We start from the raw sequence: 57,671 nt of genomic DNA, 5'->3' as shown, positions 1-57,671 counted from the left end.
TGCCACATCGACCAAACGATGAGCGTAGCCCCATTCGTTATCGTACCACGCATAGACCTTTAGCTGGGTGCCATTGATGACCATGGTTGATGGAGCGTCGATGATCGATGAACGTGCATCGTTGGTGTAGTCTGTCGAAACCAAAGGCCGCGTTTCGTAGCCTAGGATACCCTTTAGCGTGCCATTGGCGGCGGTTTCGAATGCGGCGTTTACCTCTTCGACTGTGACGGGGCGATCCAATTCGAAAACGCAGTCGGTTAGGGACGCGTTTAGCAGCGGCACGCGCACAGCGTGGCCATTCAGGCGGCCCTTTAGGTCTGGGTAAATCAATGTGATTGCTGTTGCCGATCCCGTCGTCGTCGGGATGAGCGAATTCAGCGCAGAGCGGGCGCGCCGCAAATCTTTGGCCGGGCGATCTACGATGGTTTGGGTGTTTGTCACGTCGTGGATCGTGGTGATCGACCCGTGTTTGATCCCAAAGGTTTCGTGAACAACCTTTACGACTGGAGCAATGCAATTGGTCGTACAGGATGCGGCGGTGACGATATGGTGCGTGGCCGGATCATAGATATCATGGTTGACGCCATACACGATGTTGGCTGCGTTCCCGTCTTTGACGGGGGCAGAAACAACGACCTTTTTCACACCTGCATCGAAATAAGGGGCAATCGCGGCTTCGGTTTTGAAAACGCCCGTGCAGTCGATCACAACATCGACACCATCCAGCGGCAGATCGGCGATTGTTTTCGTACCGACAAACGGCAGCCGTGTTCCATTGATCGTGACGCTGTCCGCATCATGCGTAAATTCAGCGTCCCAACGACCATGAACCGTATCGAATTCCAACAGATGGGCATGCATTTCGGGGTCGCCGACCGCGTCGTTGATCCACGCGATATTGGCACCGCTTTCGATCAGGGGTTTTAGGGCCAGTTTGCCGATGCGTCCCAGTCCGTTCAGAGCGTAGGTGGTCATGTCAGTGCCTCTTGGCTGATGCGGCCGATATCGTCGACGTGATTTTGGATCGCGACGCGGCCAAGGTTTTCAAGGTTAAGTGCTGTAAATTGGTCAATGCGATGGTGGATCGCATCATATGTTTTCTGAAACGCCAGCATGATGTCGGCATCGGTTCCAGTCGTGTTGACAGGGTCGGGTAGGCCCCAATGGCCAGTGATAGGCGGGCCGTTCCAATTGGGACATTCTTCGTTTGCTGCGTCATCGCAGACGGTAAAGACAAAATCGAATTGAGCCGCGTCAGCGGCGGAGTAGTCACGAATATTTTTGGATTTTAACCCACTGATATCGTGCCCTTTTGCGCGCAGGACTTGTAGCGCAAATCGGTTGATCTGTGATCGGGGTCGTGTTCCTGCCGAATAGACACGGAACCGATCCCCAGCAGAATGTCTCAGGATCGATTCAGCAAAAATCGACCGCGCGGAATTTCCAACGCAAACAAACAATACATTGAATTTCCGCTGATTAACTGTATCCGTTTCTGCGGCGAATGGCAGGCAGATATCTGGACGGCCGCGGCAACAATCGCTGAACAGAAAGCCAAATAGGTGTTGCACAGTCGTCATGTTTATCGCGTACAGCAGCGACGTACCCGCCCGCTGTTTGTCCACCAATTTTGCCTGCATCAGCGCGGATAGATACGTAGACGTTGTGCTGGGTTTAATTTCCAACGCTGTGGCAATTTCCCCCGCTGGAACATGGTCAGGATACCGCCGCATCAGCAATCGAAAGATCGCTAATCGTTGCGGATGACCTAAAATGGTCAGCTGGTTGGGGTACTCTTTTTCCATAATTCATGAAATAATGAAATATGGACTGAATGACAAATGAAGGTTTTATGACAGACCTGCACTATGGGCTGCAGGTCAGCAGGCAGATGGCGTGCTGTGTGACTGTATACGTTCGGGGCAATAGACGTGAAATCTGCGTTTTGATTCCGGTTGTGTCGCGTTGTTTTGAACGCGGCGGCACGTCTTTGACATTGTTTCCGCAACGTTAGTTGTCAGATAATATTCATATTTTATCCATCTGATAAATTTTTTCCGCGACATGTCTTGACCGAATGGTCACATTTTTTTCAGGGTGTTGCTATCGATGCGGGCGCTAGACCCGCCGACAACCGGGAGAAATTTATGAAAAAGACGATTTTGCTAACAGCCGCGCTGTTGGCGTCTACGGCGCTATCGGCATCTGCTGAAACGTTGCGTTGGGCGCGGGCAGGTGACAGTCTGACCTTGGACCCACATGCCCAAAACGAAGGTCCGACGCACACTTTGGCGCATCAGATTTACGAACCTTTGATTATTCGCGACATGACGGGCGCATTTCAGGCCGCTCTGGCGACCGATTGGGCCCCGAAAGAGGGCGACCCGAATGTGTGGGTTTTCAACCTGCGTCAGGGCGTGACCTACCATGACGGCGCGGATTTCACCGCCGAAGACGTGGTGTTTTCGATCAACCGCGCAAAGACCGAAGATTCCGACATGAAAGAGCTGCTGACATCGATCGTCGATGTTGTTGCGGTGGATGATCACACTGTCGAAATCGTCACGGATGGCCCGAACCCAATTCTGCCATCGAACCTGACCAATCTGTTCATGATGGACAAAACCTGGGCCGAGGCGAACAATACGGTCGAGGTGCAGGACGTCGAAGGCGGCGAAATGACCTTTGCCACCACCAACACAAACGGCACCGGCCCGTATAAATTGGTCAGCCGCGAACCCGATGTGCGCACGGTATTGGCCGCGAACGATGCCTATTGGGGCATTGGTGAATTCCCGCTAGAAGTGACCGAAATCGTCTATACCCCGATCCAGAACGCAGCGACCCGTGTTGCGGCGCTATTGTCGGGCGAGGTTGATTTCATTCAGGACGTTCCTGTTCAGGATCTGGGACGGGTTGCGGATACCGATGGACTGGTGGTCAAAACTGCGCCGCAAAACCGCGTGATTTTCTTTGGCCTGAACATGGGGTCGGCGGACATTGCGAACGATGATGTCGACGGCGCAAACCCATTGGCCGATGTGCGTGTACGTCAGGCGATGTCCATGGCGATTAACCGCGATGCAATCCAACAGGTTGTTATGCGCGGCCAGAGCCAGCCGGCGGGCATGATTGCGCCGCCCTTTGTGAACGGCTGGACCGCCGAAATGGACGAATCGACCCAAACCGATATCGAAGCGGCCAAAGCATTGATGGCGGATGCCGGATATGGCGATGGTTTTTCGATCCAACTGGATTGCCCGAACGATCGCTACATCAATGACGAAGCCATCTGTCAGGCGACCGTAGGTATGTTGGCGCAGATTGGCGTCACCGTAAATCTGGATGCAAAACCCAAAGCGCAGCATTTCCCGCTGATCACCAACGATCAGACCGATTTCTACATGCTGGGCTGGGGCGTTCCGACCTACGATTCCGAATACATCTTTAACTTCCTGGTTCACACCCGCGGCGAAGAGCGCGGTTCGTGGAACGGAACTGGGTATTCGAACGCCGATGTAGATGCGATGATCCAATCGCTGGCGTCGGAAACGGATCTGGACGTGCGCAATGCCACCATTCAATCCATCTGGGACGAAGTGCAGGCCGAAACCATGTACATTCCGATTCACCACCAGGTGCTGAACTGGGGTATGACAGATGCCGTTGGTATCGAAGTTAGCCCAGAGGACGATCCAAAGTTCAAATTCTTTAGCATGAACTGATCACGCGGGCAGAACTCTGCCCTAGCTAACACGCCGCGCGGGCCTGACTTGCGCGGCGTTCGCTACAAATAACGGGGCCAAAAATGCTGGCTTATATGATCCGACGGGTTTTTCAGTCGGTTATCGTTCTATTGGTTGTTGGGTTGGTTGCGTTTTCGATGTTCCGATTTGTTGGCGATCCGGTCGATAACATGTTGGGGCAGGAACGCACGCAGGCGGATATCGAACGACTGCGCGAACAACTGGGTTTGGACGAAAACTTTATCGTGCAGTACTGGCGGTTTCTGGAACAAGCCGTTCAGGGGAATTTCGGGCTCAGCTATCGCCAAGGCCGCCCTGTCGCGGATATTCTGGTGGAACGCCTGCCCGCAACGCTAGAGCTGGCGTTTGTGTCAGGTTTGATCGCGCTGGTTGGTGGTATCGCCTTGGGTATTTTCACGGCAATTCGAAAACGCGGGTTTGCGGCGAACCTGATCATGACGGGGTCGTTGATCGGTGTATCCTTGCCCACATTTTTGATCGGTATCGTGCTGATCTACGTCTTTTCCGTCGAACTGGGCTGGCTGCCGAGCTTTGGCCGTGGCGAAGTCACCGATCTGGGGTGGTGGTCGACGGGATTCCTAACCGTCAGCGGCCTAAAGGCGCTGATCCTGCCCGCGATCACGTTGGGTTTGTATCAAATGACGCTGATCATGCGCCTTGTCCGAACGGAAATGTTAGAAGTGCTGCGCATGGATTATATCCGATTTGCCCGCGCGCGCGGCATTCGTCAGCGGTCGATCCATTTTCGGCACGCGCTGAAAAATACGCTGGTGCCCGTGATCACGATCACTGGTTTGCAGCTGGGGTCGATCATCGCCTTTGCGATTATCACCGAAACGGTTTTCCAGTGGCCCGGCGTTGGGCTGTTGTTCATCAACGCCGTTCAGTTCGTCGATATTCCAGTGATGGCCGCATATCTGATGATGATTTCTGTGATGTTCGTCGGGATCAATCTGATCGTTGATATGCTGTATTTTGCTATCGATCCGCGCCTGCGCGTCGATCGAAAAGGAGGGCATTAACATGTCCGATATCTCAACAAAACCGCCATCGCGATTGCGGTCCATCTGGGACAGCGATCTGGCGTATTCGTTCCGTAGGTCGCCAGTTGCGATGCTGTCGGCGCTGGTTGTTTTGGTGCTGGTGCTATGCGCGGTTTTCGCGCCGTTCCTTGCGCCGCATGACCCATTCAATCCTGCGACCTTGAACCTAATGAACGGTTTCACACCGCCGAACACGAATAACGCGTTTACGGGCGATTACTTTGTCTTAGGGACGGATGATCAGGGCCGCGATGTTTTGTCCACGATCCTGTACGGCATGCGCATTTCGCTGTTCGTGGGGTTTGCTGCCGTCCTGCTGGCCATGATCTTGGGCGTGTTTCTGGGCCTACTGGCCGGATACGCGGGCGGCTGGACGGATACGGTGATCATGCGTGTTGCCGATGTTCAGCTGACATTTCCTGCGATCCTAGTTGCGATGCTGATTTTCGGGATCGCAAAGGGCGTCACTCCGCCTGAATACCGCGATCAGATGGCGATTTGGGTGCTGGTCCTTGCGATTGGCCTATCGGACTGGGTGCAATTTGCGCGCGTGGTGCGCGGGGCGACTCTGGTCGAAAAGAACAAAGAATACGTGCAAGCCGCCAAATTGATCGGGCGTTCGCCGCTGGCGATCATGATCAAACATATCCTGCCCAACGTGCTGAACCCCGTGCTGGTCATCGCGACGATATCGCTGGCGCTGGCCATCATCGCCGAAGCAACGCTGTCGTTCCTAGGCGTCGGCGCGCCCCCGACGAAACCATCGCTTGGGACGCTTATCCGCATCGGCCAAGAGTTTATGTTCTCGGGCGAATGGTGGATTTTGTTTTTTCCTGCTGCGACGCTTCTGGCGTTGGCTTTGTCGATCAACCTGCTGGGCGACTGGCTGCGTGATGCATTGAACCCGAGGCTGAGATGACACAAAAACCCGTTTTATCCGTTCGCGATCTGGTCGTTGAAATCCCGACGCGGCGTGGCATTTTGCGTCCTGTCGACCGCGTTAGCTATGACATCCATTCGGGCGAAATTTTGGGTGTTGTCGGTGAATCTGGCGCGGGTAAATCGATGACAGGCAACGCTGTCATTGGTTTGTTGGACAGGCCTGCGCGGATCACGTCGGGCGAAATTCTGTTGTCGGGCGAACCGATCCACCAGCTGTCGGGCGAACGGCTGCGTCGATTGCGCGGCAAACGTATGGGCATGATTTTTCAGGATCCATTGACGTCTTTGAACCCGTTGCTGACGGTCGGCGATCAGTTGACCGAAACGATCCAAGAGCATTTGGGCCTGTCCCACGCTGATGCGCGTAAACGCGCGATTTCCGCATTGGAAGAGGTCGGAATTCCCGCCGCCAGCCAACGAATTGATAGTTATCCGCATGAATTTTCTGGCGGTATGCGTCAGCGGGTTGTGATCGCGCTAGCGCTATGTGCAGAACCGGAATTGATCATCGCGGATGAACCAACAACCGCGCTGGACGTGTCTGTTCAGGCGCAAATCATTGCATTGTTGAAACGGCTGTGCCGCGAACGGGGCGTTGCGGTTATGTTGGTGACCCACGATATGGGCGTCATCGCCGAAGCTGCCGACCGCGTGGCCGTTATGTACGCGGGCCGTCTGGCAGAACTGGGGCCCGTGCGCGATGTGGTAACCTCGCCCAGCCATCCCTATACGGCAGGTCTGATGGCGTCGACGCCGCTGGCCAGTGTCGGCCAGAAACGGTTGCGTCAAATCCCGGGGTCAATGCCGCGATTAGGGTCTTTGCCTGCTGGTTGTGCATTTCATCCGCGCTGTGATCGGGCCACTGATCAATGCAAATCAGGTGATAGTCCCACGATTTCATCCAGCGGCGGACGCGCTGCCTGTATCCACCCTTTGCCAACCGCAAAGACCGAGGTCACCCAATGAACAAGATCATTGATGTTTCCAATCTGAACCGCATTTTTGACGTCTCTAAACCGTGGCTGAACCGCGTGATTGAACGCAAAGAAAAGGCCTATTTGGCGGCTGTCAGTGATGTCAGTTTCGGCATCGAAGAAAACAGTGTCTATGCATTGGTCGGCGAAAGCGGATCAGGCAAATCCACCATCGGGAAAATGATTGTCGGGCTGCTACCGCCCAGCAGCGGCAGCGTAGAAATAAACGGCGTCGATTTGATGCGGGAAACGGACAAGACCAAAATCGAAGGCGTCCGGTCTGACATCCAGATGATTTTTCAGGATCCTTACGCATCGCTGAACCCCCGTTGGAAGGTGCGAAATATTATCGCGGAACCTGTCGCTGCCCGTGGTGGGGAAACGCGGGGTTTGGCGGAAAAACTGTTAGAGCAGGTCGGGCTATCGGCAGCGGATGCGGATAGGTTCCCACATGAATTTTCAGGGGGCCAACGGCAGCGGATTTGTATCGCGCGGGCTTTGGCATCAGGGCCGAAAATTATCGTTTGCGACGAACCAACTTCGGCTTTGGATGTGTCTGTACAGGCTCAAGTTCTTAACTTGATGTCGGATTTGCGTGACGAACTGGGGCTGACCTATCTGTTCATCAGTCACGATCTAACCGTTGTCCAACATATGGCGGACAAAATCGGGGTTCTGTATCTAGGCCGATTGGTCGAAGAAGCACCGCGCGAAACCCTGTTCGCCAGCCCCAAACATCCATACACGCAAATGTTGTTCGATGCCGCACCGCGCATGGACGGATTTGGCCGCGAAATTCCGCCGCCTCAGGGTGAAATTCCCGATGCGATCAACCCGCCCTCGGGCTGTGCATTCCACCCGCGGTGCCCGATTGCATCCGATGTGTGTCGGCGCGAAATTCCCGCTTTGCGCAATGTCGCGGGTGCGCGTGTTGCCTGTCATTTAGCTGAATGACAGGCAGCATCAGGCTATTTAGGTTACGTCAGTTCTGACATGGAAACGGTGCGTTTTTCCGCGATCGACATCTGCGCTGCCATTCCCATCAGGACTGCCATTTTGCCGTCGTGAATAGATACATCGGGTGCGGATCGCTGTCCGCGTACCAATTCCAGAAACTTTTGATGCTGGTAAAAGGTTGAACCATTGTGATCGCCGGCCTCTAACAAGGTTGGGTCCACAGGGATTTCGCGTAGTTCGGGGCCCTTGGGATCGCGCGGGCTGACGATCAATTGGGGAACGGGTGGTTCGCCCAAATGTTCGGGCCAGAAACGACTAGGGCCGGGAACCAGTGCTTCGACTTTGCCTGATGGACCAACGGCAGCAATTTCTTCTTGATACCGTGAGCCTTCTGCGAACATGCATAGTTCCAGCATCGCGCGGGTGCCGTTGTCGAAATCTACGATGACATAGCCGTTGTCCAGAATATCGGGCGTTTCGCCGTCATAGGTTTCATCCAAATGGTTTGCGTCCTGTCCGCCAGATGCCATGACGCGCAGCGGTTCCGCCCCAATCGCTAGACGCATCAGATCAAAGAAATGGCAGCATTTTTCAACAAAGGTGCCGCCCGTGTAGCGGTTGAACCTGTTCCAATCGCCGACCTTTTCCAAAAACGGGAAACGGTGTTCGCGGATGGTCAGCATTTTGATCCCGCCGGTCGCGGTTTGTGCGCAGTCCAGCATCGCGGCGACAGGCGGCATATAGCGGTATTCCATCGCGACCCAGACAGGCGCGGGATAGGTTTCGATGAATGCATTCAGCGCCGCCAACTGCGCGGGATCGGTAAAAAGCGGTTTTTCAACCAAGATCGGCACAGGCAGTTTGGCTGCGATTTCTTGCAACTGTTCAAAGTGGCGAAAATTGGGGCTGGCGATCAGGATGCAGTCTAAATCCGCATGGCTCAGCAGCGCGTCGATGCTGTCTACGAAAACGGCTGATGGCGCGAATTTCGCGGCCTTTACCTGCATGTCTGCATCAGGTTCAAAAATGACTGACACATTCGTATCGGGCAACAAAGCGATGTTGCGCAGGTGTTCCTGACCCATCATGCCGCAGCCGATGATGCCGTAGTGAGTGATGTTTGACATGTTGCCTCCCTATTTTAGGCGCTGCACGTAGCGCGCCGTTGTGTGGTCAAACCAAGTGCGCGAAAATTCGACCGTTCCGATCTGTTCGGAATGGCTGAACCTTTCGATGAATCCTGTGGGGGTTTCGGCGGGCAGGGGGAAACCCTGCGGCGCCCAGTCGGGCACAGTGCCGACGCCTACATAATCTTCGGCGCGGGAAATCCAGAATCCCAGCTGCATTTTGTAATAGCGGTACAGCGAATCGGACAGCTTTGCTGGGTCGATCTTGCCTGCGGAACCGTCTAGCCAGATCTCCTCTAATGCGATGGGAACGCGATTGAGATACCTCAGCCGCCGTACCCGAGTGGCCCGGTCGGACGTGCCAAATTCAGGTAGATCAGGGTCTTTGATCATGTCGCCGACGCTGATGGTTTTGGCGGTCGGCAATCCGCCACCAGAACGCAGTTCTAGGCGAAACATTGAATAGATACTGTCGACGGCGGTGCCGGACCGTACATAGTTTCCCGACCCCTGAATGCGTTCAATCAGGCCTTTTTCTTCTAATATATCCAATGCTTTGCGCAATGTGCGGACCGTCGTGAAATGTTGTTTTGCCAGTTCCCGTTCAGGGGGCAGGCGCGTGCCGTCGATCAGCTGGCCAGACGCGATTTCGCGGATCAGGACTTCGCTGATTTGGACATAAATCGGGAGCGCCGTGGTCGCCGCGCTTTTTTCGTAGATGGGCTGTGTCATGCGGGTTAAGAAAAAATTGATACACCATTGATCCAGATCAAAGACACGGGTTACGCTGTGAAAAGTCAAGCGGTTTCTGAGGAGGCGCCGCGACGCCAAAACGCCAAAGCAGGAGGAGTTGGTCATGGGAGTAGTTCCCGTCACATCCCACGATCTGGATGCCGTCGAAGTATCGTGGTTCGCCGCGCTTTGTTCCGACGATTACCAATTCCTAGGCGTGCCCGATGGTTCGTTGCGTTCGTCTTGGGATCACTGTTCCCAGATCGTCAAAACCGCCGAGGCGCAGGGGTTTCGCAATATTTTATGCCCGTCGTCCTATCAGGTGGGGCAGGACACGCTGAGTTTTGTGGCGGGCTGTGCGCCGATCACTGAAACCATCAACATGCTGGCCGCTGTACGTTGCGGGGAAATGCAGCCCATCATGCTGGCCCGCACGATCGCGACGCTGGATCACATGCTGCAGGGGCGGTTGACGGTCAACATCATCTCGTCCGATTTTCCGGGCGAAGTCGCCGAAAGCAGCTATCGGTATCAACGGTCGCGCGAAGTCGTGGAAATCCTGAAACAAGCGTGGACCAAGGATGAAATTAACCATGCCGGGCAGGTCTATAATTTCAGCGACCTGACCACCGATCCCGTACGTCCGTATCAGACGGGCGGCCCGTTGCTGTATTTTGGCGGCTATTCGCCTGATGCGCTGGAACTATGCGGCCAGCATTGCGACGTCTATCTGATGTGGCCTGAGAAAATGGACGAACTTGCAGGCCGAATGAAGGCCGTCAACGCAGTTGCCGAACGCTATAATCGCACCCTAGATTATGGCCTGCGCGTGCATGTCATCGTGCGCGATACCGAAGCCGAGGCAAAAGAATACGCCGAATATATCGTGTCCAAACTGGATGACGGGCAGGGCGATGCGATCCGCAACCGCGCCCAAGACGCCAAATCACTGGGCGTCAGTCATCAGGCCAAAAACCGCGAAATCGCCGATGATCATGGGTATATCGAACCGAACCTATGGACAGGCGTTGGCCGCGCGCGGTCGGGTTGCGGCGCGGCAATTGTCGGATCGACGGATCAGGTGTTGTCAAAGCTGGAAGAATACAAAAAAATGGGGATACGGGCCTTTATCCTGTCAGGTTATCCCCATCTGGACGAGGCCGAACACTTTGGCAGCCGCGTATTGCCGCAAATAAAAACTTGTTCGTTGCCGCACGCCTATGGCCGTGTGCCAGCATCACTACCTAATACACCCCTAGGAATTGGAGAACGCCGCTAATGATGTCGCGCGTATCTATCGCCCCTGATTTGACCTTTAGCCGCTTGATTTACGGGATGTGGCGGTTGGCTGATGACGCCGATACCAGCCCCGCCCATGTCGAGGCAAAGATTAACGCCTGTTTGGATCAGGGCATCACAACATTCGACCAAGCCGACATTTATGGTGGTTACACCGCCGAGGACGTGCTGGGCGCAGCATTGTCTGCGAACCCGTCCCTTCGGGATAAGATCGAGATCGTGACCAAATGCGACATCGTCGCGCCCGTCGGGCGTTATGCCGATGCGCCCGTTAAATACTATGACACGTCACGCGACCACATCCTGAAATCTGTCGAACTGTCCCTACAGGCGATGAATATCGATCATATTGATCTGCTGCTGATTCACCGTCCAGATCCGTTGATGGATCACAATGAAACGGGCCGCGCGTTGGATGACATCGTCGCCAGCGGCAAGGTACGTGCCGTTGGTGTGTCCAATTTCCGCCCTTGGGATTGGAACCTGCTGCAATCGGCGATGAACACGCCGTTGGTCACTAATCAGATCGAAGTATCCTTGTCCGCGACTGCGCCGTTCACCAATGGTGACATCGCATTCCATCAACAGCACGGGCAGCCGATTATGGCGTGGTCGCCGCTGGGTGGTGGCGCGTTGATGACAGGGCAGGGGCAGTTGGCCGACCGCATGGATACGATCGCGGCGCAATTCGGCGTGGACCGCGCCGCCGTCGCGATTGCGTTTTTGCTGCGCCATCCGGCAAATATTTTGCCCGTGCTGGGTACAAATAACCTGTCGCGTATCGCATCGATATCGGACGCGCTAAAGGTGGAATTGGATCGCCCGACGTGGTTCGGCCTGTATGAATCCGCCTTGGGCCAAGAGGTCCCATAACATGTTGCAGTTAGCCGAACCCATGCACAGCTTTGTGCCCGATACGACCAACCACCGCAGTCTACGCGATGCGTTTGGGCAGTTCGCGACGGGTGTGACTATTGTGACGGCTGGATCTGCGGATGGACCCGTTGCGATCACGGCGAATAGTTTTAGTTCCGTGTCGTTAGATCCGCCGCTGGTTCTGTGGGCGCCGCAAAAATCGTCGCGCAGGTTCCCGTATTTCGTGGGCGCTGACCATTTTGCAATCCATATTCTGTCGGCCGATCAAAAGGATTTATGCTGGTCCGTTGCCAAAGACATGGATGCGCTGGACCACGTTGAATTCACCGAAAACGAACACGGTGTGCCGCTGTTGGACGGGTGCCTTGCGCGGTTTGAATGCGCACGCCACGCCGTTCATGACGGAGGCGACCACGACATCATCATAGGCCGCGTTTTGCGCGCATCCGTGCGCGACGATGGCGATCCTTTGGCTTTTTACCAAGGCAAAATGACACGGATCACGCAGTAAAGCCCAAAGGAGGGGGCGCGTATCCGTAGAAAAAACCGGCGCGGGCTGGAAATGGCCCGAACCATCATAAACGGGAGGAAACAATGAACAAATTTACGATGACGACCGCAATGGCGATCGCGTTGGTTGCTGGTGCGGCTTCAGCAGATGAAATCGATTTCCTGTGCTATCAGGATGCAACCGAATGTGACGTGATTGCGGAGATGCTACCGGCTTTTACCGCTGAAACGGGTCACACGGTTAATCTGGAAACCGTTGGCTATGACGTGATCCGCGATCAGCTGGAAAACCAGTTGCAAACGGATGCCGCCCCTGATGTGGCGCGCGTGACCAATTTGGGCGGCTTGAACCAGTACTATCTGGATCTTGCGCCTTATGTGGATGGCGCCACGTGGGAAACGGCCTATGGCGCGACGCTGCCATGGTTCCGCGCACCGGGTGGTGACGATCAGGGCATTTACGGCTGGATGACCCAGCTGACCGTGACTGGCCCGTTTGTGAACGTGTCGCTGTTTGACGACGCCGGCGTCGATATGCCAGGCGAAGGCGCGACCTGGGATGACTGGGCCGCCGCGCTGATGGAAGTTAAAGAAAACACAGGCATCACCGCAGGTCTGGCGATGGACCGCACCGCGCACCGCTGGGCAGGCCCTGCGTTCAGCTATGGCGCGAAATTCTTTGACGATGCTGGCAACCCTATCTTGGTCGATGACGGGTTCCGCAAATACGCCGAAGTCTTTGTTGGCTGGCACGAAAGCGGCCTAATGCCCGCCGAAGGTTGGCCAGCAGGCGAAGGCACCCAATACCGTAACGCGGCCCCATTGTTCCAGTCGGGCGATGTTGCAATGCACATGTCGGGATCGTGGATGATCAATAGCTACGCTGACAACATCACCGATTTCGATTGGAAAGCCGTTCCAGCCCCATGTGGCGACGGCGGATGTGGCGCAATGCCAGGCGGTGCGGCGGTGGTCGCGTTTGAATCGACCGACGCGCCAGAGGCGGCAGCGATGTTCATCGATTTCCTAGCTCGCGAGGAAAACGCTGCATCCTTTGCTGCGCAGACCAAAAACATCACTGCGCATCAGGGCCTACAAGAATCCGGTATTGATTACGCGGATGTGTCCCCTGCTGTTGCCGCAGCATTGTCGGTCTTTGCGGCGAATGCTGGCGTCGCAGCGAAAACCACGCCGCAGGCCTACACGTTCCAAGGCTACTCGAAAAACTTTGTGATATATGGTGTTGTGCCTGACTACATCACCAAAGCGATCACTGGTGAAATGTCGTTGGACGATGCTTTGGCTGCTATTGACGCGGATGTTGCCGCAAAAATCGCAGAATAAACGGCGGAGGCATTCGTATGACTGAGGCGCTCCACGCCGCATTTGCGGGTGCCCCTTGGCCGCTATATCTGTTGGTCTATTTGATAATCGGTTGGGCGCTAGTGCGCCCGACCGGCCCCGTGTGGGATCGGTTCGTCAGCGTTGTTGGCTGGCCGATTGAATTGACCCAACGGTTGGCGGGCGCAACAGGTCTGCCATATCTATTCCTGCTGCCCAACATGTTGATTTTCGGCGCTTTTACCTTTGCGCCGATGTTCATCAACCTTGGGTTTTCGGTGACCGAAGGCCAATCCATCCTGTTTTCTGATCGGGACTGGGCGGGGTTGGATAACCTACGCCGCCTTTTGGCGGAAACGCAGATCGATACAGGTGCGCCGAACCTAGAGGATGATAAATTCCTATCGGCTGTCTACAGCACGGCAACGTTCGTGGTGTTTCAGGTGCCGATCATGATTGTGATCGCGCTGGTGTCTGCGCTGGCGTTGAACCGCCAAATAGTCGCGCGCGGGTTCTGGCGGGCGGTGTTTTTCTATCCCGTTATGCTGTCGCCTGTTGTGGTCGGGTTCCTATGGTCGCTGATCCTGAAACGTCAGGGCGTATTGTCCCAAACGTTGACCGGCTGGGGCTGGATTGATGAACCCATTCAATGGCTGACTGACCCTAGCTGGACAATGTTCTGGTCCGTGTTCGTCTACACTTGGGCGCATCTGGGGTTTTATATGTTGATCCTGCTGGCGGGCCTACAGGCCATACCCCGTGACGTGTACGAGGCCGCCGAAATGGACGGAACACCTGCGTGGCGACAACTGACACGGATCACGATACCGCTGCTGGCGCCGACGTTGCTGGTGGTCACTGTCCTGTCCCTGATCAAAGCGTTCCAAGCATTCGAAGAGCTATACGCCATGTCGGTGCGCTGGACGTCCCTAGTTGCCTATATCTTTGAAACCTCGGGCCTGCGGGGGCAACCCACGGCGAACGGACTGGGCATCGCGGCGATGGCGTCGTTGCTGGTCGCGATCGTGTTGATCTTCCTGTCGCTGATGCAGGTTTACCTTTCTTCGAAATCGAGCAAAACATGAACGCAGTCACCACTTTTCTAACGCGCAAAGCGGGCGGTCAGCGGGCGAATTGGCTGGATTATCTGACCTATGCCTATCTGCTGTCGGGCGTTTTGCTGATCCTTTTGCCTGTCGCGTGGCTGGCGCTGAATTCGCTGAAATCGTCGTCGCAGTTGGAAAAACAGGATCTATCGCTGCTGCCGTCGTCATTTGAAAACGTGGCGCGGGCAACAGTCGCGTTTCCGGATGGAAACCAGATCTTCTTTATCCCTGATCTGCCGCAGTGGGTTTTGTATTGGAACGATCTAAGCGACGCCGAAAAGGCGCAGCAGGATGTCGCCGCGTTTTTGGATGGCTATTCGGGGCGTGATCTATACGCGCTGCGGTCCCATTTGAACCAAGTTCCGCAGATGGTGCGCGATATGATTGCGGCTGAAAATCTGCCTGAATGGCTGCTGCGCTATCCGTCCATGTCAACCAGCGCCAAATCAGAATTCGACCTGACGGCAATTCTGGTTGAATTAGACTCTGAGCAGGTCCGGTTGTTGTCGGAATACCTGAACCTTGACCCTTATGAACCTGCGCGCGTGTCGCTGCAAATTCTGGTGAAGGCCCCTGACCCTGAAACGGGCGAACAAACCGAATTCGGCATTTCGAATTTCAAAGCGACCCGCGATTTCACCCCCGCGCGTTACGTCGATAACCGGACCGACGAAGTCGTTCGATTGAACACCGCAGATGTGACCATGCGTCGGGTGTTCGACCCCAGCTGGGAAAACTTTACCGACCCGATCACGGGCCAAGCGTTCGGCGTGAACGTGAACTTTGCCACCTGTTTCACGAACTCTGTTTTGGTGACCGTGATCGCGACTGTGTTGACACTGCTTGTCAATTCGATGGCGGCCTTTGCGCTGGCTAAATACAAATTTCGCGGTCAAATCGCGTTCTTTGTCGTCATTTTGGCAACGCTGATGGTGCCGCCCACGATCACCTTGGTCGGCGTGTTCAAAGCGGTTTATGCAACGGGGCTATCGGGTTCGATTTGGGGCGTCATCATTCCAGGCGCTGCGACACCCACGGGCGTTTTCCTACTGCGCCAATACATGCTGTCGATCCCTGATGAATTGATCGAAGCCGCCCGCATGGACGCCGCCAGCGAATGGAAAGTGTACTGGCGGATTGTTCTACCGCTTGCCCTTCCTGCGATTGCGGCTTTGGCGATCCTGTCGGTGATCTGGCGTTGGAACGATTTGATCCTACCGCTGGTCGCCATCGCCACCACGAAAGAGGCGTACACCATCCAATTATGCCTGCTTGAATTCCGCGGCGAACACCTAAGCCAAGAACACTATCGCCTAGCCATGACCATGGTCAGCCTTGTGCCGTCGACTTTGGTTTTCGTGTTCCTGCAAAAATACATCACGACTGGCATCGCCAACACGGGGTTGAAATAATGACCAATCTTGTTCTTTCGAACGTTGTTAAAAACTATGGCTCGGTCGAGGTGATCCACGGCATCGACATGGAAATCGCCTCGGGTGAATTCTGTGTGTTTGTTGGGCCTTCGGGGTGCGGAAAATCGACCTTGCTGCGGATGATTTCGGGTCTGGAATCCATCACTGACGGCGAAGTCCGCATCGACGGCGACGTGGTAAATCATGTGCCTGCCGCGCAGCGCGGGCTGGCCATGGTGTTTCAATCCTACGCGCTATACCCGCATATGTCGGTGCGCAAAAATCTAAGCTTTGGGCTGGAAAATCTGAACACGCCAAAGGCCGAAATCGCCAGCCGTGTTTCTGATGCCGCGCGGATGCTGCAGATCGAAGACTATCTGGATCGTCGCCCTGGTCAATTGTCTGGCGGCCAACGTCAACGGGTCGCGATTGGCCGTGCGGTTGTGCGCGAACCAAAGGTGTTTTTGTTCGATGAACCGCTGTCCAATCTGGATGCGGAATTGCGCGTAAACATGCGCCGCGAAATCGCCAATCTGCACCGTCGTTTGGGCAATACGATGATCTACGTCACCCATGATCAGGTCGAAGCGATGACAATGGCCGATAAAATCGCGGTTCTACGCGCGGGGCGTGTGGAACAATTCGGCACGCCTTTGGATCTGTTCAATCGCCCTGTGAACAGGTTCGTCGCGGGGTTCATCGGATCGCCTGCGATGAATTTTGTTGATGCTCACATAACGGATGGTCGTGCGGTTTTGAATGACGGATCGGCGTTGAACATTGGGCCCGCACGGCAGGGCATTCAAAACGGCGATCAGGTTGAATTGGGCGTCCGCCCCCGTGATCTGGGGATTGATGAGGCGGGCCCCATGGCGGCCACAGTGACCGAGGTCGAACAGCTGGGATCAGAAAGCTACGTGTTTGGCGAACTGCAGAATGGCAGCGTCGTGACCGTCCACCAGTCGGGGCAGACAAGCGTGAAAATCGGTGAAACAATTCGTTTGTCGGCAGAGCCTATGTCTTTGTATCTATTCCGCAAAGACAACGGATTGGCATGCTACTAATCACCGAAAAATTGCGCGCAATCGGGCCGGGTTTGTTGATGGCAGGGCTGGTCGCGATGGCGGCGCAGTTCCTGTCCGATCACTACGGCGCGCCGGCGATGCTTATGGCGATTTTGCTGGGAATCCCGTTTCAGTTCCTATCGACCGAACCGCGAACATCGGCGGGGATACAATTCGCGTCCCGTATGGTTTTGCGAATTGGCGTTGCGCTGCTCGGCGTCCGCGTGAGCATTGATTTGTTCGCCAACATCGGACCGGCCTTTGTCGCCGTCATTGCGGTGTCCGTGGTCGCGACCATATTGGCGGGCATTCTATCATCTTCGATGTTCGGGCGTGATCGGGCCTTTGGGTTTTTGGCGGGCGGCGCTGTGGCGATATGTGGGGCGTCGGCCGCGCTGGCGATCGCCGCGTTCCTGCCCAAACACGACAAAAGCGAAACCGACCTGACCTTTGTTGTGGTGACGGTGACTGTGGCGTCAACGATAGCCATGATCCTGTATCCCATTTTGGCGACCGCAATGGGGATGGACGTTAATCAGGCGGGCATCTTTTTGGGCGGCACAATCCACGATGTGGCCCAAGTCGTTGGTGCAGGGTTTTCCATGTCTGATGCAACGGGCGATGTGGCGACCTTGGTCAAATTGTTTCGGGTCACAATGCTGGCGCCTGTCGTTTTCGTTGGGGCGTTGTTTTTTCGAAATGCAACGCAGCATGGCGCGCGTCCGCCGTTTGTCCCGGGTTTTGTAATCGTATTTTTCGCTTTGGTGTTGCTGAATTCATTTCACCTTATCCCATCGGTCGTCAGCGACGGTCTGGGCCAGATTTCTCGGGCCTGTTTGTTAACCGCGGTGGCGGCGGTGGGCATGAAAACGTCCATTCAGGAATTGCGACAGGTCGGGGGCACGTCGGTCGCGATGATCGGAGCCCTGACGGCATTTTTGGCGATGTTGGTTGTTGCGGGCATTTTCCTGTTTTCGGCGTAGCGGATTCTGGTCCGAACAATCTCCACATTCATCATACAACCTAGCTGGAATCGGGATTAATGTAGTAATAAATTCCGAATTAAATTCGCTCTTAACGAACCTTCGAACATGAATAATCATGATATTACAGGAGTATAGTGGGTAATTTGGCGTTCTTGTAATATCACTTGACGATTGGTGTGATAATTTGTCATACAACTTTCCATGGGCGTGACAACGCGCCAAGGGAGGAGACCATATGACACAGATTTTTAAACTTAGCGCGGTATCCGCAATTGCGATGGCATGCGCGACTGTTGCACAGGCTGATAGCTGGCGCGGTTGGGCGATTCACCCAGAGGATTACCCGAACACCGTGGCAATGCAGGCATTCGCCGACAAAGTTGCAGAAGTCACCGAAGGCCGCATCACCCCAACCGTTTATGCAAACGGCATCTTGGGTTCGCAGCCTGACGCGATCGAACAGGTGCGCGCGGGCGCTTTGGAATGGGCGAATTTCAACATGGGCCCAATGGGCGAAATCGTTCCGGCAACCAACGTTTTGTCGCTGCCGTTCATTTTCCGCGACATTGACCAGATGCACGCCGCAATGGACGGCGATGTGGGCCAGCAATTTTCGGATGCGTTAAGCGAAGCAGGCATTGTTGCCCTGTCGTGGTTCGATAGCGGTTCGCGCAGTTTCTACAACACGTCGCGCCCAATCGTGACGCCTGCCGACATGGACGGCCTGAAATTCCGCGTGATGAACAACGATCTGTACGTGCAGATGGTTGAACAGCTGGGCGGTAACGCGACCCCGATGGCCTATGGCGAGGTGTACCAATCGCTGCAAACCGGCGTGATTGATGGCGCTGAAAACAACTATCCTTCGTTCGAAAGCTCGGGCCATTACGAGGTTGCAGGGTATTATTCGAAATCGAACCACCTGATCATCCCAGAATGCCTGTGCGTCGCCGCGTCCGTGTGGGAAGGCGTCAGCGAAGAAGATAAAGCCGCCATTCAGGCCGCAGCGCAAGAAGCCGCAGAAATCCAACGCGACCTGTGGGCAGAACGCGAAGAGGCCAGCCGTACAAAGGTTGAAGAAGCAGGCGTTCAGATCAACGACGTCGCTGATCCTGCCGCGTTCCAATCTGCAATGCAGCCGATCTATGCGAATTTCATCGCGGCGCATCCTGAACTGGAACAGCTGATCAATGACATTCAGGCAACTGAATAATGTGATCTGGCGGGCCGTTCGATCGGCCCGCCATCCAAAAGGAGACGCACGTTGACCGCTGATACCGAAACAAAAGGGCCGATCTATCGCGCGCTAAACGCTATTGCCTACGGCAGTTTGGTCATCGCCGGCGTTCAGCTGGTGACGCTGATCGTGATCTTTGGCTGGCTGGTTTTTGGTCGATACGTTTTGAACGATACGCCGACTTGGGTCGAACAATTGGCGCTGTTGCTGGTCGTCTGGATCACCTTTTTGGGGGCGGGCGCAGGCGTTTGGTACAAAAGCCACCTGTCCATCGATTTTATCCGCGAAATGTTCCCTGATGTGCTGCGCATTCCAATGCGTTGGCTGGCGGTGATTGGCGTTCTGGTGTTTGGCGGATTCCTGGCGTGGCAGGGGTATACTTTGGCCCTGAAAACGTGGCCCCGTATTGTCCCGATGCTGGGCGTAAACGAAGGCTGGCGCGCGGTCCCCATGGCGATCTGCGGCGTGCAGACAGTAATTTTTTCCATCTACCATCTGGGCGAATTGGCCCGTGGCGAATTCAAACTGACAGGAGAAATCTAGATGGGCCTGTCCATTCTATTCGGTATCTTTTTTCTGGGCCTGCTGGTCGGCATGCCTGTGGCCTTTGCGCTGGGTTTGGCCGCCGTATGCGGGTTCATCTACGAAGGCCTGCCCCTGTTCATCGGGTTTCAGCGCGTTCTGTCGGGCGTGTCGGTGTTTTCGCTACTTGCGATCCCGTTCTTTATCTTTGCGGGCGAACTGATGATGCAAGGCGGCATCGCGAACCGTTTGGTACGTCTGGCTGCATCTGCGGTGGGATCGATCCGCGGCGGTTTGGGCGTGGTGAACGTGCTGTCGTCCATGCTGTTTGGCGGTATCTCAGGCTCTGCCGTGGCGGATACCTCTGCGCTGGGGTCGATCCTGATCCCAGTGATGAAAGACAAAGGGTATGATCCCGACTACGCCGTAAACGTCACCGTGACGTCCGCTGTTGCTGGCGTCGTGATCCCGCCCAGCCACAACATGATCCTGTTCGCGGTCGCGGCTGGCGGCATGTCTGTGTCGCAGCTGTTCATTGCAGGCATCGTGCCGGGGATGTTGATGTGTGTCTGTCTGGCTATCGTGGCCTATTGGGTTGCCGTGCGCCGTGGATATCCCGCCGAACAATTCCCAGGGTTCAAGGCGCTGTTGATCGCTACCGTCGCGGCTTTGCCTGGATTGATGACCGCTGTGATTATCGTTGGCGGAGTGCTTTCGGGCGTTATGACGGTCACTGAATCCGGTGCGTTTGGCGCGATCTGGGCGTTCCTTGTCACCCTGTTTGTCTATCGCGAACTGACGTGGCCTGCGTTCAAACGGGCGGTTCTGACTTCGGTTCGGACGACGGCGCTGGTTATGCTATTGGTCGCGACAGCGTCGGCGTTCAGTTATCTTTTGGCGCTGTACCGCGTGCCCGAATTGCTGGCTGATACAGTCACCAGCATCAGCGACAACCCGATCATCATCCTGCTGATGATCAACGTCATCTTGCTGATTTTGGGCATGATCATGGACATGGCCGCGCTGATCCTGATCTGTACCCCGATTTTCCTGCCGATCGTGATTGGCTTGGGCATGGACCCGATCCAGTTTGGCGTGATCCTGATGATGAACCTTGGTTTGGGTCTGTGCACCCCGCCCGTCGGAGCCTGCTTGTTCGTGGGCTGTGTTGTTGGCAAGGTTCGTATCGAACAGGCCGTCAAAACGATCTGGCCATTTTATATCGCAATTCTGGCAGCGTTGATGCTGGTGACCTATGTTCCCGCGTTTTCGATGTTCCTGCCTAGCCTGATGGAGTAACCGATGAAACGACTATTGATCACAGGTGCTGCGGGCAATGTGGGGAAAATGGCGCGCAAACGTCTGGCCCATTTGGCCGACACGATCCGCCTTAGCGATGTCGCGCCAATGGACCCAGCCGGTCCAAACGAAGAGGTCATTCAATGCGATTTGGCCGATTACGATGCTGTCGAAAAATTGGTGCAGGGTTGCGACGGTATTCTGCATCTGGGCGGCGTGTCAGTCGAACGGACCTATGACCTGATTGAATCTGGCAACCTGCGCGGCGTTCACAACCTGTACGAGGCCGCCCGCACCAACGGCATGCCCCGCATCGTTTTCGCCAGTTCAAACCACACGATTGGGTACTACCCCCAAGACCAACGTTTGACCGCCGACATGCCCACCCGCCCCGACGGCTGGTACGGTATATCAAAAGTATTCGGCGAAGCTGTCGCCCAAATGTACCACGCCAAATTCGGCCAAGAAACGGCTCTGGTGCGCATCGGATCCTGTTTCGAACGCCCTGTTGACCGCCGCATGATGGCGACTTGGTTCAGCTATGATGATTTCTGTTCGCTGATGGAACGCATCTTTGCTGTGCCGAAATTGGGCTGCCCTGTGATTTGGGGCGCGTCGGCCAATGCCTGCGGTTGGTGGGATAATTCCCACGTCAATTGGCTGGGTTGGTCGCCCAAAGACGACAGCGAAATCTACCGCGAAGAGGTCGAAAAACTGCCGCCCCGTCCGGCCGATGCGCCTGACGTTTTGTGGCAGGGCGGCATGTTCACTGCCGATCCTATTATCAAGGACTGATAGGTCCACACAATTTGAACCCACAAAACGGGGCCTTCGGCACCGAACCAAGGCGTCTTGCCTGAAAGGACATATGATGACCTTCACACCACATGGAAAACACCTGATTGCTGGGGAATGGGTATCGTCGGACGCGGTGTTTGCGTCTGAACCTGCGCATGGCCCTGCCCATGATTTTAGCGTTGGCACCGTTGATCTTGTCAATCGCGCCTGCGCCGCTGCCGAGGACGCGTTTTGGTCCTTTGGCTATTCGACCCGCGCTGAACGCGCCGCGTTTTTGAACGCGATTGCGGACGAAATCGATGCGCGCGGCGATGCGATCACGCAGATCGGCAGTCAGGAAACTGGCCTGCCAGAGGCGCGCCTGATCGGCGAACGCGGCCGCACCACGGGTCAGCTGCGCCTGTTCGCGTCACACATCGCGGCAGGCGATTATCTGGACCGCCGCTATGACGCGGCATTGCCTGATCGCGCGCCCCTGCCGCGCCATGATTTGCGGATGATGCAACGCCCGATTGGCCCTGTGGCTGTTTTTGGCGCGTCGAATTTCCCTTTGGCGTTTTCGACGGCGGGCGGAGACACGGCGGCGGCGCTGGCGGCGGGTTGTCCTGTCGTTGTCAAAGGCCACAGCGCCCATCCCGGCACCAGCGAAATCGTGGCCGAGGCGATCCACGCGGCAGTCAAGAAATGCGGTTTGCACACGGGCGTCTTTAGCCTGATCCAAGGCGGCAAACGTGACGTCGGCACGGCGTTGGTCCAGCATCCGTTGATCAAGGCCGTCGGCTTTACCGGATCGCTGGCGGGTGGCCGCGCGCTGTTTGATCTATGTGCGCAGCGCCCTGAACCGATCCCGTTCTTTGGCGAATTGGGCAGCGTGAACCCGATGTTCATCCTGCCAAACGCAGGATCCAATCGCGGCGCGGATATCGCCGCAGGCTGGGCCGCATCGTTGACGATGGGCGCGGGGCAATTCTGTACGAACCCAGGTATCGCCGTGGTTTTGGCAGATCAGGCCGATGATTTTGCCGCCGCGGCAGCGCAGGCGCTGGAACCAATCGGTGCGCAAACCATGCTGACCGATGGCATCGCCGCCGCCTATCGCGATGGCCGCGACCGCGTGGCCGCAGGGGCGGGTGTGCGCGATGTGCTGACGACGACCTGCGATCTGCGCAATGCGACCCCGTATTTGTTCCGCGTGTCGGGCGCCGACTGGATCGAAAACCACGTTCTAGCCGAAGAAGTCTTTGGCCCTCTGGGTTTGATTGTGACCGTGGATAGCGTCGATGAAATGGACGCCATCGCCCGCAGTCTGGTGGGTCAGCTAACCTGCACGATCCACATGGACGACGCCGACGCAACTGATGCCCGTCGCCTGCTGCCTGTTCTGGAACGCAAGGCCGGCCGCGTGCTGGCTAACGGTTTCCCCACTGGCGTCGAGGTGTCCGACACGATGGTCCACGGCGGCCCATACCCCGCATCCACCAACTTTGGCGCAACTTCGGTCGGAACCCTGTCCATCCGCCGGTTCCTGCGCCCCGTTTGTTATCAAAACATTCCAGCAGACGTCCTGCCGGATGATCTGGTCTGATTACTAGGAGTACCCACGATGATGACCCCATTAGAGATGAAAACCGCGCTGGGTTCCGGCCTGTTGTCTTTCCCCGTCACCCATTTCGATGCGGACGGGAAATTTCAGTCTGGCAGCTATCAAAAACACATCGAATGGCTGGCGGGCTATGACGCGCCGGTGTTATTCGCGGCAGGCGGAACGGGGGAATTTTTCTCTCTGACGCCATCGGAAATTCCGACGATTGTGCAATCGGCCAAAGAATCCGCAGGCAAAACCGCAATCGTTTCGGGCTGTGGTTACGGCACTGATATGGCCGTGGAAATTGCGCAATCGGTTCAAAAGGTCGGCGCGGACGGCATTCTGTTGTTGCCCCATTACCTGATCGATGCCCCCCAAGAGGGCCTGTACAACCACGTCAAAACCGTTTGCCAATCGGTCGATTTCGGTGTGATGGTTTATAACCGTGACAACGCTGTTTTGCAGGCCGACACGCTGGCGCGTCTGTGTGACGAATGCCCGAATTTGGTCGGTTTTAAAGACGGCACAGGCGACATCGGTCTTGTGCGCCAGATCACCGCGAAAATGGGCGACCGTTTGACCTATCTGGGCGGCATGCCAACCGCCGAACTATTCGCCGAGGCGTATTTGGGTGCTGGCTTCACCACCTATTCGTCGGCGGTTTTCAACTTTGTCCCTGCGCTGGCGAACAAATTCTATAACGCGCTACGGGCAGGGGATCGCACCACTTGCGAAGACATCCTGAAAGGTTTCTTTTATCCGTTCATGGATCTACGGTCCCGCCGCAAAGGGTACGCCGTGTCCGCGATCAAAGCGGGCGTTCGTTTGGCCGGATTTGATGCGGGCGCCGTGCGCGCGCCTCTGGACGATTTGACCAAAGAAGAAGAGGCTATCTTGCAACAAATCATCGACGCAAACCCCGCCTGAGGCCGCCAATGAAAATCACCGAGGTAAAAACCCACCTTTTAGAGCACAGGCTAAAAGTCCCGTTTGAAAGCGCGTCGATGCGGTTCGACCGCCGCCAGCATGTCCTGGTCGAGGTGATCTGCGACGACGGAACGATCGGATGGGGCGAATGCCTTGGGCCTGCGCGGGCGAATGCCTCGGTGGTGGCGACATATCGGAATTGGTTGATCGGGCAAAACCCGCTAGAGACCGAAAAGATATGGGCGACCTGCTATAACGCGCTGCGCGATCAGGGGCAGCGCGGGCTGACGGTCACTGCGCTGTCGGGCATTGATATCGCGCTGTGGGATATCAAAGGAAAAACATTGGGGCAGTCCGTTGCGACCCTGCTGGGCGGACGTTTCCGCGAAACGGTGCGTGCCTATGCGACGGGCAGTTTCAAACGTGACGGCGTTGACCGCGTGGCCGATAATGCCGCCGAAATGGAGGGCCACAAGGCCGCAGGTTTCCACGCCGCCAAGATCAAGATCGGTTTCGACGTGGACGAAGATTTGCGCGTCATCCGCGCGGTTCGTGACGTGATGGGCGATGACATGCGCCTGATGATCGATGCGAACCACGGTTACGATGTGGTCGATGCCGTGCGTTTGGGGAACAAAGCCGCCGATTACGATATCGATTGGTTCGAAGAACCGGTCGTCCCCGAACAACTGTCGGCCTATTCTGACGTTCGTGCGCGCCAACCGATCCCTGTTGCGGGCGGAGAAACGTGGCATACACGCTGGGGCTTTGCCGAGCCATTGGCGCGGCGCGTGATCGACATTGCGCAACCTGATATCTGCGGTGTCGGCGGTTTCACCGAAGGCAAAAGGGTGGCCGATCTGGCGTCGGTCCATGGGGTGCGCGTTGTGCCGCATGTGTGGGGTACGGGCGTGCAAATCGCGGCAGCGTTGCAGTTTATGTCGGCGATGGTGCCTTCGCCCGTACGGCCCAATCCGGTCGATCCGATTATGGAATTTGACCGCACGCATAACCCGTTCCGTCAGGCCGTTTTGACCACGCCGATTGAACACGAAAACGGTGTGGTGGCTGTGCCAACAGGCGCGGGGCTGGGGATTGAAATTAACCGCGACGCATTGCGCGAATTCGCGATGGGGGACGACTGATGATCGACAGAAAACTATCGGGCGCTGCGCCGCGCATCGTTTTGCCAGCGGGCGCGATTGATACCCAAACCCATGTTTATGTCGATGGGTTTCCAGCGGTTGATGGTGGTCCTGGATTGCCGGCTGCGCCTTTGCCAACGGCAGACATGTATCGTCAGGTGATGGATTGGTTGGGCATTGACCGCGTCGTCGTCACCCAAGGCAACGCACATCAGGCGGATAATGCCTGTCTACTGGCGGCTTTGGCCGAACTGGGCGATATCGCGCGGGGCGTGGCCGTCATCCGCGGCGATGAATCGGACGCTGAACTGAAGCGTTTAACCGACGGCGGAATTGTCGGCGCGCGGATCATGGATTTACCGGGTGGTGCGGTCGGGCTGCAATCCTTGGCCAACGTTGATGACCGCGCGAATGCGGCAGGTTGGGCCATGGCTGTGCAATTTGACGGCACTCATTTGCCAGATTTAGAGCCGCAGCTCATGGGCATCAAATCCCGTTGGGTTCTGGATCACCATGCTAAAATTTTCGGCGGCGCAACACAGCAACATATCGATGTAATCAAACGGCTGATCGACACAGGAAATGTGTGGTTTAAATTCGCGGGCTGTTATGAAAGCTCGACCTTGGGCGGGCCCGATTTTGCGGACGTTGCAGATGTAGCGCGGCAGATTGTACGCCATGCGCCTGAACGTGTTCTATGGGGCACCAACTGGCCACATAATTTGGCGAAAACGACATCCGATTACCCAGATGATGGTGCGTTGCTGGACACTGTTTTGGGCTGGGTTCCTGTGGATGCTTTGGAACGGGTATTGGTGACTAATCCCCAAGATTTCTTTGGCTTTGATCGGTGGGCGTGATGCGGATCGTTTCCATCGGCGAATGTATGGTGGAATTGTCAGGCGCTGGTGATGAACTGTGGCGGTCGGGTTATGCGGGCGACACGTTCAATACGGCGTGGTATGCGCGGGCTCTTTTGCCGGAATGTGATGTGGATTACGTCACCTGTGTTGGTCAGGATCCTGTTTCGGACCGCATGATCGATTTTATGCAAAATGCAGGCATCGGAACCAAATATATCAGGCGCCATCCTGTGCGCGGTGTTGGGTTGTACATGATCGACCTGAACGATGGCGAGCGCAGTTTCACCTATTGGCGCGACGATTCCGCGGCCCGCACATTGGCGGATGACCCCAGTGATATCAGATTGGCCGTTCAAGATGCAGACTATGTGTATCTGTCAGGGATAACCTTGGGTATTTTGTCGCCAAAGGGCCGCGATAATTTATGGGACGCGCTACAGGGCACCATCGTTGTGTTCGATCCGAACCTGCGGCCAAAGCTGTGGCCTGATATCCCAACAATGCGACAAGCCGTGACCGATGCCGCGCAGCGAGCTTCGGTTATTTTGCCAAGTTTTGAAGACGAAGCCGAATTTTTCGGCGATCAAACCCCAATGGACACTGCCAAACGCTATGCCGATCTAGGCGCCCAAGAGATTGTGATAAAGAATGGCGGGGCAATGATGGTCACCTACCATAACGGATCTTACGACCAAATTGATCTGGGCAAACCCACAAAGCCCGTAGACACAACCGGCGCTGGGGATAGTTTTAACGGGGCCTACATGGCGGCGCGTCTGACGGGGCAAATGCCGGTACCTGCCGCCCGCGCCGCACATCAAACGGCAGTTCGTGTGATCGGCCATCGCGGTGCGCTGCTACCAATGAGGGAATTAAAATGAAACGGATTTTGGCCTTTGGTGATAGTTTAACTTGGGGCCATAATCCCGTTGATGGATCGCGTCATGACGCGCGTTGCCTGTGGCCGAATGTTCTGTCTAGTCGGTTGCAGGTCGAAGTCGTATCCGAAGGGTTGGGTGGTAGAACGACCATCTATGATGACGAAACAGGGCCCTGTGATCGGAATGGATCGCGGGTTTTGCCGGTTTTACTGCAATCTCACAGCCCGTTGGATATTGTCATCATTATGCTGGGCACGAACGATCTAAAGCCGACAATCTGTGGCACTGCGGAAGGAGCTGCAGCGGGTATGCGCAAACTGGTCGATATTGTCCGCAGTCATGATTACCGAGAGATCGGGGCGATCCCAGACATTATCGTCGTCGCGCCCCCGCCATGCGTTATCGGACCTGATGGTATTACAGGCGGCGGGCGCTCTATTTCCGAAACTCGGCGGTTGTCCGATCTGTATCATAGACTGGCCGACGATTTGGGGACGCAATTTTTTGATGCGGGCCAAGTCGCAACGGCCAGTCCGATTGATGGTGTTCATTTGGACGCTGATAACACCGCTGAAATTGGGGTTGCTTTGGCTGATTTCATTTCGGCTTCGCACAATGCATAGGCTAAAGGCCCGACGCCTTTGATGTCATCGGGCTTAATCGCCTCTGACAGGTAATAGGCGGGTGTCCCGTCGCGATAATCACCATCAAAACCGCCCAAACCAGCAACGCAGCAGACGTCATCGAACTGTTTTCGTCCGTCGATAACACACAGTTTGTTCGTACAAAGCGCATCAAATGCGCGTTTGCCTGCATCCGCTGTTTGGGTCAGCCCCAGTCGCGCTGATTTCATTAGGGCGTATGCGAACATCGCAGAAGCAGAAGATTCTTCGTAATTGCCGGGGAGGTCTGGCATCGCCATGACTTGTTGCCATAGCCCACTGTCACGCTGTTGTGCGGTGATGGTATTCATCAAACGCGTGGCTTCGCGTTTTGGACTGCGGGGGTCATCCCCCAATAGATCCACCAAATCCACCAGCGCCATGGCGAGCCAACCAACGGCCCGCGCCCAAACGGCCGGTGATTGCCCGTTTTCAGGATTTGACCACGTTTGATTATGGCTGTGGTCATACCCGTGTACGTACAGACCTTCTGGAGTTTGGGTAAGCGCCAAGGCGCAACGCAACTGGTCGATCGCGTCGTCTATCAATGCATTGTCACCGATCATTAGGCCAAATTCGACCTGAAAAGGCAGCGCCATAAACAGTCCATCCAACCAAACTTGGTGTGGATATCGTTGTTTGTGCCAGTAATTGCCCGTGGTTAGCCTTGGATGGGACTGCAATTGCGTCATCAACTGTTGGGCCGCAGACATATAGCGCGCGGTGTCAACGTGTTTGGCCAGATAAAACAGGCACCTGCCGGACAGAATGTTATCGATATTATATTCATCGACGTCATAGCCCAGAATAGCACCTTCGGCCGATATTTGTGCGTCTGTTAGGCGTATGAGGTGCGATAGCCAACGATCGTCGCCTGTTGTGTGATGCAGTCGCGCCAAGGCAAGGTACAAAAGCCCGTCTTCATAGCACCAGCGGCCCCCTTTGTATGGCGCATAATCTGCGGCATACGCTTCAAAGTAGTCATAAAGGGTCATTTCGTTGTCCTTTCGGGGTGGATCGTCATGCCGCCTTGTTCGATCTGGATATCTGGTGCGGCGTCTACCCGCGCGAATTCTGATGCAACGCCGGCGTGGACCATGGGGCGAATGTTGTCTGCCATGACCGCTGGCGCCGCCTTTGCGTCATTTGCGTAAGACAGAACAGAAACGCGGCGCAAAATGATTGGGCCAATCGGGGCTTCGGGTAGGCCGATGAACGCGCCCAAAGCGTGGGACAGATCACAGATTGTGACGTCTTCGATCCTGATTTCACCGATTTGAGGGGTGGTTTCATCTACGTTTGCAGGGCTGCGCGATTGGACCCACGTATCGTGGCCGTCCATGTCGCAATGGTAAAATGCGTTCGCACTGAACGCCGTATCGACCCCGCGCATATCAACATTTGCAAAGGTAATTCGATCTATCCGCCCGCCACGGCCCCTGCGTGTTTTGACCCGTAAACCACGATCGGTTCCGATCATGTCGCAATGAGATATATTTACGTCTGTGATGTCGCCACTCATTTCAGAGCCCAATACGACGCCGCCATGACCGCGCTCCATTAGGCAGTGGCGGATGGAAACCCGTCTGGTAGCGGACAGATGATCGGATTCCCCTGATGGGCCGCGTTTGCCTGCTTTTATCGCGATGCAGTCATCGCCCACGGAAAAACGAACGCCAACAATGTTTATGTCCTGACACATTTCGGGATTGCAGCCGTCGGTGTTGGGGCTGTCATGTGGGGCGCGAATGTGTAGATCGCAAACTGTTAAATTGTGGCAGCCCTGCGGATGGATCGTCCAGCTGGGGGCATTGGATATCGAAAAACCGAATAGCTGGGTGTTCGTGCAATTGATTAAATGCAATCCACGTGGACGGCGGGCGTTTTCGCGTTTTTCCTTTGGCCAATTCCACCAGTCACCTCTGTCGCCGCCGCCGTCGATTGTTCCCAGCCCTGTGATGGTTAGATTTTTAGCGCCAACCGCATATAGCGGCGCAGCAAAGCAATTTTCGGGTAGACCTTCCCAACTGCCCAACATTTTTCCGTTATGGCTGTGGGCTGGCAGGATGGGCCAGTCGCTACGGTCGGCTGGGGCAATCACATCGCCGCGTAGCAAAACGGTTAGATCAGAGCGTAAAGCAACAGGTCCACAAACCCATCGCCCTTCTGGTATCAAAACAGTTCCACCTGGCGGCGTTGCGGCAATCGCACGGGTAAAAGCGCGGGCGTTCGCCGCAGCGCGGTCTGCAATGTCGTGTCCGCCCGCGCATGCACCGTGGTCGTCTATGCGAACCAGTCCAGAACATGCGGGCGTTCTGAATTTCAATTCGTGATCGCCAACGATCAGGTGGTACTCTGTGTCGGGTTCCAAACCGTCCACTGTCGTCACAACGGTCTGTGTTTGACCGCGCAAATCATTTAGCTGCCAATCCATAGCCGATGGCAGGTGGTATTTGGCACCGTCAACGGGCAGGCAAAATGATATCGTCCGCGCGGAATGCGCAGTGAGGTAAAGCAGGGTCATTTAAAACCTATGAAAGAATGACCTGCGACCAATTTTGCCGCAGGCCTTTTGGATTTAGCTGTCGAAACCGTTTAGAACGCCATTCGTGCTCTCAATGATGATCTCTGCCGCGTCTTCAGCAGAGATCAGGCCATAGGCATATTCTTCTAGCGTATCGATGAATGTGCCGCGGACCTCTGGGTGTTCGTTGAAAGGGGAAATCGTAGGTCCGGTCGCAGACATGACGATCGCGTTCGCGGCAACCACATTCGGATCAATCGCGCCGCTGTCGGTCAAACGCGCAACCGCAACCGCAGATGCCGGCAGGCCGCGCGTATCGCCCAATGCGTCAATGCCTTCCGCTTCGGTCAATAGACAGTTCAGGATTTCTGCCGCAGCTTGTGGGTGTTCAGAATTGGCCGAAATGGCAAAGAACATTGACGGTTTTGCATAGATGCCATCGACAACCGCATCATCGAAACGGATCGGATTGACCGCCTGCAATACCTGACCTTCGTTCAGGGGACCTGCGTATTTGTTATAGGTGGAATCCCATTCGTAGGACCCTGCGATCATACCTTGGGCCCATTCGGGTTTTTCGAAAAGGTTCACGTTGCCTGCGGCTGCGTCCTCTTGCATGGAACGGATCGCTTTGATTTCGACCAGATGTCCGTAGAATTCGATGCCTGCGGCCAATTCGTCGACGGTCCAGGCAACGCGGTTGGTTTCTGGATCGACCAGATCTTTGCCGGTTTTCTGAACGACCGACAGGGTCACCAATAGCTGAGCCGTTTCTTTGACCGCATTGAACAGCGTGTAGTCATCGCCATTAACGCTGCGCAGGGTTTCGGCTGCGGCATAGAATTCGTCCCACGTTGTTGGAACGTCGATGCCTGCCTCGGCCAATGTTGTCATGTTAAAGAAAAACACGCGGCCCGAGGTCGATAGGGGCAGGCCGTTCAGTTGCCCGTTCACGGTCACGGCGGCCAGCTGTTCTGGGGTCCATTGCGACAGGTCAATGGTATCCGACACGGTGTTCAGGTCAAGAAAACCGTCGCCGTTGCGGGAAAATAGCGGAAGCCAAGGCCAGTTGACCTGAACCAGATCGGCTTCGGTGCCGCCGGCCATTTGGGTGGTCAGTTTTTCCAGATAGCCGTCAAAGCCTGTGAATTCAGGCGAAATGGTGTGGCCGTGTTTTTCGCCGCAGATTTCCAATGCGGCTTGGGTTGCGGTATGACGGCTGTCGCCGCCCCACCATGACATGCGTAGGTCTTCGGCCATTGCGCCTGACGCGCATAGGGCCAATGCGGCTGTGGTCATTAGGGTCTTCATCTCGGAACTCCTCCTCTATTTTCCGAAAAATCAGGGCTGATCGGGCAGGGACACGTTTGCGCCGCTGTCTTGATCAAAAATATGAATGCGGGTTGGGTCAGGCAGAACGCGGATCGTATCGGCGTTTGCATCCATCGCGTCATATTCGGCGGTGGTGACGACGCAGACGATTTCGGTCCCGTCCAGATCGGCATACAGGTAGACCTCGTGGCCCATAAATTCGACGTTCTTTAGCCGCGCAAACAGGCCCGTTTGCGACAGTTTCAGGTGCTGAGGGCGGATGCCTAGAACGGCGTTTTCCGGTTTAACTGACAGGCGCGCCAATACGTGATCGGGCAGGCTGATCGATTGGGTCGACGTGTGGAAAGACGTGCCATCAATGCGGCCGTTCACCAGATTCATTTCCGGCATGCCGATAAACCCAGCGACGAACAAATTCGCAGGCGCATCGTATAATTCTTTGGGCGTTGCGACCTGCATGATGTTGCCCGACTGCATGACGCAAATACGGTCGCCCATGGTCATGGCTTCGGTCTGGTCGTGGGTGACGTAGACGACGGTCGATGATTTACCCTCGGCCTTTAGCCTGCGGTGCAGGTCGGTGATCCGCACCCGCATAGAGGCCCGCAGTTTCGCGTCCAAATTCGACAAAGGTTCGTCGAACAGGAACACCTCTGGCTTTTTGATCAGGGCGCGACCCAACGCGACTCGCTGCGCCTGACCGCCCGATAGCTGTTTGGGTAGACGATCCAACAAGGGTTCGATTTCAAGAATGCGTGCGACTTCCTCGACCGCTTTTTCGCGTTCGGATTTGGGAACGCCAGCCAGGCGCAGGCCGAACGACAGGTTCGAACGAACCTTCATGTGCGGGTACAGGGCGTAGTTCTGGAACACCATCGCGATGTGGCGTTTGCCTGGTTGCAGGTCGTTGACGATGCGGTCACCGATGCGAACTTCGCCGCCTGTGATGTCCTCTAGCCCTGCGATCATGCGCAGCGTGGTGGATTTCGCGCAGCCCGACGGGCCGACAAAGACCATGAATTCGCCCTCTTGGATATCGAGGTTAATTCCGTGAACGGCGCGGAACCCGTTGCCGTAGGTTTTTTCAAGGTTGTGCAGTTGTAGACGTGCCATTTTATCCTTTGATCCCCCCGGCGGAGATCCCTTCGATGAAGTATTTCTGAGCGGCAAAGAAAACGGCCAGCGCAGGTGTGATGGTCAGGACCGACATCGCTAGAATGCGGTTCCATGCGAATGCTTCGGTCGTGTCGATGGACAGTTTCAGGGCAAGGCTGACGGGATATTTATCAACCGAACTGATGTAGATCAGCGGCCCAAGGAAATCGTTCATCGTCCACATGAATTGGAACAGAGCGACCGAAATCAGGGCAGGGGCCAACATCGGGACCACGATGAATAACAAGGTTTGCCAGCTGTTTGCGCCGTCAACGCGGGCGGCTTCTTCCATGTCGCCGGGAATGGCGCGCAGGAATTGAACCAGCATAAAGACAAAGAACGCGTCCCCTGCCAGCGCCGATGGCACCCAAAGCGGTAGAAAACTGTCCAGCCATCCCAGATCACGGAACAGGATGTATTGGGGGATGCGCGTCACCACGTTCGGCAGCAACAAGATCGCGATGACCGACCCGAACAGGATCTTTTTGAACGGAAAATCAAAGCGTGCAAAGCCGTAGGCAACAAACGTGCAGCTGATGACGGTTCCAATCACCTTTGGCAGGATGATTTTGAAACTGTTCAGAAAAAACGTGCCAAACGTATACGGCGTCGATGTTTTCCAGCCTTCGATATAGCCATCCAGCGTCGGATTTTGCGGCATGAACCCTGGGTTGGCAAAGATTTCATTGTTGGTTTTGAACGATGCCCCGACCAGCCAGATTAGCGGGTACAGCATCACCAAACCCACGGCAAGCAGCACAACATAGCGGAAAAAGGCGCTGATGCGGGCATTGCGGATGCGTTTGCGGGCCTGAAGGCGGGCGGTGTCGATTGTTGTGTCAGTCATTTTGTTAGCTCCGCTTGTCGCCAGCGTAGAACACCCATTTTTTCGACGACCAGAATGCGATCAGGGTCAGCGCCATGATGATCACGAACAGCACCCAAGCGATGGCCGATGCGTAACCCATGTCGAACCGTTTGAAGGCTTCGTCGTAGATATAAAGGGGCAGCAGATAGGTGGATTTCAGCGGTCCGCCCTGCGTGATGATGTAGGGGCCGTTGAATTCCTGAAATGCCTGAACCATCTGCATGATAAGGTTAAAGAAAATCACAGGCGTCAGCAGCGGGATGGTGATAAACACAAAGCTGGTGAATTTCGTTGCGCCGTCGATGGATGCGGCTTCGTACAGGGATTTGTCGATGGACTGCAGCGCGGCCAGAAAAATCACCATCGCCGACCCGAATTGCCAGCAACGTAGCAAAGTGATCGTGAACAGCGCGTTGGTCGGGTCGCCGAACCAGTTGACGGGTTCAAACCCCAGCCCAACCAGCCCCATATTCACCAGACCGTTGGTCGCAAAGATATAGCGCCACAGGACCGCGATCGCGATAGAACCGCCCAGAATAGACGGCACATAAAACGCCGTTCTAAAGAAATTGATGCCCCGCAGACGATAGTTCAGGATGTATGCGATGAACAACGCAAAGGCCAATTTCAGCGGCACGGTCGTGAACACATAGATCAACGTGACGGTCAGCGAACGGCGGAACGTGCGGTCATTGGTGAATAGGTCGATGTAGTTTTCCAAACCCGTCCACGTTGGCGCGGACATCAGGTTATAATCGGTAAAGCTAAGGTACAGCGACGCCAGAAACGGCACCAAGGTGAACACCAGCAACCCGATGATATAGGGTGCCAGATACCCGAGCCCTAAAAAACGGCGGCTGGTCATCTGCGACCATCCATGCCGTAGGCTAAGATTATATCCATGTCTTTCCTCCTCTTACTCTGCCTAAGGTGTAAATAACGCCTACACCCTATCCCCATGGCAGTCGGTCAAAGCACGCTGACGTTGCGATTCCCGATGTTGTATGACAACTTATCCAAAATGATGTGTTGAATTGGATACACAAAGGGGGCGAAAAAGATGGATGAAATCGAAGGTGGTGTTCTGGACCGTGTTCCGGTCGGTGCGATGGCCCTGACGTTGACCCGATCGACCATCCGTATGGATCACGAACCCACGTGGCGCGTCGATAAATCTAACCCTGTTTACGATCTGATTGTGTGTCTGTCGGGGCAGGGGGAATACCTGCTGGACGGCGAACGGCTGTCGTTGAAACCTGGTCAGGCGATGCTGGTCCCGCCGCACACGCGGTTTGTTGGCTGGATGGACGATTGCGAACGGTACATCGGCCTTGCACAACATTTCGACCTAACCGTTTTTGGCGAACATAACCTGTTAGAGCTGATGGAGCTGCGCCCGATCGCGGAAATTTCGCCTTGGCCCGTTTACGAACCGTTGGTCCATCATTTTCGGCAAGCTGCGCCTGCGGGGTCAGTGACTTTGCCGCAGCATCATCAGTTTTTGGTTTTGCTAAATGCGTGGATCAATGACGCGTTCATTCGGTGGAAACCGGACGCTGCGCAGCGCATTGGGGGCACTGCGGCCATCGATCTGGCGGTGATGCAGGCAGCATCCGACATCGCGGCCCATCCGCTGGGCGAACAAGTTGTGGAACAAACACTGGATCGCGCGCCCTATAATCGTGATTATTTCCAGCGCGAATTTCAAAAACGCACGGGTCGAACCCCGCGAAAGTATCAAGAATTCTGTAGGATGGAACGCGCGATGCATTTTCTGGAAAGCGGCCATTCCGTTGGCGAAACGGCGGCGCGGGTCGGGTACAGCGACCCCTATTATTTTTCGCGGATGTTCAAAAAAACCATGGGCCTTAGCCCGCGTGCGCATATCGAAAAAATTAGGCTCAGCCGTTCGGGCCAATTGTTCCAATATGATGAGGGCGAGCAGGCAGAGCGGCTCGCCCAATCGAGTTAGCGCGCCAGCCACCCGCCATCGACGTTCAGCACAGCGCCATGAATGTAGTTCGCGGCCTGTGACGACAAGAAAACAGCTGTTTCGCCAATGTCTGACGGCTGCCCCCAGCGCCCCGCTGGGATACGGTCCAATATGGCAGAGTTGCGATCAGGATCGTTTCGCAATGCCTCGGTATTGTTTGTTTCAATATACCCTGGCGCGATGGCGTTCACGTTGATCCCCTTGGCTGCCCATTCATTGGCCAGCAGTTTGGTCAGGCCCGCAACGCCATGTTTCGACGCGGTATAGGATGGCACGCGAATGCCGCCCTGAAACGACAAAAGCGAAGCAATATTGACGATTTTGCCCGTTGCGCCCCGTTCAATCGCCGCGCGGCCAAAGGCCTGACAGGTGAAAAACAGCGCCTTTAGGTTCACGTCCATCACATCGTCCCAATCGGATTCAGTGAAATCTACGGCGTCGTTGCGGCGAATGATGCCCGCGTTGTTCACTAGGATGTCGATGGGCCGTTCAAACACGTCGCGGGCGGCCATCGGATCGGCAAAATCCAGAACCATCTCTTCGTCCGCGCCCATGGCCGCAACCGTTTCGGCGCAACTGCGGCGCCCTGCTGCGATCACATTTGCGCCCGCATTGGCCAAAGATACCGCAATCGCCTGACCAATACCTGTATTCGCACCTGTCACCAGCGCGGTTTTTCCAGTCAAAGAAAACGGGGTCATTTCAGATCCTTTGGCTGGATGAAATCCATGTCGGTGTAATCAACGTTGTCGCCGGCCATAGCCCAAATGAACGTATAGGCCCCGATGCCTGCGCCCGAATGGATGGACCACGACGGCGAAATAGCGCCCTGTTCGTTGCCGATAAACAGGTGGCGGGTTTCCTGTGGGTCGCCCATCAGGTGCAAAACGCGGCTTTCGGCGTCCATGCCGAAATACAAATACGCCTCCATCCGGCGGTCGTGGATATGGGCGGGCATGGTGTTCCAAACGGACCCATCCAATAGCGACGTGTACCCTAGGATCAATTGGCAGCTATCCATGACCAACGGGTGAATAAATTGGCGGATAACGCGTTTGTTCGACGTTTCAGCCGCACCCATTTCGACCTCTTTGCATTCGGCAAGTTTCACCAAACGGTTCGGGCATTTGCGGTGGGCAGGCGCAGATGTGATGTAATAGCGGCCCGCGCCCGAAAATGTGACAGCGCCGGTTCCCATGCCCAGATACAGCACTTCGCCATGGGCAATTTCATAGGTCTGGCCATCCGCGGAAATGGTGCCTGTTTCGCCAATATTGACGATGCCCATTTCACGGCGTTCCAGAAATGTCGCCGTTTTGGTTTCTGCAACCACGTCTAGGGTTAGATCGCCACCTGCTGGCACTGCACCGCCCATGACAAAGCGATCATAATGGGTGTAAATCAGGCGTATTTCACTTGGGTGAAACATATCTTGGGCCAGAAAATGTTGGCGTAATTCGGCTGTGTCCATACCTTTTGCATGATCGGGGTGAATGGCGTGGCGCGTTTCGACGTTTAACATGTGTCCTCCTTCGAACGTGGTTCGAAAATGTGCAAAAATTTCACTTGCAGACAGGCATGTTCAGCGTCACCAGACCACGCATGTCGGATGACTCGAATTAGTTGTATGATAAGTTTAGAAATGTCAACAAGGCCGTTCGGCCCTGTTCTATCGGCGTAGAAGGTTGCGATACCGTTCTTGGCTGCCTTTCAGATGCATGCGCATCGCGTCCCGTGCTGCCAAATCATCGCGCTGTAAAATCGCGTTTACGATCTGATCATGTTCGCTGTTGATCCGATCAATGTATGTCTGTGGAACGGGCTCAGGTGCAGGTTCATCCAATGCACGTCGCGGAATGGAATTAGGTCCAAGCATCTGTAAAAATTCAACAAAACGCGGGTTATTTGTTGCCTCGGCGATGGCCAGATGCAGCGCAAAATCAGCCTCGCCCGACGGTTTGCGATCGGTGTTGGCATCCGTCACAGCGCGCAAGCAATGGATGATTTTTTCTTCTTGCGATGGGCTACAGCGTTGCGCGGCCAAACCAGACGCTTCTACTTCTACAGCGGTGCGCAGTTCCAACAGTTCGATCACCGATGACAATCGATGCAAGTTAATATTTTTGAATGGCGCGGGGATCGTTGGCTGCCGTTCGATCACATATACGCCTGATCCCTGACGGGGTTCGACCAAACCGTCGGCCCGCAAGGCTGCGATTGCTTCGCGCACGACAGTTCGGCTGACAGAATGATCGCGGGTCAACTGTGCTTCGCTGGGAAGGCGATCGCCAATTTGGAATTGGCCTGCCTGTATCATTTGGCGCAACGTATCACTAAGCGTGGCAACCAACGTTTTTCTGGCGGTCGTGCTAATTGGACTGATCCTTTGTCTTTTGGGCGATATTTACCCATCAGACAAGTCGCGTCAATCGGTCGGAGTGATTGCGCAAAGGTCAGAAAATCACCCGCAATGGTCCATCTATACGCCGTTTCGGGAAAATTGCGGCGAACGATTTTGGGCGCCAAAACCTTGGTCGCGATCAGGCGACCAAGGTAAACGGATAGGGTCGCGCAATTTGATTACCAGCTATTGTAGCCCAGATATTTGCCAGACATTTCAATCTTTACGCGGTCGCCTTTGGGGTTTTCCACGCGTTCGATCGACATGTCGAAATCAATGGCAGACATAATGCCGTCGCCGAATTTTTCGTGGATAAGAGCTTTGATCGTTGGGCCGTAAACGCCAACGATTTCGTACAGGCGATAGATGCAAGGATCGGTCGGAACGGTCTGTTCCCAGATTTTGGTCGGGCTTTCGACCATAACATCAATCGCTTCGGTTGGCAGGTCCAATAGGGCGACCAGCGCCTTGGCTTTTTCTTCGGTAAAGGCGTTCATGCCCATGCAGGCCGAATGGGTCCAAACCGGAGACATCCCGATCTGTTCGGCGATACCTTCCCACGTCAGGCCTGCCTTTTTCTTGGCCTGAATAATTAGGGCTGTGATGTCTTCTTTGGTGAGGGTGTCGATCAAAGTCAGGTCTTTCATGATAATCCTCTGGGGTTGATTAGCCGACAATCTGGACGGCAAGGAAAAGGCAAATGACGGCTAGAATGGCCGATACGGATTGCCAGAAACGGACGGGATTTCGTTGGGCCAGTGGCACGTGCTGCGTCGCTGCCCATGTGCTACCGGGTCGCGAAAGATCAGCAACAAATTCGGACAGCGCATCATAACGGCACAGCGGATCGGGGTGGGTGGCGCGGCGTAACGCCTGATCCATCCACGCGGGGACGGGGCTGTCATCGTCGCGGGCGGGTTGGTAATTTAACCGCATCTGATCGCGGCGGTTCGTAATCCGCGCCACATTCGCACCATAGGGCAAACGACCAGTCAGCATTTCATAGGCCATCGCCCCAACCGCGTATTGGTCTGATCGCCAACTGATTGGATCGCCGGAAAAATATTCGGGTGCGGTATATTGATATGTTCCAGGCAGTTGCCCCAGCATTCCTGGGGCGGCCTCTTCGACGCCAGCGACGGCAGTGGAACCCAGATCAATGATCTTCACCGTACCATTCGGATCGATCATAATGTTTTCGGGGCGCAGGTCCTGATGCACCATTTCGCGGCGGTGAAATGCCCGTACGCCAGCCGAAATTTGACCGATGATATCGCGCACCTGATTTAGGTTTGGCGAAGGGTTATCCGTCATCCATTGGCGAAGGGTGATGCCTTCGATAAATTCGGTGACGACGTATAGCGCGGTGCGTTGGTCGGGCGTTTCGCCCGCACGTAGAACATGCGATGAATTCAGACGACGCGCGATCCATTCCTCTAGCAAAAACCGGCGAATATAGTCGGCATCTTGCGCCGTATCAGATGCCGGAATTTTCAGCGCAACGCGACGACCATTTGGGGTAGTGGCCAAATAGACATGGCTGCGCGCGGTTGCGTGGATCTGCCGTTCGATGCGGAAACCGTCGATGACGTCGCCCGATTTTTGCAAAGGCGGGATCGGTAACCGCGCCCCTTCGATTTCAAAATCGGCATCCGTATCGGGTAATTTGTCGACCCGTAAAATTTGAACCGTCAGGTTATCGCGACTGCCGCTGTCTCGGGCGGTTTCGGCCAAATAGCGCGCGGCGTCATCCAGCGTCGGTTGTTTTAGCGCCTGTTGGACAGTCGTGGCGCTGATGAATTCGTGTACGCCGTCGGTTGTTAGAACAAAGACATCGTTGGCTGCGATGGCGACGCGGCGATAGTCGATGTCTACCGTGCTGTCCATGCCCATGCCCCGCGCCAGATAGCTTTCTTCGGGGGATAGGATGATGCGGTGATCTTCGGTCAGGGGTTCTAGGCTGGCGCCCGACAGACGGCTGACGCGGCTGTCACCAACATGGAAAATATGTGCGTTTCGGCCTTTTACGATCAAGGCAGATAAGGTGCAGACATGGCCTGCGTTTACGTCTTCGACGGAATTATTCTGCCCATGAAGCCACGCATTGGTGGCGGATATCACGCGGGTCGCGGCGGTTTTGACCGTCCATGCGTCAGACGTTGCGTAATAGTCAGTTAATAGCGATTTGACGGCTGTTTCGGATGCAAGGCGGCTGACTTTGGATGATGATATGCCGTCTGCCACAGCCAGTGTGATGCCCTTTAGGAACTGATGCGATCCTGTTGGGATCAGCGCGCCATGAAAATCCTGATTTTCGGATTTCGCGCCCGCATCAGAATACTGACCGATCGTGACCGATATGTCCGCAGCTGCGTTTGTATCCTTTGGCATCACTGTCTCCGGCAAAATACTGGCCCCGATAGCGCGGGGCCAGTGATATGCAGTTTATTCAGCAGGAACCGACATGTCGTCGTTGCGGGCTGCGTTGCGCTTTGGCGATTCACGGAAATGGGTCGCGTAGATCATGCCGCCAACAAAGGTCAGACCGCCGACAAGGTTACCCAGAACAACGGGGATTTCGTTGTACAGCAGGTAGTCACCCCAAGTGAACTCACCGCCCAGCATGATGCCCGATGGGAACAGGTACATGTTCACGATCGAGTGTTCAAAGCCCAGGTAGAAGAAAATCAGGATCGGCATCCACATCGCCATGATTTTGCCCGAGGTCGAAGTCGAAACCATTGCCGCAACAACGCCGGTGGACACCATCCAGTTACACAGAACAGCGCGCACAAACACCGTCAGCAACCCAGCGCCGCCAGCTGCTGCATAGCCCAAGGTGCGGGCTTCGCCGATGGTGCCAATTCTTTGTCCAACGGCGTTTGGTTCCGAGCTGAAACCGGTGGTGAACACGATGGCCATTAGAACCGCGGTGGTCATCGCGCCAGCAAAGTTGCCGCAGAATACAAGGCCCCAGTTACGGAATACGCCTTTCCACGTACAGCCGGGACGTTTCGCAATCACCGCCAAAGGCGCCAATGTGAACACGCCGGTCAACAGGTCAAAACCCAGCAGATACAGCGTACAGAAACCAACAGGGAATAGCAGCGACGCAACCAAGAAATTGCCGGTATTCACCGCGATGGTGACCGCAAACGCAGCCGCAAGCGCCAGAATTGCCCCCGCCATGTAGGAACGGATCAGGGTGTCTTTGGTCGACATAAAGATTTTGGATTCACCTGCATCGACCATTTTGGCCGCAAATTCCTTTGGAGCGACATATGACATGTCAATATTCCTTTCGATAAATGGGTTGCCCGATATCGGGCGCTGGAGGATGAATTCGGTAATGCGTCGCCAAATGTTTGGCGGGTTTGGAAAAGTTGAATTGGATCTGCCGCGATCGACAAATGTCGTGACATTAGGTTAGGCGAGACGCGATATCGTAACGGCCGAAGCGGGCCGCGCAGGATATCCATACGAACGGAATTGATTGGGATTAGTCTGACCGTGCCTAATGTCGCTTTCTTGGACAAAAAGGATCAGTGTCTTTGATCGTATTTCGCCGCGCCGTTGCGGCATGATCGAGGCTCTGTCGCCTCGGCCCCTAATCGGTAGCGCGACTGAAATAATCCGAGCAAAGGTATTTTTAAGATTCTGGTATATTTGCGTTTACCAAACGTAAACTGCCTAAAGTCTGGGCAAAATGATTGGCAGATATGGCGTCTTGCGCGATAGCTGTGCAATCTCGGATAGTGCATGGGCCGACGTATTCGCGCTGAATTTCAGCGGTGCACAGTGGAATTAGTACCGAAAATGGGAGTGTCTACCCTGATGTCCGCCGAAAATGACAGCTATGCATACCTCACGATCGTTTCATCCCAACCGCTATCTTTCATAGAAAGTCATTTGGGGTTTTCCGGTGATGGGAAATGTTGGTCCATTGGCGACAATCGCCCGTCGGGCAAAGGTGTTTATGATTTTTCTAGGTTTAGCCTGCTGAGCGGGGTTGATCGCGGGGGGCCAATCGAAGAACGCCTTCAATCGCTTTGGCGCCGAATGTCGCAATACCGCGCCCAAATCATCAGCCTGCCACGGGAAATGACCCGCACCGTCCCCTGTGTCGCGTCGTTTGCGTCGCATCGCGACGTGGTTCAGTTATCTGCGGGCCACTTTTCAACGGCAGCCTATTTCGGCGCGCAATTGGACTGTGATTTCTATTTCGATGACACCTTTGGCGATGAAACCAAAGGTGTTCCCTATTGGGAATGGTAGCCGCGGGCCTTAACGTCCGCTTTCTTTGACCGCTTGGGTTTGGAACCTGACACTGGGAAAAACGTCTGAGCCTAGAAAGAAAAACAAGCCTCTACACCGTCGTCATGTGCTTGTCTTGGCGATGTCAGGGTGAAATCTGCGTTGCTACGTTCGGTGATGATGCGGACGATCGACAGGCCCAAACCGCTGCCGTTACCCGCGCCATCGCCGCGCATAAAGCGGCCTTGGAGACGGGCGAGGGTCTGCGCGTTTAGGCGCGGGCCGTCATTGGCGACACGCAACACCCGATCTGGGCTTAGATCGACGGATATGGGCGTTTCTGGGGCCCCATGGGTTAGGGCATTTTCGACAAGATTGCGCAGCACAATTCCCATCGCATCGGGATCCAGATCGCTGGTGACTGGTGTTTCGGGCAGCAACAGGTCGAAGCGGTCCGCTCCGTGTGTTCGGATGAAATCCTCTAGCACGATCTGGACCACGGGGCGCACATCCAATGGTTCGCCGGTGCGCAGGCGCGCCCCTTCGGCACGGGCCATTTGCATCAATTTTTCGCCATAGCGGCCCAACCGTTTCAGCGATGACTCGATTTCGCGGGCGCGGGCAATCGCATCGGGATCGTCGGTTTCGGACATCAGGCGTTGGGCTTGGGCAATGGCACCGGCAAGTGGGGTGCGCATTTCATGGGCGGCGTTAGAGGCAAAGCTGCGCTCGGCTTCGAATCCAGCTTCGATGCGCGCCAGCAGGCGATTGGCGCTTTCGGTGACGGGAACCAGCTCGGACGGGAGCGTTTCGGGCTGGATCGGTGTCAAATTCGTCGGCCCGCGCGTAGACATTTCTGCCTCTAACGTTCCCAGTGGTCGCAGCTCGCGGCGCACCAAAAGAGCGATCCCAAGGAGGGTGAGAGGGATGATGATGACCAGCGGCCAGGTCAGGGCCAGCAGGGTTGCAGCTGCGATTTCTTCGCGGGCTTCGACTGGGCGGGCGATGGCGATCTGCACATCGCCGCGACGCGCGGTGTCTACATAGAAACGCCATTCGCCAATCGTGTGAAATCCGTCTTCGGTGGGAAATGTAAGATCACTGGCATTGCGCGACGTCAGGATCGTGCCGCGGGTTTGAGAGATGATTATAAATTCGATGTCGTCATCATCCAATCGGCGCAGTGCCTTGTATTCATGCGACGGTCTGGAGTCGAAATCGTCGTCATCGTCATAGCGTTCATGCAATACAATAGGCAGGATACGGTCGGCGGTGACGCGCAATTCGCGGTCAAAGGCCTTGTTCACTTCGTCAAACAAAAGGTGCGAAGTCGTCAGCGCAGCAATGATCCAAAAAACGGTGACAAGCGCACCGACGAACAGGCCGATACGCGCACGAAGCGAGGCTGGACGGGAAATACGGATCATGGTTCGCCCAATCGGTAGCCAAGGCCGCGCGCGGTTTCGATCACCGACCGGCCAAGTTTCTTGCGCAGGTGGCTGACGTGCACTTCGATTGTGTTAGAGCCGATGCTGTCATCGAAACTGTATAGCGCTTCTTCTAGGTCGGGTTTGCCGACGATCTGGTTCGGGCGGGCTAAAAGCGTTTCGAATACAGCCCATTCGCGGGCTGTGAGCGCAACGGGGCTGCCCTCTTTGGTGACTTGTTTGGCGGCCAGATCAATGCACAGGTCGCCGTGTTCTATCAACGGGTTGGGATTGCCCGTGTAGCGGCGCAGAACAGATCCAATTCTGGCCGAAAGTTCGGCCAGATCAAAGGGTTTAACCAGATAGTCATCGGCGCCCGCCGTCAGTCCCGCGATACGGTCCGAAACCTGATCAAGCGCGGTCAGGATGATAACGGGGGTGACATCGCCCTTGGCCCGCCGCTCTTTCAAAAAGGGAACGCCGCGCCCGTCGGGCAGCATCAGATCAAGCAACATAAGGTCAAAAGGGGAAGCGGTCAGCGCGGCCTCGGCGTCGTCCAGTCGCATGACATGATCGACCACATGGCCATCCGCGCGGACCTGATCAGCAACGGCGGCGCCCAAGGTGGTGTCATCTTCGACGAGTAGAATGCGCATGATCAAATCCCTGAATGTCGTGTCGGATTACAATGTGCTTCGGACCTGAAGGCAAGCTTAAGACAGGCGGCGCGTTCCTTAAGGTACGCTTCAGGTGGGTGCGCGACAACAGGGCATCATTCTTGGGGGGGGTGCCCCGAATCTAGGAGTTAGCACGATGAAAACCCTGATCAGTGCCTTGGCTGCGACCACAGCGATAACCACGCCTTTGGCCGCGAACGCGACAGAGATCACTCTTGATACGGATATGGCGAATTACGGGGGCGAAAAAGCCTATCTTGCCTATTACATCACAGATACAGACGGCAATTACGTGCGTCACCTGTGGCTGGCCGCGGGCAAAGCGCGTTGGTGGGATTCACTGCGCGACTGGTTTCTAGCCACGAACGGGGACGCCAGCGAAATTGCGGGCCTGTCTGGGGCGTCTGTCGGCTCTGGCCGATCGCTGTCGGTCACGGTGGATGTAGAGGACGCGTTGATCAACGCAGGCTACCAAATTCGCGTGGACAGTTCTGTCGAACACATGGCGAATATGCCTGCCGAAGTGATCGTCCCCCTAACCGACGAAGCCGCTGGAGAGCCGGTTTCTGGCAAAGGTTTCATCGCCTCGTTTACCTTTGATATGTAGGAGGTCGCGTTGTTTCGTTTCCTACACCGCTGGGCGGGTCTAACGACCGCTGTTTTGTTGATCACCATTTCCCTGACGGGGGTGGTTTTGTCCGTGTTTCCGATGCTTTCGGCGGACCGCACGGCGGATCGGCTGAATGCGGGCGCGTTGGTTCAGGCGGTGCAGGAAAATGTGGACGGGGCGCAAGCCATTTCTATCGACGATAACGGTGTAGTAAGCGTCACCGCGTTCGATGCCGAAGGGTTTCAACGGCTTGAAATCGATGCCGCGACGGGGGCCGTGATCGGCCCTTTGAATACGGGGCAGGTGGAACTGTGGTTCGAAAACCTGCACCGCAATCTTTTCCTGTCCGATGCGGGCGCGTTGGCGGTTTTGATCGCCTCCGGCGCTATGGTCGTGCTGGGTCTGTCTGGCTATGCGATGGCTGCGCGCCGTTTGGGCGGGTGGCGTAAACTGTTCATCCGTGATCGTGGCGACGGGGCAGGGGGATTGCACCTGAAAGTCGCCCGTGTGGCAGGCGTCGGGATTATCCTGTCGGCGGCAACGGGCACATGGATGGGGCTGGCCACATTGGGCGTGGTGCCCGATCCGAACCCACTGGCGCCGATGCCGAACGCGGTCAGCGAAGCCGCTGCCTTGCCCGCCTCTGATCTGACCGCTTTGACGGCTATTTCGGGGGATGATCTACGCGGCGTGATCCTGCCGCGCGATGGTATGGCGGGCGCGGTGTTCGAGGTCGAAACCCGCGATGGTGCCGGTACGGTCGATCCAGCAACAGGCGATATGCTTACGTGGGAAGATCGCTCTGCGTGGTCTTGGGCGATGTCGCTGGTCCACCTGCTGCATACGGGCCAAGGCGCGTCGCTGCTTGGGCTGGTTTTGGGGCTGATGTCCTTGACTGTGCCGCTGCTATCTGTGACGGGCGTGATGGTCTGGCTTGGGGGGCGCAGCCGTGCGCCGCGCGCGCCTACAGTCCAGCCCGAAATGGCGGATGTTGTTCTGCTGGTCGGATCCGAAGGCGGGACCACGTGGCGCTTTGCCAATGCCTTTGCCAAATCCCTGACCAATGCAGGGCAGAGCGTGCATCTGGACGACATGAACCATTTTGCGCCTGCCCGCTACACATCGGCCAAATCTATCGTGGTTTTTGCCGCCACTTATGGCGACGGTGATGCCCCGCAAAGCGCGCGTGAATTCATTGCAGAACTTGACAAAATGGACGATGTCCCGCGCATGGGGCTGACCATTCTGGGGTTTGGTGACAGCACCTATCCTGCGTTTTGCGGCTATGCCGATGCAGTGGCGCGCGCGGCGCGCGCCAAGGGGTGGACGCTGGCGATGGACCCGCAGACGGTGGATCGCCAGTCGTCAAACGATTTCACCAACTTTGGCTTTGCCTATGGCGCGGCACATGGGCTGGACTTGGGCGATATCGCTGCTGATTTAGAACTCCGCCCGACCCAATCTCTGCGGCTGGTGGCGAAAACCATGCATGGCGAAACTGCCCAAGCGCCTATGGCTGTGCTGCGGTTTGCGTTGCCCAAACGATCAGTGATGGATCGGTTTCTTGGGCGTGGATTTGCCGGCTTTGAAGCGGGCGATCTACTAAACATAATCCCCCAGGGCGACGAAAGCCCGCGGGCCTATTCATTGGCCTCTGGATCCCGTGACGGTTTTGCCGAAATCTGTGTGCGCAAGGTTCCTGGCGGTCTGGCCTCTACCCAACTGTGCGCGATGAAACTGGGCGAAGAGATTGCCGCCTATGTGACGCCCAATGCCCATTTCCACCTGCCCAAAGGCCGCGCGCCGATCCTGCTGATCGGGGCCGGGGCTGGCATCGGGGCGCTGGCAGGGATGGTGCGCGCCAACACTAATCACCGCGAGGCGCATTTGTTTTTCGGCATGCGCACCCGCGCGGGCGGTCTACCGTTCGAAGCCGATCTGGAACAGTGGGAGGCCGATGGTCGGCTCACGGAAATGACCGTTGCTTTGTCGCGTTCAGCGCAGCCGCGCTACGTCCAAACTGCATTGCGTGACGACGCTGCCTGCGTGCGCGACCTGATTTCACGTGGGGCCCATGTGAAGATCTGCGGCGGCCGCGATATGGGTGCGGGGGTGCGTGATGCAATCGATGAAATCATCGCGCCGCTTGGCCTATCGGTCCGCGCACTCGAGTCGGAGGGCCGCTATGCAACCGATGTTTTCTAACGGACTATGCCGTTTAGACCTGAACGGGCCGACGATGGGCACCCGTTGGCATGTACAGTTCTGGACGGCCAAAGGGTTTGACCCAGCGCCCCTACAGGCGGCGCTACAAAAAGCGGTTAACCGCGTCGATGCGCAAATGTCGCTTTGGTCGCCGCATAGTGATCTGTGTGCGCTGAACAGCGCGGCGGTGGGTACGTGGATAGACATGCCCACCGAAATTTGCCGCGTCCTGACCCGCGCGCTGGAGGTTGAAACGGCGTCCGGCGGGGCCTTTGACATTGCGGTCGGGCAGGCGGTTGCAGCGTGGGGATTTGGCCCCAAGGCGGCGGATCCGGTCAAAGTCTCGGCGCTACTTCAGACCCGAAACCGCCCCAAAGCGCGTCATGCGCTAGAAATCGATGGCACAAAGGTGCGGCGCGTGGCCGATGTGCAATTTGACCTGAATGGGATCGCCAAAGGTTTTGGCGTCGACCGTCTGATCGAAGTTGCGACAGATCATGGGATCACGGCCCTGACCGCTGGGATTGATGGCGATCTGCGCTGTGTTGGCACGCGGCCTGATGGATCGCTATGGCCGATTGCGATCGAGAAACCCGATTACCACACTCGCGCGGTGCATTCGATGATGGAACTGTCAGGCACCGCGATTGCGACCTCGGGGGACTACCGCCATTGGGTCGACGTGGGCACGGCCCGTTACAGCCATACGATGAACCCCGATCTGAACGCGCCGCTGATGCATTCCCCCGCATCGGTGACTGTACTGGCGCCCGACTGCATGACGGCGGACGCATGGGCCACGGCGTTGATGGTGCTGGACCGCACGGTCGGGCCAGCGCTGGCGCGCGCCAATGGAATTCAGGCGATGTATCTGGACCGAGAAGCGCGCACATCCACACAAACGGAGACTGTATGAAACCTATTTTTCTGGCTGCTGGTGCCGCGCTTTTTGCGTCCGTCGCCGCGGCTCATCCGCATTCTTATGTCGAACAACAAGCGGCCTTGGTTCTGGATCATAGCGAACTGCGCACTGTGGTGACCATCGTTCCGTCCAACGTCGAAGGGGCCGAGATTTTCGACTTTATAGACACCGACGGAAACGGGGTGCTTAGCCACGTAGAGGCAGAGGCATTCGCCCATGCGGTTCTGGCACAGACCGTGTTGGTCGTCGATGGACACCAGAAGGATTGGACCCTGTCGCAGGTCAATCGCCCAAGCCGCGACGAAGTGGCCGCAGGCCATAGCGCGATCCGTATCGAAGCCCGCACAGAGGCCCCGCTATCGCAAAGCAGCACTGTCGTTTTCGAGATGGGCTACGAACAGATCGCCCACGACTGGCAGATCCAACCCTATCTGACACAGGCGCTGTCTGACGATGGTTTGGGCGCTGCGATCACGCGGTCAGGGCTGGGGGTCGATCTGCGCCTGACAGGGCCCGAGTAACAACAAAATTCACAGACGAAGAAACGAAGGAAGACTGAAATGAAAAAACGACTTTTTGCAGGGGGCATCGGTGCCGCGGCATTGGTTGGGTTGGGCTTTACCCTGATGAGCGAGCAAAGTAATGCGCAGACGCGTTCCAACCCGCCTGCGTCGATTGACCTAAAGACAACGTTCGACGTGCCTGCGCCCGATGCGCAAGCCGAGGCGATTGTGGCGTCGGCTGACGCTTTCCTTGCGTCGCTGAACGAGGCTGAGACAGCGAAAGTGCTGTTCGATCTGTCCGATGATGCGCAGCGCGCCAACTGGTCCAACTTCCCCGAAGGCGTGGTTGACCGTCAGGGTCTGCGCCGCGATGAAATGAGCGCAGAGCAATGGGCGCTGCTGGAACAGCTTTTGGGCACGGTAATGAGCGACAAGGGCCTGCGGAATGTGCACCTGCAATTGGCCGCCGAAGATACGCTGGACGGATGGCGGTTTTCTTCGGATTACTACTATGTGTCGTTCCTTGGCATGCCATCGGTCGATGCGCCGTGGATGCTGCAATTCGGTGGGCATCACCTTGCCATCAATGTCACCTTCTTTGGCCCTGACCTGACGTTTTCGCCGATGTTGACCGGGGGCGAGCCGTTGAACATCACCTTTGAAGGCGAAGAGGTCTTTATCGCTGGCGATGAAGCGCAGGCGGCACGGGGTTTCCTTGATCTGTTGGACGAAGATCAGCGCGCGGTTGCTGTCCGTTCTAACTCGCGCGCGTCTTTGCTGCTGGGGCCAGGGGAGTTTGGGACCGTGGTTGCTGCCGAAGGTATCAAAGGCAGTGAATTGAACATGGCGCAGCGGGCCGCGCTGCTGGACGTTATCGCGATCCGCATGGGTTTCATGAATGCAGATGATTTCGCTGCAAAAATGGCCGTGGTCGAGGCAGGTCTGGACGAGACATATTTCGGCTGGTGGGGGCCACAGGACGGGGTCGGAACTGCCTACTATCGCATCACGGGACCTGATTTGGTGATGGAATATTCGCCCGAGCGCGGCGATGCGGGCGGCTATGGCGATCACGCGCACAACATGTATCGCGATCCGCAGAACGACTACGGCTCGGTTTGGCTATCGGCCGAATAATCGGGACCTAAACCGCCCCCGCATGTTGCACCTGCGGGGGCGGTTTAGGTCAGGCGACGACCTCTATTCGCGCGATGGCATCGCCGAAGGCCTGCATCTGGTCTTCGGCCCAGAAACGGATGCCCTGCTTTTGGACCATGGCGCGGTTGGCTTTCATGCGTCCTTTGCGTTCTTGCTGGGGCATGTCGAGAGCGAACTGAATTGCGCTGTCCATGGATTTGTGTGAAAAAGGGTTCGCCGGCACGGCGGCAGCCAATTCCACGGCGGCGCCTGCGAATTCAGAAAGAACCAGCACACCGTCACAATCTGTACGGGCAGCAACGTATTCCTTGCACACTAGGTTCATCCCATCCGCCAGCGGAGTGATCCACGCCACATCCGCCGCGCGGTAATAGGCCACAAGGTCATTGAACGGAACGGGGCGGGAAATCAGCGAAATAGGCTGCCAATCAAAGGAGCCATATTGGCCGTTAATACGTCCTGCGATAGCCTCTAATCGTTCTTGAATTTCGACATATGCGGTCATGTTGGCGTTGGCCGCGACCGAGACATGCATCAAACGCACCTTGCCACGCAGATCGGGGCGGCTTTCTAGTAACCGTTCATAGCTTTCCAGCTGTTCGACGCCGCCCTTTGTATAATCGGTGCGCCCGACAGACAGGATGAGTTGCGCGTCACCCTTTTCGGCTGCGATCTGTTTGATCTTAGCTTCGGTTTTGTCGCTCTTGGCCAATGTTTCGATGTAGTTTGTATCGACACCGACGGGGCTGGCTTGCAGGCGCACGGTGTGACCTTCGTAGGCGACTTCGGTAATCACGGATTGTTCCGATAGCGCAGAGGTTTCCGCGCTCATCTCGGGCTTTACCTTGTCGCGCTTTAGGGTGTCGACCTCTAACAACGAACGGGCGGCGGATACGAAATTGTTGACGTAGCGCGGGATATGAAAACCGACGACATCACAGGCCAACAGGCTTTCTAAAATTTCTTTGCGCCATGGCAGCACATTGAAAATATCTGCGTTTGGAAACGGCGTGTGGTGGAAAAAGCTGATTTTTACGTCGGGGCGCAGCGTGCGCAGGTATCCGGGCACTAGCCATAGATTATAGTCATGAACCCAAACGACGGCGCCTTCGGCGGCCTCGGCTGCTGCAGCTTCGGCAAAGGCCCAGTTCACCTCTCTAAACGTCGGCCAATCGACGGGGTCATAATTGTAGCGTTCTTTGAACCCGTGAAGGATCGGCCAGAACGCTTCTTTAGACGAAACGTGGTAAAAGCTGGAAACTTGTTCTTTGGTCAGGGGCAGCCGCGACACGGTGTATTTGCCGTGGGGGTCGTCTATTTCGATAATCCGTTCAAAGTCGGGGTTTTCCGGATTGGCGGCTTCTTTCCACGCGACCCAAGCGCCCTTATCGACACGCCCGAAAAAGCTTTTGAGCGTGGGCACAATGCCATTGGGCGATTTGTTTTCGCGGTATTCGATTTTGCCGTTTACCTCGACTTCTTCGTAAGGCTGGCGGTGGTATACGATAACAAGATCAGATGACATATCAGGCTCCTTTCGGGGCGGTGTGAAGATCAAGCGCATTGATGGCCTCTAAGATGCCACCTGCGCCGTGGGCGTTTGCGGAATAGACGGTCGCGCAGCCCGTCAATTGTGCGGTGAGCGCGGGTTCAGAGTTGCCGACCGCGACCGCGTTCAGACCAGAGACAAGCATCGACAAATCATTAAGAGTGTCGCCCGCGCAAAGAACGCGAGGTTCGGGGATGCCAAGGTGATCGACAAGCCTTTTGATCGACGGGCCTTTCGATATGCCTTTGGGCAGGACGTCGAAATAGCGGTTGTCAGAGATCAGCCAATCGTGGCCCATATTGGTGACTTTATCCTTGGCGCTTTCGTCGAACGTAGCCATGTCGAGGTCATAGCTCACCCGATAGCGAAAGGCGGTCGGTTGTAGCGTGAGGCCAGCGTGACCGTCTAAAGCCGCGCGGACACTGGCACCTGCATCGTTCCAGATCGCGGCGATTTTTTCTTCCAATTCGGGGATCGGCGCGACCTGACCGTCCTTTGTGACTTGGGCGATGGTGGTGCCCACGTCGCCAACGACATATTCGGGCCACGGCAAGCCGCGTTCACGGCACATCTGCATGATGAATTCGGGATCGCGCCCTGTGACAAAGATCAGGCCCACGCTGCCGCGGTTCGTTTCGATCCAGTCATAAAGCGTTTGGCGGTCTGTGTCCGAGCCGCCCAAAAACGTGCCGTCCAGATCGGTGGCAAGTGTAAAGCGGCGCGCGGAAATTGCGGGGCGGGGGGTGGTGTGAACGTTCATCAAACCTCTCCGAAATGTAGCGGCATGTTGGGGGCAGGGTGGGCGAAAGATAGACCAAGCGCATTCGGCTCTGCCTCGATCGGGCGGGCCCACAGCGTGGTAAACGCGTCTTGTAGGTTCACGCCCTTGTGCAGGACCGCATTCACTGTTTCGCAGATCGGCATAGGTACACCGATGCGGCGGGCCAGATCGGTGACAGAGATCGCGTTGACTTCGCCCTCGACCACGACAGTGCGGCCTGCAAAACAAGAGGCGCGCGGCGTGCCTTGGCCCAATTGGAAACCCAGCGACATATTGCGCGACGTGGTCGAGCTACAGGTCAGGGTCAGATCGCCAGCGCCAGACAGGCCCGTTACGGTTTCGCGTTTGCCGCCCAATGCTTCGGCCAGCGTTTTCATTTCGTCGATGCCGCGGGTGATCAGGGCAGCGCGCGTATTTTCGGCAAAACCCGCGCCCGACATCATGCCGCATGCAATTGCGATCACGTTTTTGACGGCGCCGCCGACCTCTACTCCGATCAGATCGTCAGAGACATAGGGGCGAAATCCGCGACCCGACAAGGACATGGCCAGTCGCACGGCAGGGCTGCGTTCGGGGGTTAGTCGATCAGTGTAGGAAAAAGGAAAGGCTACGGTGGCGGCTGTCGGATGATCTAGCGCTGTTTCAGCGGCAAAGGTCGGACCGGACACGGCGCCCACTGGGTGGTTTGGCAGTTCTTCGGTCACCACTTCTGACAGGAGGTAGCCGCTGCTTTGCTCGACACCTTTGCAGGCCAGCGCAATCGGGATGGCCTGTGGCAAATATGGGCGCATCGCTTTGCACATTTGGCGCAGGGTCGTAGATGGTGTGACCATCAAAACAGCTTCGGCACCGTCAAGCGCCGTCGCCAAATCACTGGTCGCCTGAATGGTGGTCGGCAGCGGTACATCGGGCAGGTATAGGGCATTCGTTGAGCGGTTATTGATCTGGTCGGCCAGTTCGGGGCGGCGCGCCCAAAGCCGGACGTCGTGGCCATTGCGCGCAAGAACGCAAGCAAGCGCCGTCCCCCAACTGCCCGCGCCAAGCACGGCAATGCGGCCATAGGGATAAGACGGCAAATCTGTAGTGGAGACCGTATCGGAATCCTTCATCGGTGGAGCTCCTTTCGAGGGGGCTCTGAAAAATAGTTCATTTTAAATTGTGCGCGCCCAAGCGCCGAAAACGGCACGCGTGACGTGGGCAAAAGACGCCTAGAATGGCATCACGCCTGTGCGGGTCCGCGCGCGGGATCGGGAAAAATTCAACCGAGTTAAGCGCGGAACAGGTCTGTCACAAACCCTGTTCAATAGGCTAGGGCGGCGCCTAGACCCGTCAATAGAAAAATGCCGCACCGCAGCGAATATCGCTGACGGTTGGAGGAATAATCAGGTCGCAAGATGCGTGTTTCGGACTATTTCTAACCGCCCACGTTAGGCACGCGGGCGGCGTCGGTGATCTGGGTTTGGCTAAAGGCAGATGTGACTACAGGCGGCCCAATAATCCGCGTTTTAACGCCGCCATATCCACGTCTTTTGACACGAAAGTGGCCCCCAATTCGATGGCTTCGGCGGCGAATTCTTCGTCCAATGTCAGGATACCTGCGGGCTGACCTGCGGCGACAATCCGTTTGACCGCATCGCGGCAGGCCTGTTTGACCTCTGGATGGTTCGGCTCGCCCGCATGACCCATGGCGGCAGCAAGGTCAGCAGGCCCGACGAAAATCCCGTCGACACCATCGACGGCGGCCATGGCCTCGATATTGTCCACCGCGTCTAGGGTTTCGACCTGAATAAGCAGGCAAATCTGGTCCCGGGCGGTTTTGTGATACCCCGCGACAGCGGCGAAATTGGTCGCGCGGGTCAAACCAGACACGCCGCGAATACCTGCGGGCGGGTAGGTTACGGCGCGAACGGCTTCGGCGGCTTGTTCGGGTGTGTTGACCATGGGCACAAGGATCGTCTGCGCGCCAAGATCGAGCAACTTTTTAATCTCGGCCGCGTTTACCGATCCGGGGCGTACGATGGGCGTAACGGAATAGGGTGCGACGGCCTGCAACAGGGGCAGCACGGTAATCGGGTCTAGCGCGGAATGTTCCGTATCAAAGAGCATCCAGTCGAACCCCTGCGCAGCGCACAGTTCAGCCACAAGAGTGTCATTGATCGTGGACCACAAACCGCGTTGCAAAAGGCCTGCCTTGATCGCGGCCTTAAAGGTGTTTTGCGGGAGTTGAGCCATTTTTGACCCTTTCTGCATGTTTGTACAAAACGGGCGGCCTATTCATAGCCGCCCGTGCAATCAAAGCTATTCGAAGCTAACGCCAATGCCGCCCAGCGGGCCATAATCCGCCTGAATGACATCGCCCGACGCGATATCGACGGGGCGGGTAAAGGACCCGCCAAGGACGATATCACCCTTTTTCAGCCCATCACCCAGTGCGGCGAGTTTGTTCACCAGCCATGCAACACCAGCTGCGGGGTGCCCCATGATCGCAGCCGAAACACCGCTTTCTTCGATGATGCCGTTTTTCGACAGGGTGGCGCATTGCCAGCGCAAATCGATATCGAAGGGGCGCACAATGCGGCCCCCCAAAACAATCGCGCCATAGGCCGCATTGTCAGCGATCGTATCGGTGATCGCGCGGGGTACTTCGGTGCGATAGTCGATAATCTCTAGCGCGGGGGTCACATATTCGGTCGCGCGTAGAACGTCGTGCATCTGGCACCCTGCACCGGACAAATCTTGGCCCATGACGAAAGCCAGTTCGGTTTCCAGTCGCGGTTTAATAAAGGTACCCGCCGAAATCCGTGCGCCGTCTTTGAACAGACTGTCGTCTAGGATCACGCCGTAGTCAGGTTCGGTCATCTTGGACGCCATTTGCATAGCGCGGGACGTCAGGCCGATCTTGCGTCCGACGATCTTTGCCCCTTTGGCGATACGCGCCTGAGCCCAGCGATGCTGGATGTCATATGCGTCTTCTAGTTCCATGTCAGGCCATTGTTTCGATGGCTGCACACAGGGCACGCGCGACTCTTCGGCGGCCAAAATGGCATCGGCGGCGGCTTGGCGGTCTTTATCAGAGAGCATGTTAGGGCCTTTGATTACAGGGTTGAGGTCAACGCCGGAGCCACGACAGACGCGTCCGCAAGCGTTTCAATGGCAACAGCTGCGCCCGCCAACACCAGACATCCGGTCATCAAAATCAGAACAGCAGTGGTGAACAGGGTGATATTGGCGTCGCTTTCGCCAAAAACGGGCAACATGAAAGGCGGGACACCGTTGACTTCGTCAACCAGCGCAAGGTCCAGTTTGTTGCGCAGAACCACAGCGGTCCAAAAGCCGCCATAGGCACAGAACGACAGGGTTGCCGCGATCCAGATCGGCAATTTTGCATCGCCAGCGGTCCAGATCAGCACCAGCGCAAGAATGGCGATGTAGACATACGACATGACCTGCCAAACGCAGTGAAAACGCGCGTGTTTGGTCCAAGACGGATTGAACCAGTGCGTTTTGTTGCTGTCAAAAGCAAACGGTATAAGCGAATAGCCCAATGTCGAAATGGTAAGCAGAATTTTTGCCGCGAGCAGCATGTTTGAGATCCTCCCAAAGAGTTTGTGCCGCTCTCCTCGGCGGCAGAATATATGTACCAAATAACGGTACAGTGTATGTTAAAATGGAAATATTGCCGACAACTGTCAAGCTGGTTGTGGAGAGCCCAACACAAAAAGCCCCGCACAAGGCGGAGTTTATTCGCGTTTAGTGTTGTGATTTCCGTTAGATCGAAGGCCCGAACTGAGCCGCGACCGCGCGGCGGAATTCTAGCAGCGCGGCTTTGATATCCTCTTCGCGGCGGGCGAATCGCGCAGCGGGCATCGCGATTCCAATGGCCAATTTCCGGCCTCCGATATCGGGTAGGGTCGTTGCCATTGCGCAGGCGTCAGGCGCGAATTCCTCGCGATCTATGAACAGGCCAACCTGTTTAAAGGCGGCAATCTGAGCCATAAGTTGATCGGGATCGGTGATCGAATTTGGTGTGCGTTTTTCCATGCCGTGCGCGGCTAATAGTGCGCGGGCTTCGTCCTCGGATACTTGGGCAAGGTGCGCTTTGCCATTTGCCGTACAGTGGATTGCATGTTCGCGGCCCACGTAGGAAACAACGCGAATTGTTTCGTTCGATGCGATCTGATCGACCACGATTACCTTGCCATCATTGAGGATTGTAAGGTCAAAGTTGTCGCCAATACGATTGTGCAGGTTCTCCATCAATGGCCGCAAAAGCGTACGCGCATCAAGGTCAACCTTTGCCCCAAGGCGAGCAAGCTCCATCCCAAGATAGACGCCCTGATGACCCGAATTTTTGGTTACCAACCCTTCGGCATTCAATGCGTTCACTAGGCGCTGAACGGTCGAACGGGCAAATCCTGTGGCTTTCGCGATCTCGCCCAAAGAACTGCCAGGTTTGTCGCCGATGGCGCGCAAAACTGCGACTGCTTTGCTTAGGGAATTGCCTTCTTTGGCTTTGGTAGCTTCGACCGACACGCATGCCTCCTCGACATATTTTTATGCGCGCAGCTAAGCGCGGCTTTCCTCCAAGTGCAATGCACCTAATCCCGTTCGGCGGACCCTTGTCGATTTGATCTGGATCAAAATGGTTGACAAGAATCTTTCTCGCCCTCATTTTGGTATAGTGTACTGTATATTGATACACAAGACATGTGACGGCGACGCAACCGCAAGAGTGGGCACTCGGGAGGGGTGTGCGGAGACCGAAACGCAATGGAGGAAAACCAATGTTGAATCGACGCAGCCTGCTGAAGGGCGCTGCCGCCGCGGGATTTACCGCAACCGCTTCGGGGCTTGCTCTGCCCGCATATGCCGCGAACCGCACAATCAAAATCGGCTTTGTAACGCCGCAGACGGGACCGTTGGCTATTTTCGGTGAACCGGATGCGTTCGTGCTGGACCAGTTCCGCACCGCGCTGGCAGATGGTCTGGATATCGGCGGCACCAAACATCCCGTCGAAATCATCATGAAGGACTGCCAGTCTAGTTCGAACCGCGCATCCGCCGTGGCGCAGGAATTGATTTTCGAAGACGAGGTCGACCTGATCTGTGCCTCTGCTACGCCTGACACGACCAACCCCGTTGCCGACCAGGCAGAGCTGAACGGCGTGCCCTGCGTGACCAACGACACCCCGTGGCAGCCGCATTTCTTTGGCCGTCAGGGTGATCCCGCGACTGGTTTTGAATACACCAATCACTT

General features: G+C 56.0%; 56 protein-coding genes (2 of these 56 cut by a window edge). 31 read left to right on the top strand and 25 right to left on the bottom strand.

Features of this window, described 5'->3' with window-relative positions; genetic code table 11:
- Positions 1–975 carry the 5' portion of an ArsJ-associated glyceraldehyde-3-phosphate dehydrogenase gene (locus ACXAGA_RS12530; RefSeq protein WP_475117814.1) on the bottom strand. It extends 24 nt beyond the left edge of the window, so only the first 975 of its 999 coding nucleotides appear in the window; it begins with the start codon at positions 973–975; its stop codon lies off the left edge, out of view.
- Positions 972–1,805, bottom strand: coding sequence for an arsenate reductase/protein-tyrosine-phosphatase family protein (locus ACXAGA_RS12525; protein WP_475117813.1), 834 nt, complete (start codon positions 1,803–1,805; stop codon positions 972–974). Before ACXAGA_RS12525 ends, ACXAGA_RS12530 begins: the two co-directional genes overlap by 4 nt.
- Positions 1,806–2,147: 342 nt before the next feature.
- On the opposite strand from ACXAGA_RS12525, the gene ACXAGA_RS12520 reads away from it, so the two are divergent.
- The 5 genes from ACXAGA_RS12520 to ACXAGA_RS12500 all read left to right on the top strand — a co-directional run bounded on the left by ACXAGA_RS12520 (position 2,148) and on the right by ACXAGA_RS12500 (position 7,680).
- On the top strand, positions 2,148–3,725 hold the full coding sequence (locus tag ACXAGA_RS12520) for an ABC transporter substrate-binding protein (RefSeq protein WP_475117812.1): 1,578 nt from the start codon (positions 2,148–2,150) through the stop codon (positions 3,723–3,725).
- Between the two features lie 83 nt (positions 3,726–3,808).
- A complete protein-coding gene (locus tag ACXAGA_RS12515) occupies positions 3,809–4,789 on the top strand; it encodes an ABC transporter permease (RefSeq protein ID WP_475117811.1) in 981 nt (326 codons plus the stop codon).
- A gap of 1 nt (position 4,790) precedes the next feature.
- Complete coding sequence (locus ACXAGA_RS12510) at positions 4,791–5,729, top strand: ABC transporter permease (protein ID WP_475117810.1); 939 nt, start codon at positions 4,791–4,793, stop codon at positions 5,727–5,729.
- Entirely contained in the window at positions 5,726–6,718 is a 993-nt protein-coding gene (locus ACXAGA_RS12505) for an ABC transporter ATP-binding protein (protein WP_475117809.1), read from the top strand. The genes ACXAGA_RS12510 and ACXAGA_RS12505 overlap by 4 nt, the downstream gene beginning before the upstream one ends.
- Positions 6,715–7,680, top strand: a complete 966-nt coding sequence (locus ACXAGA_RS12500; RefSeq protein ID WP_475117808.1) for an ABC transporter ATP-binding protein — start codon at positions 6,715–6,717, stop codon at positions 7,678–7,680. Before ACXAGA_RS12505 ends, ACXAGA_RS12500 begins: the two co-directional genes overlap by 4 nt.
- Positions 7,681–7,703: 23 nt before the next feature.
- Here the strand turns inward: ACXAGA_RS12500 and ACXAGA_RS12495 are convergent, their stop codons facing one another.
- Complete coding sequence (locus ACXAGA_RS12495) at positions 7,704–8,810, bottom strand: Gfo/Idh/MocA family protein (RefSeq protein ID WP_475117807.1); 1,107 nt, start codon at positions 8,808–8,810, stop codon at positions 7,704–7,706.
- 9 nt (positions 8,811–8,819) lie between these two features.
- Positions 8,820–9,542, bottom strand: a complete 723-nt coding sequence (locus ACXAGA_RS12490; RefSeq protein WP_475117832.1) for a GntR family transcriptional regulator — start codon at positions 9,540–9,542, stop codon at positions 8,820–8,822.
- A gap of 124 nt (positions 9,543–9,666) precedes the next feature.
- Between ACXAGA_RS12490 and ACXAGA_RS12485 the strand changes: the two genes are divergently transcribed.
- The 18 genes from ACXAGA_RS12485 (at position 9,667) to ACXAGA_RS12400 (ending at position 28,016) form a co-directional block, all read left to right on the top strand.
- Positions 9,667–10,821: an LLM class flavin-dependent oxidoreductase gene (locus ACXAGA_RS12485; protein WP_475117806.1), complete on the top strand. Its 1,155-nt coding sequence runs from the start codon at positions 9,667–9,669 to the stop codon at positions 10,819–10,821.
- Positions 10,822–10,823: 2 nt separating this feature from the next.
- Positions 10,824–11,714, top strand: coding sequence for an aldo/keto reductase (locus tag ACXAGA_RS12480; RefSeq protein ID WP_475117831.1), 891 nt, complete (start codon positions 10,824–10,826; stop codon positions 11,712–11,714).
- A gap of 1 nt (position 11,715) precedes the next feature.
- Positions 11,716–12,228 carry a flavin reductase family protein gene (locus ACXAGA_RS12475; protein WP_475117805.1) on the top strand — a complete coding sequence of 171 codons (513 nt, stop codon included), beginning with the start codon at positions 11,716–11,718 and terminating at the stop codon, positions 12,226–12,228.
- Between the two features lie 83 nt (positions 12,229–12,311).
- Complete coding sequence (locus tag ACXAGA_RS12470; protein WP_475117804.1) at positions 12,312–13,571, top strand: ABC transporter substrate-binding protein; 1,260 nt, start codon at positions 12,312–12,314, stop codon at positions 13,569–13,571.
- A gap of 17 nt (positions 13,572–13,588) precedes the next feature.
- Complete coding sequence (locus ACXAGA_RS12465) at positions 13,589–14,653, top strand: carbohydrate ABC transporter permease (RefSeq protein ID WP_475117803.1); 1,065 nt, start codon at positions 13,589–13,591, stop codon at positions 14,651–14,653.
- Positions 14,650–16,086 (top strand): carbohydrate ABC transporter permease, encoded by a 1,437-nt coding sequence (locus ACXAGA_RS12460; protein ID WP_475117802.1) that lies wholly within the window; start codon positions 14,650–14,652, stop codon positions 16,084–16,086. Before ACXAGA_RS12465 ends, ACXAGA_RS12460 begins: the two co-directional genes overlap by 4 nt.
- On the top strand, positions 16,086–17,150 hold the full coding sequence (locus tag ACXAGA_RS12455; protein ID WP_475117801.1) for an ABC transporter ATP-binding protein: 1,065 nt from the start codon (positions 16,086–16,088) through the stop codon (positions 17,148–17,150). The genes ACXAGA_RS12460 and ACXAGA_RS12455 overlap by 1 nt, the downstream gene beginning before the upstream one ends.
- Entirely contained in the window at positions 17,141–18,133 is a 993-nt protein-coding gene (locus tag ACXAGA_RS12450; protein WP_475117800.1) for a YeiH family protein, read from the top strand. Before ACXAGA_RS12455 ends, ACXAGA_RS12450 begins: the two co-directional genes overlap by 10 nt.
- Positions 18,134–18,371: 238 nt before the next feature.
- Complete coding sequence (locus ACXAGA_RS12445; RefSeq protein WP_475117799.1) at positions 18,372–19,349, top strand: TRAP transporter substrate-binding protein; 978 nt, start codon at positions 18,372–18,374, stop codon at positions 19,347–19,349.
- Between the two features lie 51 nt (positions 19,350–19,400).
- Positions 19,401–19,916, top strand: a complete 516-nt coding sequence (locus ACXAGA_RS12440; RefSeq protein ID WP_475117798.1) for a TRAP transporter small permease — start codon at positions 19,401–19,403, stop codon at positions 19,914–19,916.
- Positions 19,917–21,194, top strand: a complete 1,278-nt coding sequence (locus ACXAGA_RS12435; RefSeq protein WP_475117797.1) for a TRAP transporter large permease — start codon at positions 19,917–19,919, stop codon at positions 21,192–21,194.
- A gap of 3 nt (positions 21,195–21,197) precedes the next feature.
- Positions 21,198–21,989, top strand: a complete 792-nt coding sequence (locus ACXAGA_RS12430) for an NAD-dependent epimerase/dehydratase family protein (protein ID WP_475117796.1) — start codon at positions 21,198–21,200, stop codon at positions 21,987–21,989.
- 76 nt (positions 21,990–22,065) lie between these two features.
- Complete coding sequence (locus ACXAGA_RS12425) at positions 22,066–23,577, top strand: aldehyde dehydrogenase (NADP(+)) (RefSeq protein WP_475117830.1); 1,512 nt, start codon at positions 22,066–22,068, stop codon at positions 23,575–23,577.
- Positions 23,578–23,598: 21 nt separating this feature from the next.
- On the top strand, positions 23,599–24,504 hold the full coding sequence (gene kdgD, locus ACXAGA_RS12420; RefSeq protein WP_475117829.1) for a 5-dehydro-4-deoxyglucarate dehydratase: 906 nt from the start codon (positions 23,599–23,601) through the stop codon (positions 24,502–24,504).
- Between the two features lie 8 nt (positions 24,505–24,512).
- On the top strand, positions 24,513–25,649 hold the full coding sequence (locus tag ACXAGA_RS12415) for a mandelate racemase/muconate lactonizing enzyme family protein (RefSeq protein ID WP_475117795.1): 1,137 nt from the start codon (positions 24,513–24,515) through the stop codon (positions 25,647–25,649).
- Positions 25,649–26,509, top strand: a complete 861-nt coding sequence (locus ACXAGA_RS12410; RefSeq protein ID WP_475117794.1) for an amidohydrolase family protein — start codon at positions 25,649–25,651, stop codon at positions 26,507–26,509. Before ACXAGA_RS12415 ends, ACXAGA_RS12410 begins: the two co-directional genes overlap by 1 nt.
- The gene (locus tag ACXAGA_RS12405; RefSeq protein ID WP_475117793.1) at positions 26,509–27,393 is read left to right on the top strand and encodes a sugar kinase; all 885 of its coding nucleotides are present in this window, start codon (positions 26,509–26,511) and stop codon (positions 27,391–27,393) included. The genes ACXAGA_RS12410 and ACXAGA_RS12405 overlap by 1 nt, the downstream gene beginning before the upstream one ends.
- On the top strand, positions 27,390–28,016 hold the full coding sequence (locus ACXAGA_RS12400; RefSeq protein WP_475117792.1) for an SGNH/GDSL hydrolase family protein: 627 nt from the start codon (positions 27,390–27,392) through the stop codon (positions 28,014–28,016). The genes ACXAGA_RS12405 and ACXAGA_RS12400 overlap by 4 nt, the downstream gene beginning before the upstream one ends.
- Here the strand turns inward: ACXAGA_RS12400 and ACXAGA_RS12395 are convergent.
- From ACXAGA_RS12395 to ACXAGA_RS12370, 6 genes are read right to left on the bottom strand one after another with little or no spacing between them, the layout of a single operon-like run.
- A complete protein-coding gene (locus ACXAGA_RS12395; protein WP_475117791.1) occupies positions 27,941–29,050 on the bottom strand; it encodes a glycoside hydrolase family 88/105 protein in 1,110 nt (369 codons plus the stop codon). The genes ACXAGA_RS12400 and ACXAGA_RS12395 overlap by 76 nt on opposite strands.
- A complete protein-coding gene (gene pglA, locus ACXAGA_RS12390) occupies positions 29,047–30,579 on the bottom strand; it encodes a polygalacturonase PglA (protein WP_475117790.1) in 1,533 nt (510 codons plus the stop codon). Before pglA ends, ACXAGA_RS12395 begins: the two co-directional genes overlap by 4 nt.
- Positions 30,580–30,633: 54 nt before the next feature.
- Entirely contained in the window at positions 30,634–31,890 is a 1,257-nt protein-coding gene (locus ACXAGA_RS12385; RefSeq protein WP_475117789.1) for an ABC transporter substrate-binding protein, read from the bottom strand.
- A gap of 30 nt (positions 31,891–31,920) precedes the next feature.
- Positions 31,921–33,024 carry an ABC transporter ATP-binding protein gene (locus ACXAGA_RS12380; protein ID WP_475117788.1) on the bottom strand — a complete coding sequence of 368 codons (1,104 nt, stop codon included), beginning with the start codon at positions 33,022–33,024 and terminating at the stop codon, positions 31,921–31,923.
- A gap of 1 nt (position 33,025) precedes the next feature.
- Complete coding sequence (locus ACXAGA_RS12375; RefSeq protein WP_475117787.1) at positions 33,026–33,913, bottom strand: carbohydrate ABC transporter permease; 888 nt, start codon at positions 33,911–33,913, stop codon at positions 33,026–33,028.
- A 4-nt stretch (positions 33,914–33,917) separates the two neighbouring features.
- A complete protein-coding gene (locus tag ACXAGA_RS12370; RefSeq protein ID WP_475117786.1) occupies positions 33,918–34,799 on the bottom strand; it encodes a carbohydrate ABC transporter permease in 882 nt (293 codons plus the stop codon).
- A gap of 195 nt (positions 34,800–34,994) precedes the next feature.
- Here ACXAGA_RS12370 and ACXAGA_RS12365 point away from each other — a divergent pair, with 195 nt between their 5' ends.
- A complete protein-coding gene (locus tag ACXAGA_RS12365) occupies positions 34,995–35,906 on the top strand; it encodes a helix-turn-helix domain-containing protein (protein WP_475117785.1) in 912 nt (303 codons plus the stop codon).
- Here ACXAGA_RS12365 and kduD read toward each other — a convergent pair.
- The 6 genes from kduD to ACXAGA_RS12335 form a co-directional block, all read right to left on the bottom strand.
- A complete protein-coding gene (gene kduD, locus ACXAGA_RS12360) occupies positions 35,903–36,628 on the bottom strand; it encodes a 2-dehydro-3-deoxy-D-gluconate 5-dehydrogenase KduD (protein WP_475117784.1) in 726 nt (241 codons plus the stop codon). The two genes, ACXAGA_RS12365 and kduD, sit on opposite strands and share 4 nt — an antisense overlap.
- Positions 36,625–37,449: a 5-dehydro-4-deoxy-D-glucuronate isomerase gene (gene kduI, locus ACXAGA_RS12355; RefSeq protein WP_475117783.1), complete on the bottom strand. Its 825-nt coding sequence runs from the start codon at positions 37,447–37,449 to the stop codon at positions 36,625–36,627. The genes kduD and kduI overlap by 4 nt, the downstream gene beginning before the upstream one ends.
- A gap of 147 nt (positions 37,450–37,596) precedes the next feature.
- Positions 37,597–38,277, bottom strand: a complete 681-nt coding sequence (locus tag ACXAGA_RS12350; protein ID WP_475117782.1) for a FadR/GntR family transcriptional regulator — start codon at positions 38,275–38,277, stop codon at positions 37,597–37,599.
- A 230-nt stretch (positions 38,278–38,507) separates the two neighbouring features.
- Complete coding sequence (cynS, locus tag ACXAGA_RS12345; RefSeq protein ID WP_475117781.1) at positions 38,508–38,975, bottom strand: cyanase; 468 nt, start codon at positions 38,973–38,975, stop codon at positions 38,508–38,510.
- Between the two features lie 19 nt (positions 38,976–38,994).
- On the bottom strand, positions 38,995–40,719 hold the full coding sequence (locus tag ACXAGA_RS12340; RefSeq protein WP_475117780.1) for a bifunctional protein-serine/threonine kinase/phosphatase: 1,725 nt from the start codon (positions 40,717–40,719) through the stop codon (positions 38,995–38,997).
- A gap of 54 nt (positions 40,720–40,773) precedes the next feature.
- Positions 40,774–41,616 (bottom strand): formate/nitrite transporter family protein, encoded by an 843-nt coding sequence (locus tag ACXAGA_RS12335; RefSeq protein WP_475117779.1) that lies wholly within the window; start codon positions 41,614–41,616, stop codon positions 40,774–40,776.
- 546 nt (positions 41,617–42,162) lie between these two features.
- On the opposite strand from ACXAGA_RS12335, the gene ACXAGA_RS12330 reads away from it, so the two are divergent.
- Complete coding sequence (locus tag ACXAGA_RS12330) at positions 42,163–42,603, top strand: hypothetical protein (RefSeq protein WP_475117778.1); 441 nt, start codon at positions 42,163–42,165, stop codon at positions 42,601–42,603.
- Positions 42,604–42,674: 71 nt separating this feature from the next.
- Here the strand turns inward: ACXAGA_RS12330 and ACXAGA_RS12325 are convergent, their stop codons facing one another.
- Both ACXAGA_RS12325 and ACXAGA_RS12320 read right to left on the bottom strand, forming a co-directional pair.
- Positions 42,675–44,009, bottom strand: a complete 1,335-nt coding sequence (locus ACXAGA_RS12325; protein ID WP_475117777.1) for an ATP-binding protein — start codon at positions 44,007–44,009, stop codon at positions 42,675–42,677.
- Positions 44,006–44,665 (bottom strand): response regulator, encoded by a 660-nt coding sequence (locus ACXAGA_RS12320; protein WP_475117776.1) that lies wholly within the window; start codon positions 44,663–44,665, stop codon positions 44,006–44,008. Before ACXAGA_RS12320 ends, ACXAGA_RS12325 begins: the two co-directional genes overlap by 4 nt.
- Before the next feature lie 157 nt (positions 44,666–44,822).
- Here ACXAGA_RS12320 and ACXAGA_RS12315 point away from each other — a divergent pair, with 157 nt between their 5' ends.
- The 5 genes from ACXAGA_RS12315 to ACXAGA_RS12295 are packed head-to-tail and all read left to right on the top strand — an operon-like array spanning position 44,823 to position 50,063.
- Positions 44,823–45,293, top strand: coding sequence for a DUF2271 domain-containing protein (locus ACXAGA_RS12315; RefSeq protein WP_475117775.1), 471 nt, complete (start codon positions 44,823–44,825; stop codon positions 45,291–45,293).
- 9 nt (positions 45,294–45,302) lie between these two features.
- Positions 45,303–47,501, top strand: coding sequence for a PepSY domain-containing protein (locus ACXAGA_RS12310; RefSeq protein WP_475117774.1), 2,199 nt, complete (start codon positions 45,303–45,305; stop codon positions 47,499–47,501).
- Positions 47,482–48,417, top strand: a complete 936-nt coding sequence (locus ACXAGA_RS12305; RefSeq protein ID WP_475117773.1) for an FAD:protein FMN transferase — start codon at positions 47,482–47,484, stop codon at positions 48,415–48,417. The genes ACXAGA_RS12310 and ACXAGA_RS12305 overlap by 20 nt, the downstream gene beginning before the upstream one ends.
- Complete coding sequence (locus ACXAGA_RS12300) at positions 48,414–48,944, top strand: hypothetical protein (protein WP_475117772.1); 531 nt, start codon at positions 48,414–48,416, stop codon at positions 48,942–48,944. Before ACXAGA_RS12305 ends, ACXAGA_RS12300 begins: the two co-directional genes overlap by 4 nt.
- Before the next feature lie 39 nt (positions 48,945–48,983).
- Entirely contained in the window at positions 48,984–50,063 is a 1,080-nt protein-coding gene (locus ACXAGA_RS12295) for a DUF3500 domain-containing protein (protein WP_475117771.1), read from the top strand.
- Positions 50,064–50,112: 49 nt separating this feature from the next.
- Here ACXAGA_RS12295 and ggpS read toward each other — a convergent pair whose 3' ends face one another.
- The 7 genes from ggpS to ACXAGA_RS12260 all read right to left on the bottom strand — a co-directional run bounded on the left by ggpS (position 50,113) and on the right by ACXAGA_RS12260 (position 56,947).
- Positions 50,113–51,609 (bottom strand): glucosylglycerol-phosphate synthase, encoded by a 1,497-nt coding sequence (ggpS, locus tag ACXAGA_RS12290; RefSeq protein WP_475117770.1) that lies wholly within the window; start codon positions 51,607–51,609, stop codon positions 50,113–50,115.
- Position 51,610: 1 nt separating this feature from the next.
- A complete protein-coding gene (locus tag ACXAGA_RS12285; RefSeq protein WP_475117769.1) occupies positions 51,611–52,393 on the bottom strand; it encodes an HAD-IIB family hydrolase in 783 nt (260 codons plus the stop codon).
- On the bottom strand, positions 52,393–53,523 hold the full coding sequence (locus tag ACXAGA_RS12280; protein ID WP_475117768.1) for an NAD(P)H-dependent glycerol-3-phosphate dehydrogenase: 1,131 nt from the start codon (positions 53,521–53,523) through the stop codon (positions 52,393–52,395). The genes ACXAGA_RS12285 and ACXAGA_RS12280 overlap by 1 nt, the downstream gene beginning before the upstream one ends.
- 370 nt (positions 53,524–53,893) lie before the next feature.
- On the bottom strand, positions 53,894–54,646 hold the full coding sequence (locus ACXAGA_RS12275) for an HpcH/HpaI aldolase family protein (protein ID WP_475117767.1): 753 nt from the start codon (positions 54,644–54,646) through the stop codon (positions 53,894–53,896).
- Positions 54,647–54,712: 66 nt separating this feature from the next.
- Positions 54,713–55,495, bottom strand: a complete 783-nt coding sequence (locus ACXAGA_RS12270) for a fumarylacetoacetate hydrolase family protein (protein ID WP_475117766.1) — start codon at positions 55,493–55,495, stop codon at positions 54,713–54,715.
- 14 nt (positions 55,496–55,509) lie between these two features.
- Positions 55,510–55,998, bottom strand: coding sequence for a hypothetical protein (locus tag ACXAGA_RS12265; RefSeq protein WP_475117765.1), 489 nt, complete (start codon positions 55,996–55,998; stop codon positions 55,510–55,512).
- A 184-nt stretch (positions 55,999–56,182) separates the two neighbouring features.
- Positions 56,183–56,947, bottom strand: coding sequence for an IclR family transcriptional regulator (locus ACXAGA_RS12260; protein ID WP_475117764.1), 765 nt, complete (start codon positions 56,945–56,947; stop codon positions 56,183–56,185).
- A gap of 251 nt (positions 56,948–57,198) precedes the next feature.
- Between ACXAGA_RS12260 and ACXAGA_RS12255 the strand changes: the two genes are divergently transcribed.
- A protein-coding gene (locus tag ACXAGA_RS12255) for an ABC transporter substrate-binding protein (protein WP_475117763.1) crosses the window boundary here: on the top strand, positions 57,199–57,671 show its start. Its footprint extends 796 nt past the window's final position; 473 of the gene's 1,269 nt are visible here — the first part of the coding sequence; its start codon is at positions 57,199–57,201; its stop codon lies off the right edge, out of view.

The sequence above is a fragment of the Marivivens sp. ABH4_498 genome (assembly GCF_056160585.1).
The sequence above is the reverse complement of the archived record's forward strand: the minus strand, read 5'-3'. Positions and strand labels throughout refer to the sequence as shown.

Coding starts and splice junctions, on each gene's coding strand:
- ACXAGA_RS12525 (WP_475117813.1), bottom strand. CDS start 1,805: ATGGAAAAAGAGTACCCCAACCAGCTGACCATTTTAGGTCATCCGCAA.
- ACXAGA_RS12520 (WP_475117812.1), top strand. CDS start 2,148: ATGAAAAAGACGATTTTGCTAACAGCCGCGCTGTTGGCGTCTACGGCG.
- ACXAGA_RS12515 (WP_475117811.1), top strand. CDS start 3,809: ATGCTGGCTTATATGATCCGACGGGTTTTTCAGTCGGTTATCGTTCTA.
- ACXAGA_RS12510 (WP_475117810.1), top strand. CDS start 4,791: ATGTCCGATATCTCAACAAAACCGCCATCGCGATTGCGGTCCATCTGG.
- ACXAGA_RS12505 (WP_475117809.1), top strand. CDS start 5,726: ATGACACAAAAACCCGTTTTATCCGTTCGCGATCTGGTCGTTGAAATC.
- ACXAGA_RS12500 (WP_475117808.1), top strand. CDS start 6,715: ATGAACAAGATCATTGATGTTTCCAATCTGAACCGCATTTTTGACGTC.
- ACXAGA_RS12495 (WP_475117807.1), bottom strand. CDS start 8,810: ATGTCAAACATCACTCACTACGGCATCATCGGCTGCGGCATGATGGGT.
- ACXAGA_RS12490 (WP_475117832.1), bottom strand. CDS start 9,542: ATGACACAGCCCATCTACGAAAAAAGCGCGGCGACCACGGCGCTCCCG.
- ACXAGA_RS12485 (WP_475117806.1), top strand. CDS start 9,667: ATGGGAGTAGTTCCCGTCACATCCCACGATCTGGATGCCGTCGAAGTA.
- ACXAGA_RS12480 (WP_475117831.1), top strand. CDS start 10,824: ATGTCGCGCGTATCTATCGCCCCTGATTTGACCTTTAGCCGCTTGATT.
- ACXAGA_RS12475 (WP_475117805.1), top strand. CDS start 11,716: ATGTTGCAGTTAGCCGAACCCATGCACAGCTTTGTGCCCGATACGACC.
- ACXAGA_RS12470 (WP_475117804.1), top strand. CDS start 12,312: ATGAACAAATTTACGATGACGACCGCAATGGCGATCGCGTTGGTTGCT.
- ACXAGA_RS12465 (WP_475117803.1), top strand. CDS start 13,589: ATGACTGAGGCGCTCCACGCCGCATTTGCGGGTGCCCCTTGGCCGCTA.
- ACXAGA_RS12460 (WP_475117802.1), top strand. CDS start 14,650: ATGAACGCAGTCACCACTTTTCTAACGCGCAAAGCGGGCGGTCAGCGG.
- ACXAGA_RS12455 (WP_475117801.1), top strand. CDS start 16,086: ATGACCAATCTTGTTCTTTCGAACGTTGTTAAAAACTATGGCTCGGTC.
- ACXAGA_RS12450 (WP_475117800.1), top strand. CDS start 17,141: ATGCTACTAATCACCGAAAAATTGCGCGCAATCGGGCCGGGTTTGTTG.
- ACXAGA_RS12445 (WP_475117799.1), top strand. CDS start 18,372: ATGACACAGATTTTTAAACTTAGCGCGGTATCCGCAATTGCGATGGCA.
- ACXAGA_RS12435 (WP_475117797.1), top strand. CDS start 19,917: ATGGGCCTGTCCATTCTATTCGGTATCTTTTTTCTGGGCCTGCTGGTC.
- ACXAGA_RS12430 (WP_475117796.1), top strand. CDS start 21,198: ATGAAACGACTATTGATCACAGGTGCTGCGGGCAATGTGGGGAAAATG.
- ACXAGA_RS12425 (WP_475117830.1), top strand. CDS start 22,066: ATGACCTTCACACCACATGGAAAACACCTGATTGCTGGGGAATGGGTA.
- kdgD (WP_475117829.1), top strand. CDS start 23,599: ATGACCCCATTAGAGATGAAAACCGCGCTGGGTTCCGGCCTGTTGTCT.
- ACXAGA_RS12415 (WP_475117795.1), top strand. CDS start 24,513: ATGAAAATCACCGAGGTAAAAACCCACCTTTTAGAGCACAGGCTAAAA.
- ACXAGA_RS12410 (WP_475117794.1), top strand. CDS start 25,649: ATGATCGACAGAAAACTATCGGGCGCTGCGCCGCGCATCGTTTTGCCA.
- ACXAGA_RS12405 (WP_475117793.1), top strand. CDS start 26,509: ATGCGGATCGTTTCCATCGGCGAATGTATGGTGGAATTGTCAGGCGCT.
- ACXAGA_RS12400 (WP_475117792.1), top strand. CDS start 27,390: ATGAAACGGATTTTGGCCTTTGGTGATAGTTTAACTTGGGGCCATAAT.
- ACXAGA_RS12395 (WP_475117791.1), bottom strand. CDS start 29,050: ATGACCCTTTATGACTACTTTGAAGCGTATGCCGCAGATTATGCGCCA.
- pglA (WP_475117790.1), bottom strand. CDS start 30,579: ATGACCCTGCTTTACCTCACTGCGCATTCCGCGCGGACGATATCATTT.
- ACXAGA_RS12385 (WP_475117789.1), bottom strand. CDS start 31,890: ATGAAGACCCTAATGACCACAGCCGCATTGGCCCTATGCGCGTCAGGC.
- ACXAGA_RS12380 (WP_475117788.1), bottom strand. CDS start 33,024: ATGGCACGTCTACAACTGCACAACCTTGAAAAAACCTACGGCAACGGG.
- ACXAGA_RS12375 (WP_475117787.1), bottom strand. CDS start 33,913: ATGACTGACACAACAATCGACACCGCCCGCCTTCAGGCCCGCAAACGC.
- ACXAGA_RS12370 (WP_475117786.1), bottom strand. CDS start 34,799: ATGACCAGCCGCCGTTTTTTAGGGCTCGGGTATCTGGCACCCTATATC.
- ACXAGA_RS12365 (WP_475117785.1), top strand. CDS start 34,995: ATGGATGAAATCGAAGGTGGTGTTCTGGACCGTGTTCCGGTCGGTGCG.
- kduD (WP_475117784.1), bottom strand. CDS start 36,628: ATGACCCCGTTTTCTTTGACTGGAAAAACCGCGCTGGTGACAGGTGCG.
- kduI (WP_475117783.1), bottom strand. CDS start 37,449: ATGTTAAACGTCGAAACGCGCCACGCCATTCACCCCGATCATGCAAAA.
- cynS (WP_475117781.1), bottom strand. CDS start 38,975: ATGAAAGACCTGACTTTGATCGACACCCTCACCAAAGAAGACATCACA.
- ACXAGA_RS12340 (WP_475117780.1), bottom strand. CDS start 40,719: ATGCCAAAGGATACAAACGCAGCTGCGGACATATCGGTCACGATCGGT.
- ACXAGA_RS12335 (WP_475117779.1), bottom strand. CDS start 41,616: ATGTCATATGTCGCTCCAAAGGAATTTGCGGCCAAAATGGTCGATGCA.
- ACXAGA_RS12330 (WP_475117778.1), top strand. CDS start 42,163: ATGTCCGCCGAAAATGACAGCTATGCATACCTCACGATCGTTTCATCC.
- ACXAGA_RS12325 (WP_475117777.1), bottom strand. CDS start 44,009: ATGATCCGTATTTCCCGTCCAGCCTCGCTTCGTGCGCGTATCGGCCTG.
- ACXAGA_RS12320 (WP_475117776.1), bottom strand. CDS start 44,665: ATGCGCATTCTACTCGTCGAAGATGACACCACCTTGGGCGCCGCCGTT.
- ACXAGA_RS12315 (WP_475117775.1), top strand. CDS start 44,823: ATGAAAACCCTGATCAGTGCCTTGGCTGCGACCACAGCGATAACCACG.
- ACXAGA_RS12305 (WP_475117773.1), top strand. CDS start 47,482: ATGCAACCGATGTTTTCTAACGGACTATGCCGTTTAGACCTGAACGGG.
- ACXAGA_RS12300 (WP_475117772.1), top strand. CDS start 48,414: ATGAAACCTATTTTTCTGGCTGCTGGTGCCGCGCTTTTTGCGTCCGTC.
- ACXAGA_RS12295 (WP_475117771.1), top strand. CDS start 48,984: ATGAAAAAACGACTTTTTGCAGGGGGCATCGGTGCCGCGGCATTGGTT.
- ggpS (WP_475117770.1), bottom strand. CDS start 51,609: ATGTCATCTGATCTTGTTATCGTATACCACCGCCAGCCTTACGAAGAA.
- ACXAGA_RS12285 (WP_475117769.1), bottom strand. CDS start 52,393: ATGAACGTTCACACCACCCCCCGCCCCGCAATTTCCGCGCGCCGCTTT.
- ACXAGA_RS12280 (WP_475117768.1), bottom strand. CDS start 53,523: ATGAAGGATTCCGATACGGTCTCCACTACAGATTTGCCGTCTTATCCC.
- ACXAGA_RS12275 (WP_475117767.1), bottom strand. CDS start 54,646: ATGGCTCAACTCCCGCAAAACACCTTTAAGGCCGCGATCAAGGCAGGC.
- ACXAGA_RS12270 (WP_475117766.1), bottom strand. CDS start 55,495: ATGCTCTCTGATAAAGACCGCCAAGCCGCCGCCGATGCCATTTTGGCC.
- ACXAGA_RS12265 (WP_475117765.1), bottom strand. CDS start 55,998: ATGCTGCTCGCGGCAAAAATTCTGCTTACCATTTCGACATTGGGCTAT.